This window comes from Paenibacillus arenosi, from assembly GCF_014841135.1.
In the GTDB taxonomy this organism is placed as follows: Bacteria; Bacillota; Bacilli; order Paenibacillales; family Paenibacillaceae; genus Paenibacillus_B; species Paenibacillus_B arenosi.
Map to the genome: position 1 here is coordinate 57,672 of NZ_JACYTN010000001.1, position 57,671 is coordinate 115,342.

A 57,671-nucleotide genomic window follows, 5' to 3' on the forward strand; every position below is an offset into this window, starting at 1 on the left:
TAATTCGGACGATTGGTGGAATAATGTTAGAAATGATAAGAGAAGTATGGCTCCTCCAGCATTATTACCAGCGTATGTCTATGCCGAGCGTACTTTACTCGGACTTATGTTTCAAGATGTAGAAGTAGCTGATTATGTTGAACAGCATCTTGGTGAAGGATTTAATACGGATGATCATGCGGCTTTAGCCGCTTATCTATATGCTTACTATGCGCAAGGGAAAGAACCGGACTTTAGCCGCTTTCTCGCAGCGCTGCATGACGATCGGTTAGAGCAGGTTGCGGCCTCGATATCCTTGTCGGAAGTGCCACTGCGTTATGATCATAGTGTGTTGGATGATTATATTTCCATTATACAAAAGGTTCCTCTCCAACGCGAGATTGAACGTTTACATGAGGAAATGATCCAAGCCGAGCGTGCGGGCGATTGGATGCGTGCTGCACAGATTGGTAAAGAAAAAGTGACCCTAGAGCAACAACTGAAGCGATAGCAACAGGAGAGCGATATCTAGGGAGGAGGGAGTCGGAACATGGCGAAAGATCAACATACTGGACTTGAAGCCGAAGCTGCTTTGGACCAAGTGAAGGATCAGTTGATTGAACTCGGCAAAAAGCGGGGGGCGCTCACATACAAAGAAATTACCGAGAAGTTGGCCAATTTTGATCAAGATTCTGATCAAATGGACGAGTTCTATGAGCAGTTGAGTGACCTTGGAATTGAAATTAATGAGAACGACGATGAAATGGGCGGTCGACCAAGAGGAGAGCGCGATGAGGAGCAAGACGACTTCCATTATGAAGATGACTTGTCTCTACCTCCAGGAATAAAGATTAACGACCCTGTTCGTATGTATCTCAAAGAAATAGGCCGTGTTCCTCTTCTCTCTGCTGAGGATGAGATTGACTTGGCGAAGCGCATTGATCTAGGTGACGAGGAAGCTAAGAAGCGCCTTGCAGAGGCGAATTTGCGTCTCGTTGTCAGCATTGCGAAACGCTATGTCGGCCGTGGTATGCTATTCTTGGATCTTATTCAAGAAGGCAACATGGGTCTTATCAAAGCAGTTGAGAAATTCGATCACGATAAAGGCTTCAAATTCAGTACGTATGCGACATGGTGGATCCGTCAAGCGATAACAAGAGCAATCGCAGACCAAGCGCGTACAATCCGAATTCCGGTTCACATGGTAGAGACGATCAATAAGCTGATCCGTGTCTCCCGTCAGCTCTTGCAAGAGCTAGGGCGTGAACCGACACCAGAAGAAATTGCTGCTGAGATGGAACTCAGTGTGGAAAAAGTACGCGAGATCATGAAGATTGCACAGGAACCTGTATCGTTGGAGACTCCAATCGGGGAAGAAGACGATTCGCACTTGGGCGACTTCATTGAGGACCAAGAAGCGTTGGCACCAGCAGATGCAGCAGCATATGAATTGTTGAAGGAACAGTTAGAAGATGTTCTCGATACGTTAACAGAACGTGAAGAGAATGTACTTCGATTACGTTTCGGGCTCGATGATGGACGTACACGTACACTTGAGGAAGTCGGTAAAGTATTCGGCGTTACTCGTGAACGTATTCGTCAGATCGAAGCTAAAGCATTACGCAAGCTTCGTCATCCAAGCCGCAGCAAACGCTTGAAAGATTTCTTAGAATAGACACAGGATGTATAGACCTTCTGTTGCGCTCTGCAGCGCTCAGTAAGGTCTTTTCTTCCATATTGGCTATGTTAAAGCACAGAAAGATTGAAGGTTCGCATCAAGATAGCATTGATCGCGTTTAGATATCATATTCTGGTACTTCACAGTACTTACATTAACATAGAAACTAACTTTATTTTTCAAATCTTCCTTCATTTATGCTGTTGGGGATTATTTTACCTTTTTTAATTCTCAAATGCAAATGTGCGGTAAGATGATTTCGACATGAATAAAAGTACAGTGGGTGAAATAAACACGTGATCATCAAGTTATCCAAAAGACTCCAGCAAATTGCTGACTGGGTTCCCAAAAATAGTCGTCTTGCTGATATAGGCTCTGATCATGCCTTGCTGCCAACTTATTTGGCTAAAGAAAAGCACATCGTTAAAGCCATTGCTGGTGAAGTGAATCCAGGCCCTTTTGATGCCGCAGTACGGCAAGTGAAAGGCGCGCGTCTAGAGTCTATTATTGAAGTGCGCCGAGGTGACGGATTGGCCGTTGTTCAGGCAGACGAAGTCGATTGTATTACGATAGCAGGAATGGGTGGCGGATTGATCGTCTCCATTTTGCAAGCAGGTGTAGATAAGTTATCAGGTGTTCAGCGTCTCGTGCTGCAACCGAATGTTGGTGAAGACCTAGTTAGACAGTGGCTTCGTGAAGAGAAGTGGCTGCTAAAAGCAGAACACATACTTGAGGAAGACGGCAAGATTTACGAAGTGCTGCTGGCGGAGAGACCGATTGAGGGTTGGCAAGCGGATGAATTCGTACAAGCAGACAAGTCAATGTATGCATCCAGGCAATTGGCTTGTGGCTTCGTTCTTGATGAGCAATGGCTGCTTAAGCTAGGGCCTTATTTGTCTCAAGAAGTTAGCGATGTATTTATTGAGAAGTGGCAGCACGAAGTAAATAAGCAAGAGCGAATTCTGAATACGATGGCAAAATCTGATGCCGAAGAGACAGCTGAACGTAGAGAACAGTTTGTCGCCTACAAATCAGAATTGGAGGAGTTGATCGCGTGTTGGCAAAAGGGCAGACAATAGCACAGTGGATCGAGCAGCTTGCTCCCAAATCTTTCGCTGTACCTGATGATCGCATTGGATTGCAATTGGGAACGCTGCGTAAGGAAGTAGAAAATGTGCTTATCTCGCTTGATGTGACGGAAGCGGTAGTCGATGAAGCGATACGTTTGAATGCAGGGCTTATTATTGCGCATCATGCGATTATTTTCCGACCTCTTAAAGATTTGCAAACGGACACACCTGCTGGTCGCTTGTATGAAAAGCTAATCAAACATGATATCGCAGTTTACATTAGCCATACGAACTATGATATTGTCGATGGCGGCATGAACGATCTGATGGCACAAGCTCTTGATCTGGAGCAGCTTAAAGTGCTGGAAAAGGTGCATGAGGATCGTTTGGAAAAGCTCGTCGTATTCGTTCCCAAAACGCATTTGGAATCGGTTAGACAAGCCATTCTAGACGTTGGTGCAGGTTGGATCGGCGAATACAGCCATTGCAGCTTCTATAGCGAAGGAACGGGTTCATTTAAGCCATTGGAAGGTACGAATCCTTATATCGGGTCTACAGGTAAAATGGAAGAGGTAGAGGAAGTGCGTTTGGAAACCGTAGTGCCTCGTTCTATAAAGAGCCGCGTTCTTCGTACGATGCTTAAGGCTCATCCGTATGAAGAGGTAGCATACGATATGTACCCACTACAATTAGAAGGAAAGCCACATGGCCTTGGACGAGTAGGGAAATTGAAAGAGGCGATGAGCCTATCTGATTTGGCGGAGCAGGTTAAATCGCGCTATCAAGTTCCATTTGTACGTGTCGTAGGACCGATGGATCGTGAAATTCGCAAAGTAGCTGTACTTGGCGGCTCAGGGTCTAGATATGTGAAGCATGCACTTTTCCATGGTGCAGATGTGCTCGTTACGGGGGATGTAGATTTCCATACGGCACAGGATGCGTTAGCTGCTGGTCTATGTATAATCGACCCTGGTCATCATGCGGAAAAGATGTTTATTCCAGATGTAACGGCTCGTTTACAGCAGCTTGCAGAGCAGAATGGTTCGAAGACAAAGTTCCATGCTTCGGGCGTTCATACCGAACCTTTTCATTTTATGTAAAAGTTGAGTGTTGAGTTTCTTGCGAGAAGCTAGTATACTTACGAATGTTGTCGGAAAGTTTGACAGACAATCGCTGGTGGTGTTTAACCACGAGAGGAAAGTCCGGGCTCCACAAGGCAGGATGCTGGATAACGTCCAGTCAGCGCGAGTTGAAGGATAGTGCCACAGAAATGGACCGCCGATGGCCGCTTATGCGGCACAGGTAAGGGTGGAACCGTGGTGTAAGAGACCACGAGGAACGCTGGTGACTTCGTTCCTGGTAAACCCCATCTGGAGCAAGACCTAATGGGACGCAAGCCCTGCAAAGGGCTAACCTTAGCCTGAGGTGCGTCTGGGTTGGTCGCTGGAGCTGCTTAGTAATAGGCAGCCTAGATAGATGATTGTCACTTCGTAGTGGAAGGGTTGTTCCCGTAATACCACGATCAGTACAGAACCCGGCTTATGGCAAGCTTTCCATCGCACAACACATTTATTAGGAAGCTATATTTATATGAAACACATAAAAAACAGGGGCTGTCCAGAAAATCAGTTAAAACTGACTGCTGGACGCCCCGTTTTTGTTATATGTTAAAATGAGGTTTTTATGAGTAATCAAAGACTGCTGTTGATCAAAACTGAATAACACATTCTAATTATTGATGCTTTCTATAATCATATTTATCTGTTTTAACATTCAACTTCATACCATTAATTTTAACGTTTAAGTTATCAAGCCAATCAATCGTCGCCGTTTCTATTTTATATTTCCAGTAAATTGTCTTTCTTTTTCCATTTTTACGATCCTCAACTTCGCCTCTAATTGCAAAACCACCCGTTGCGCCACCTGCATTTACTAGATAAGCATGAAACGTGCGAGAACGATCTGGAGATTCAACAGACTGGATTAAATCACCTTCTGGTAATAACAACAAAGTGAATGACTTCAAATAAACGTAAAGAGCGAGGGTGATAATGAAACCAAGCCCAATAATCCATTTCCAGTTTACTTTTTTCACAAGTATCACTCTATTTCCTAGTAGCCACTGTCGTAGAGAGCAAAGCCATCTTTAATCGCTTTTGTATCCTCTGCTCCATCAAAAAAGCCACTTATATTATTCCAATCTTGGGTACCTGCTACAAACGCAGCAAAGCCTCCACCTGCTAGTAGTTCAGTTTCAGTAAATCTAGCTGCTTTACCAACATACCCATAATGTAAATTACCTAGATATTCTCCTGTTACTACTTGTCCTCTAAAAGTATATTTAGTTTGGGTGCCATATAATAGTTTATAATACCATGGTCCGCCAATTTTCACCTTATTGTACCACCATCCATACATATAGGTTAATGAACCTATTCCCATTGCTATACTTTTTCTGTATTCTGATCTAGCCAGTCTTGCATTTTCTTTTAATATATTTGTAAAACTAGCAGTTATGTCTGGTGCAGTATTAGAGCAAAATGGTGTAATCAAATCAGGATGCGAATTGCATCCAATACTTGCATTTACAGGAGATGAAATAAAGAAGGTAGTTGATAATAATGAGCCTGCTAGTACTATAGATAATAAACTTTTTTTCATAATAGAACCTCTTTGAAATATTGTAATTCATTATAAATAAAATCCTCCTTTTTTGGATACGAAAAACAATTTAGTAATCACCGTAAAAATATTGCGGTTCACCACAATATAATTGAAGCAAGCTATAAATTACCTTTTCTTTTTGAAAGTCGGAAGAAGATGATAGGGGTAAGGCAAGTTGCACCAAGCCTGAGGGAAACCATCAGTTGCACTTAAATACGATCTGGGAAGGGGTAAAAGTAAAGAACAAAAAAGCTGGACGGAAAACCTTACGTTTTCTCGCCCAACCTTTCTATTCTTTGGAACCTATTGGACAGCTCCCTGCGTATATTAGCGATGTTAAGCAGTCATTCCGTTGGAAATAATCAGTAATAAGATGATCTGTGTATGCTGCAAGTTCTCATGCAGGAGTTCCACTCCTGCAGTAACCACTAACGATCAAACTCAGCAGCAACTCGCTTCAATTCACGTTGTACATTTTGAGGATACAACGACAAGGAGTGCGTACTTTGCGTTGCAAGGTGAAGTGCGCGTTCTACATCAATTTGCCCGTGGCCGTAGTAATTATCCTTTCCTTTTGTACCTAAGTCGTTCACCGTTTGGCGCATAATGTCATAGACCTCGGTATTTTTCAAGCTAGGATTAACGGAGCGTATCAAGGCAGCCAATGCAGCTACATGGGGGCTAGCCATCGATGTTCCTGACAAAGCAGCATATTGATTATTCGTGTATGTGCTAGCAATAGATGTACCAGGTGCTACGACATCTACATAGTTGCCATAGTTGGAATACGATGCTTTCCCAGTGTTGGAATCCGTTGCGGACACAGCGAACACTTCAGGATAAGCTGCAGGATAGCCTGGCTGACTCGTATTATCATTACCTGTTGCTGCGATAAGGACAACATCTCTTTCATGAGCGTAGCGCACAGCATCATGCAGCAATGCTCCATCTACATAATTGCCAAGACTAAGGTTGATTACTTTTGCCCCATTATCGGTTGCCCAAATAATTCCTTCGGCTACTGAGTACGATGTGCCAGAGCCTGAGCTATCCAGTACTTTCACCGGCAGTATTTTATTGTACCATGTCATACCTGCTATACCTTCCTCATTATTCACAGAGGCTCCAATAATACCTGCCACATGACTGCCATGTCCTACATCATCTTGCGGCTGTGCATTGCGATTAATCGCATTGTAGCCAGGAAGTAGCTTGTCTTTCAAATCACTATGCTTCAGGTCCACGCCAGTATCAACGACAGCAACGATAACATCTTCGCGCCCTTTTGTTAGGGACCAGCCATTGTTTGTCTTAATTAATGGCAAATTCCACTGATAAGGACGATATAGCACGTCATTTGGTTCGTCATTTGTCGTGTTATTTGCTCTGGGAGCTTGATTAAGTCGGTTGTCTCTTCCAAAACGATCACGTAATGGTGCTGCATGTAGGCTTGTCGGTGTCCCATCACTTCGTTTCAGATCATTCGTCAAATATAAGTAATGTGGCTCCACATAGATCGGGTTATAAGAAGCAAAGTATTGCTGCAGGCGCTCTGTTTCCATCCATTTGGATTGGAAGACATAGGCGTTGCCTACTTTTTTCACGGCTGTAGCACGTATATCATCGCGTATGCGCTTCAGTTGCTGCTCTGTTGGTTGTTGTCGGAAGCGCACGACGATTTCATCTGTATAATAGTGGCTTGTGCCCTGGTTGTCTTCTCCATCTGCGACTGTCACATCTTTTTTCGTATTCGTATCTACAGATTTGACCCGATATTTATGCTCAGGAGGATAAGGGACTACGCGCAGATTACGCTGCTGATGATTATGCACCTGATAAACAACCTGTTGGCTAACAACGGTAACGATGCCGCCGTTTGTTGCAGGACTTGGGTAGCCTTCCACAACATATTGTTTGCCATTGAGCCTGATTTCAGGCGAGCGATACGGTTGTTTGTTCGTAACAGATGTTTCTGCTCTGCGTACGTAGCTTGCAATCTGTTCTTTCGTTGATTTGCCATCATGTTGGCTTGTTTCAGGTATAGAGCCGCTGCGAACATGAGCTCCAGCCGATTGATTAACCCAACTTGTATAAACGAAGTGTGGGTATTTTTCTCGGAAGCGATCCATTTTCATTTTTATATGATTTTGGTCTTTGGACGGCCATTGGTTAAGTGCTCGGTTCATGGCTTGTTTCGTATCTGTTGACAACAATCGCTCTGTAACTTTCATATCTTGATGTACGGTGTTGAGCTTATAATGCTTCTCTTGAGAAGCAGATTGATATCGGGCTGGCTGCTGATTGCCAGACATGTTCCATAGTAAAGGAACGACGACAATGGTTGCTCCTAATAGAGACAAGCCGATCGCTGTGCCACGACGCATGGTAATCCCTCCATAAACTAATTCAAGTCGTCCGCTGATGTTGATGCATCTGTCATAGCTTGAGAGTTGTTGGGTCTTTTTATTCTTCTTGCCTAAATAGGTGGAAAGGTGTACCTTTTCCGCTTGGAATGTGGTAGGATGTGGGTAGTCTGGTTTCATTATAAATAGTACCTAACATCGTCTAAGCGATAGGGCCAAGTTAAGGGGGAGCATTCCATGCCAGCTAATGTTAAGCAGCTGTGTGAAGCGTCTAGAGAGAAGCTGAAGTCCGTTATCGATCAAGTGGAGCCATTTTTAAATACGTACAGTTTGCAGGAGCTGGTAGGCAGCGAGCAAGATGAGGAAATCGTTAGTTTTTACAAAGGATTTTTGTCTGATCTACGCCATTTGCTCGTGTTCTCAGAAGTAAGCTATGAGAAGCTAGGTGTTACCCTTCGTCGAGCGAACTTTGATGTGAACTTTGCAGAACGCTCCTTGTATGAGGTATATCACCATGTCGTGAATGCATTCTTTTATCCTAAAAATGAATGCTACTCGGAAGATGGTCGTTATGCATATACTGGGCAAGAGGCGATTCGATTCCGTAAGAAGCCGATTCGTGTAGCGAGTGATATTATTTTGAATATTACGAAAATGTTCGAAGAACTGCGTGATGAGCTGGCTTATTATGAGAATGATTATTTGACACAGCGTAAAATGCAAAGCAATAAATAATATAGATATAACCAAGGACGTCCGAACTTTCTGTCTCGGCACGTTCTTTTTTTATGCGCGATAACAACTACCAACTTGTTAGGTGAGTATGCCCCTTTCGTGACGGACAACCTGTTAGTGGAGGTGTAGTTACATGTCAATTCAACCGATGGTTCGATGTACGGTAGCTAACTGTACGTTCTGGGGTGATGGGAATATGTGTAGGGCTGATTCCATTCAGATTGATATTGATGCGCATAGTCATAAGAGCTCCAAAGAGGAGTATGCAGACGAATTAGGTGTATTGCATCAAGACCATGCCTCAGAGTCTTCAGTGACTTGCTGTCTGACGTTCCAGCCTAAACCTTCCTAATTGAAAAGGGGAGCCTGACTATGTCTCATAAAAAGCATGATCGTCGTTTGAAAAGGAATCGCAACCGGAACCAAATGCAAGATCAGCGAGAGTACCATATCGAGAGCGCTTATGAGCTTATGGGAAATGAAGCACACCAATATAGTACTGCTGACGAGAAGCGGGAAGTTGATGTGCCAAGTGGACTGGGATACACTGCGATCGGCTTTGCGATCGCTTCGATCTTCATGTTTCCATACATTTTAGGCTTAACCAGCATCGCACTCGGTTTTATGTCCATTTATCAAGGAAGTCGTTCAGCAGGGGTAACTGCTATGGTTATTGGTGCAGCGGCAATTTTGATTCATTTTTTATTTTTTCCTTGACTTCTACAATACAGAGCAACAAAGCCTAAAGGAGCTAGCAGAAGCGTACTGCTGCTCCTTTTGTCATATGTGTAGGGGATAAAAAGATGGTGAAATAACGTGAATACGTGTACAATAAATACTGTTCTAGGAACGTTCTAGTACTAGGCTGGGATCAACAACGGTATTCGAAATAGGCCGTTTTGATCTTTTTTGTTGTGAAAAGGAGGAGTCAGGAGGATATGAAAGCAAACGACATCATTTATGCGGATTATAGCGCATCAACCCCTCCTCATCCTGAAGTCATTCGTACGATGACAGAAGTGATGGAGCGTATTTATGCGAATCCATCTTCTATACATGAGTTAGGCGGACAAGCTGATCAATTAGTGCTTCGTGCACGCAGTGTCGTTGCGCAGGCTCTACTCGTTCAGCCACAAGAAGTGATATTTACATCAGGGGCAACGGAAAGCAACAATATGGCTGTTTTCGGTGTCATTCGTGAGGCTATGCGTCTAACAACAGCTGGCAATCCTATTCATGCGATTGTATCTGCGATTGAGCATCCATCCGTGTTTGCTTGTTATGAGCAGCTGAAGCGTGAAGGTGTAGAAGTGAGTATCGCACCTGTTGATAAGGATGGAAGGGTTGATCTGAAGCAGCTAGAACAGCTGATCAAGCCTCATACCGTGCTGCTCAGTGTGATGCATGTGAATAACGAAACAGGAGCCGTGCAGCCTCTGCGTGAAATAGGCCAATTGGTTGCTCGCTATCCTAAGCTTGTCTTTCATGTGGATGGAGTACAGGGGCTAGGAAAGCTACCTGTAGAACTGGCAGATTGGAATGCCCATCTATACAGCTTATCCGGGCATAAAATTCACGGTCCTAAAGGGATGGGGATACTTGTTAAGCGTGGCAGCTTGAAACTGACACCGCTTATACATGGAGGTACACAAGAGTTCGGCTTGCGCGCAGGCACAACTAATGTTCCAGGGATATTGGCTATGTCCAAGGCGGTACGTATGGCGGTAGAAGCACAAGCCGAAGCTGAAGAGAGTCTGCTTGTACTGAATGAACGTATGTTGAAGTATATTGGAGAACTACCTGAGTTGGTGCTGAATAGCCCTGCTTATCCACTCGGGGCTCCACATATTATAAATGCATCCTTCCCTGGAATGAAGGCAGAAGTAGCTGTTCATGCGATGGAGGAACATGGGATTGTACTGTCCACGCAGTCAGCTTGTTCTTCTAAGCTCCATAAGCCAAGCCGAGTGCTGCTGGCACAGACACAAAGTGAACGTATCGCAGCGAGCGGCCTGCGGATAAGTATGGATGCATCTATGACGATAGAACAAATTGATCGGATTGGCAGTGCGTTAAAGGCAACAGTTGAGCGGTTGAAGCCGCTTGTACAGCGGGAAAGGTAGGTTATAAGCAATGATTTATGATATGTTACTGCTGCGTTTCGGGGAAATTACGATTAAGGGGCGCAATCGAAGTAAGTTTGAAAAGGCTGCATATCGGCATGTTAAAGAAGTACTGAAGCCATTTGAGAAAGCTAAGCTTATTAGAGAATATGGCAGACTATACGTTGAACTGAATGGAGAAGAAGTTGAGCCGCTCATCGCGGTATTGCGTCATGTATTTGGTATTGTATCCATTAGTCCGGTAAAAGTAGCACCGTCTGTCCTTGAGCCGATTATAGACACGGCATTAGCGATGGTGCGTGAATATGATCCGCAGCCTGGGACGAAATTCAAAGTGGTCGGTCGCAGAGCTTGGAAGGGATTCCCTCATACTTCACAAGAATTGAACCATTTGGTGGGAGCACCGTTATTGCGTGAATTCGAGCAGTTATCGGTAGATGTGCGTAATCCACAATTTAAGGTAACCGTTGAAGTGCGAGAAGAGAATACGTATATTTATTCTAATGTAGTTCCAGCAGTAGGCGGATTCCCATATGGCACGAACGGTAAAGCAATGCTCCTGCTATCTGGCGGTATCGACAGCCCTGTAGCGGGATATATGGCATTGCGCCGAGGATTGGAAATTGAAGCAGTGCACTTCCATAGCTACCCGTTCACAAGCGAACGTGCTCAACAAAAGGTGCTTGATTTGGCACAAGTGTTGGCTAACTATGCGGGCAGAGTAAAGGTTCATATGGTGCCGTTTACAGACATTCAAACACGCTTGCACCAAGCGAATGCTGAAAACGTACTTATTACGTTGATGCGTCGTGCGTTCTTGCGCATTACGACGAAGCTGGCTGATAAGCATAAGGCGCTTGCAATCGTGTCGGGCGATAGCCTAGGTCAAGTGGCGAGCCAAACGTTGGGTAGCATGAACGTGATCGGACGAGCAACGGATTTGCCCTTGCTTCGCCCGCTTGTCACGATGGATAAAGAAGAAATTGTGCGAATTGCACAACGGATCGACACATTCGAGCTTTCTATTTTGCCATATGAAGATTGCTGTACACTATTTGTTCCAAAGTCTCCAGCTACGAATCCAAACTTGAAAGTGTTAGAGCGAGTTGAGGCGTCGATACCAGAACTGGATGAATTGATTGATAAAGCTGTTGAAGAGACAGATACGGTAGTGCTGCGTGCTAATCGAGGTGGAGCGGCACCACAGACAACTTCTGCGAACGAGGCAGAAAGTAAGCTTGAAGCTTCATCTGTACCTGCTGAGTTGAATGTTACGAAGAACAAAAATGATCAATCGATTGGAGATTGGTTCTAATAATGCTCATATAGTGTCATACCTCCTGCTTGTACAACATACAACTGTACAACAAGGGAGGGGACCACATTGGATTCATTATGGATTCTAATCGAGATCTTATTAATTAATATGGTACTTAGTGGAGATAATGCAGTTGTAATCGCGATGTCGACGCAGCATCTCCCTGAGGCACAGCGCAAAGTAGCAATTTGGTGGGGGGCTGCTGGAGCAGTTATACTCCGAATTTTACTGACAGTGGTCGCACTTTGGTTGATGGACATTCCTTTGCTGCAAGCGGTAGGAGGAATTTTATTATTCGTCATTGCCATTCAATTGCTCGGGGATGGAAATAGTCATGCTCTTTCTGAACGGAATACGACCAGTTTAAGAAGTGCGGTTGGCACCATTTTAACCGCAGATGTAATTATGAGTCTGGATAATGTGCTTGCCATTGCGGCTATATCAGAAGGACATTTTCCATATCTAGTCATCGGGATCGCGTTAAGCATTCCCATTGTTGTATGGGGGAGTTCGCTTGTTAGTCGTTGGTTGGAGAAATTTCCACTCCTCGTTTATGCAGGTGCAGGTATATTAGGGTATACAGCTGGTAAAATGATGGCCTCTGATGAAAGACTGCTGCTGTGGTTGCCGGCTTGGGATGGGATCAAAGGAACGCTTCCGTGGGCACTGACGTTATTAGTCCTGTTACTTGGGATTTGGTTCCGCTCTAATTCAAAGCCGTCGATGTAAGTATAAGATCATTTACTTGATGAAGAATTCAACCTTGGGATGCTGCATCTTGAATATATAAAAAATGCTCCTTCCTCCTGACCATCTAAGCGGTTTAGATGACGGAGGAAGTTTTTTTATGTGGTGAGGTAGTATTTTTGGTACGTTTCATATAAACTAGTAAGGATAAATGGGCGCGAATATCGTCGTACCGTGTCCGCCATCCTAAAGATGGTTGATTAATGGTCGTCAGAGGTGAATGGTATGTCCAGAAAAGAACCCGTTATCGGTATTTTTATACTAGCTGCGGGATTGTTCATCCTGCTGGGCAAATGGGGATTTTTTAATTTTGTAGGCGGGACGTTGTGGCCACTGTTTCTGTTTTTGGCTGGAGCGGGGCTTGTTTTGCTCGTTAGGAATAGACTGCTTCCCCCAATAGCATTTGTACCTGGTGGAACATTGCTCGTATACGGGCTGTTGTTCATGGTATGCCATTGGATTTCATGGGAGCTGTTCCGTTCTTTATGGCCGTTTATTTTAATCGGATTAGCTGTAGGATTATACGGCTATTGCAGACTTGAATCCTATCCATCGCCAAGAGTATGGCAGGCGGCTGTTGTTCTAGGCGGAGCAGGGGTATTTCTGCTCGTTCTGACGCTAATTGTCAGTATTAGCGTATACTTGATCGCATTCGGACTCATCGTTGTAGGAGCACTGCTCATCTTCGGTGGGGCATCACGGATGCGACGCTAAAGGTAGCAGAGGCGGCAGTACTACGTTCTGAACGATTATTTCACATGAACGGCGCCGTTAACCGGCGCCTTCTTCACGCAATTATTGCGATAACGGACTGATGTGGACCGTACGGAGCCAACCGATAAGACGACCCATTTTATAAATGTGCTACTATAGAAAGGAAAGATCGAACGTATGCAAGAACGTAATAAGATCAAAAATATCGCAATTATCGCCCACGTTGACCACGGTAAAACAACGTTGGTTGACAAGCTGCTACAACAATCCGGAACTTTCCGTAACAATGAAGTGGTGCATGAGCGCGCCATGGACTCGAATGACTTGGAACGAGAGCGCGGTATTACGATTCTAGCGAAAAATACGGCGATTACGTATAAAGATCATTTGATCAACATTGTAGATACGCCTGGTCACGCTGACTTCGGTGGTGAAGTAGAGCGTATTATGAAAATGGTTGACGGCGTACTTCTAGTCGTTGATGCTTTTGAAGGCTGCATGCCGCAAACGAAATTCGTATTGCGCAAAGCATTGGCTCACAACTTGACGCCAATCGTTGTTGTGAACAAAATTGACCGTCCAAATGCTCGTCCAAGTGAAGTTATTGACGAAGTATTGGATCTCTTTATTGAATTGGAAGCAAATGATGAACAGCTTGAGTTCCCTGTCGTATATGCATCTGCATTGAACGGTACAGCGAGCTTGAATCCTGAGAAGCAAGATGACCACATGGAGGCGTTGTTCGAGACAGTCATCGAACATATTCCATCCCCGCAAGAAAATCCAGAAGAGCCATTGCAGTTCCTTGTAACGTTGCTGGACTACAATGAATACTTGGGCCGTATCGCAATCGGTCGTGTGAACCGTGGTACGATTCGTGCAGGCCAGCCTGTTGCGGTTATTAACCGTGAAGGACAAGTGAAGCAAGCACGTATTGAGAAATTGTTCGGCTTCCAAGGTTTGAAGCGTATCGAGCGTGAAGAAGCAGCAGCAGGTGATATCGTAGCAATCGCTGGTATTCGTGAAATCAACATCGGTGAAACGATTGCAGATATGGCGAACCCTGAAGCACTTCCAGTATTGCACATTGATGAGCCTACTTTGCAAATGACATTCCTTGTTAATAACAGTCCATTCGCTGGCCGTGAAGGTAAATGGGTAACATCCCGTAAGCTTCGTGAGCGTTTGTTGAAAGAACTGGAAACAGACGTGTCCCTTCGTGTAGAAGAAACTGAAAGCCCAGACGCATTTATTGTAGCTGGTCGTGGTGAGCTTCACCTTGGTATTCTTATTGAGAATATGCGTCGTGAAGGCTACGAGCTTCAAGTATCTAAGCCAGAAGTAATCATTAAGGAAGTTGATGGCCAGAAGATGGAGCCAATGGAACGCCTTCTTATCGACATCCCTGAAGATTCTATGGGTGCAGTAATGGAGAGCCTTGGATCACGCAAAGCTGAAATGGTAAACATGATCAACCATGGTACTGGACAAGTACGCTTGGAATTTATCATTCCTGCTCGTGGTCTTATTGGATACCGTACTTCATTCCTGACACTAACTCGCGGTTACGGTATTATGAATCATGCGTTCGATCATTATGGTCCTTTTGCAGGCAGCCAAGTAGGCGGTCGTCACCAAGGCGTATTGGTATCGATGGAGAACGGTGTATCAACTATGTATGGTATGTTGTCTGTAGAAGATCGCGGTATTCTGTTCCTTAACCCAGGTACAGACGTATACGAAGGTATGATTGTCGGTGAACATACTCGCGATAATGATATCGTTGTTAACATCTGTAAGGAGAAAGCACTATCTAACGTACGTTCTTCTGGTAAAGATGATACAGTGCGTTTGAAGACACCTCGTGCTTACTCTTTGGAGCAGGCACTTGAATACTTGAACGATGATGAGTATTGCGAAATTACACCTGAATCAATTCGCTTGCGCAAGAAGATTCTTAACAAGAATGAGCGTGAACGTGCGGAAAAGCAACGTAAAGTTCAGTCATAGACCTTAAACGGGGAATTCGTATTTTTCGTTGAAGAGCAGTTTGTGTAAGGACAAATCTTATCTTCGCTGAAAGGATGGAGTCGTTATGCAGCAATGGTTTGCCGACCACATGTTAATCAGCTACTTGCTTATATTTGCATTTGTAGTTTTCATATTTAACCAAGTGTTTCGGGTCCAGAAGCTACCCCTTCTAAAGGAGATTATTATTCATATTGTGATGGCGTTAGGTTGTCTTATTCTGCTTGTATTGCAGATTGACAAGCTACCTATCATACAGTGTTTGTTTGTAGCTGTAGTGCTTATGTTTATGGTTCGTATTCGCTATTTTGTAGAGGAACGCCAGAAGAAGAAGCATCAGAATATGTCGTAATCGTATCCTCATCGACTGGAGGGGTTAACTTGAAGCTGCATGACGCTCTGTTCAATTGGCTGCAAATGGTCATTGTCGTTCGGCATCGTCCGGACGACGGTGCAGCCAAGCAGACGCTTGATTTCTTCGCTCAAATTCTGCATGAAGATCACATGTTGACCAGCGTAGCCGATCAAGTCAATGAAAATACGTATACCGTCACTTATGAGCGTGAAGGACAAATCAATCAAGCTGAGTTCGACAGAAACTTGTGTGAACAGCTGTGGCATGATATTGAATCCAACCCGAAATACAATGAATAAGTGAGGTCAGTTATGAAAGTGAACACACCTTTACCGCCAAGACAGTCACAACATTCTAAATCACGATCAAAGTCAAGTTCCAAGCCAAGTTCCAAGTCTAATCCAAGAGCTCGCTCGAAATCTACAAAAAAGAAAATGCCCACATGGTTGAAAGCCATGCTGACGGGTATTATTTTGCTTGTTATTACGGGTGTCGGGATAGCAACATATTTAGTTCTGTATGCTAACAACAAGCTGCCGACCATATCAACTGTGGAGAAAGGCGGAGCTGGTAACCAAGTGGTTGTACCTACACTGGCGCCTCAAAGCGAGCCATTTTCCTTTGTTTTAATGGGCGTTGACTACCGCAAAGAACTGCCGGGTATGCGTACGGACGTTGTCATGGTAGGAGCTATGCATCCTGAGACGAAGGAAGCTGTGCTCGTATCTTTACCTCGTGATACGCACTTCTCGATTCCAGGATACGGACCTGACAAGCTTAATCATTTCTATCCGAACTTCCATAGCCTGCATAAAAAAGGCCAGTTGGACAGTCCTACACCGATGGAAGAGATGAAGGTCATGTTAGGGAAGTATATGGATCTAGATATCGATCATGCGATGGAAATTAACTTCCAGGGCTTTGTGCAAGTCGTTGATGCACTCGGTGGCGTAAGCATGAATGTGGATCAAAACATGTGCTATCGAGATCGAGCGGATGGGACAAATATTAACCTTAAAGCAGGGCAGCAGGACTTAAGCGGTCAAGAGGCACTTGATTTGGTTCGCTATCGGAAGTCTAACTGTAGTCCAAGAACACCAGAGACGACCGATGAAGATCGTAACCTCCGTCAAAATGCGGTGTTGCAGGAGCTTGTAGGTAATATGCAATCTCTAGGCGGATTCTCAAAAGTTACAGATATTATCGACGCTTTGGCTGATAATTTTAAGATTGATATGACAAGTACCCAGATACGCGATTCCTTTACTACATATATTGATATTAATCGCAACAATATTCACTACGTTTCGGTTGGTGGAGATTGGAAGAGTCCTTATATTTATATTAATGAAGAGAAGCTCGCATTGGCTAAACAACTGCTTAAAGATGTGATGGATGGCAAATCAATTACACCTGAACAAGCAGCCGGTGAAAATGTTGCGGATAGTAGTGAGTCAGCGCCGAATTCGGCTCCAACTCGCTAAAATGCAAATAGGTCGATTTCAATGAAATAATGCTCGGTCAAAAGCATAAGCAAGTTCTGCCTTCCATGCTAATACAATGTATAGAAATGGTGTATTGACTAGGAGGTTTGAGTAGTATGTCCGATTATACAATGATTGAGATCGATAATATGCACTTATATACAAAAAGCCTAGCGGTTAACCGTTAGGCTTTTTGTGCTTATTGGAAGCATGTCCGCATATTACTTGTTAGGAGCTGGTGAATGCTGCTCTACCGTTTGTTTCATTTGTTTTACGCTTTTCGGCATCTGTGGGACAATGCGACCCACAATGTCTGCTAATTCATTGCTGAACCCTTGAATGGGGTATCCATTCCGTATATCATTTCCGATTTCCCGCAAACGCTGATTCATATCCACGTCAGCAGTTACAACGCTTTGTGCACCGTATTTATCCTTGCTCAATGCTTCCGCTACGGAGTATTTGATTGAGCCAACACGTGATCGATCCAAATTAGCGTCTACATCTATTCCTACGATAGCTGTGTTTCCGAATACTACACAGTTTACGTTTTGAACGCCTGGTACTCGCTTGGCGATGTTGGTTAAGTGGCTGCGTAGTGCCTCTCTATCCATAGGTGCTTCTGGCTGAGTAGGAGAAGCGGCATGATACTGGGTTTGCTCTTGAGGGGAAGGAACTGCTTGCTGTTTGGATCCGCAGCCTCCCAATATGCTGATGAGAAGGATAGCTATAATAAGTTTCCGCATCCTGATCTTCCTTTCGTCTGTATCATCGATGTTGCATGAAATGGTAACAGGTAATCGCTCTTAATAGTGTGGGCGGCAGTGCAATGAATTATGTATATAGACATCTTGCCCTCATACTGGATAAAGCGCTGAACAAACCAATCGGAGGGGATTTTATGACCAAAATATTTGTATTGGATACGAATGTTCTATTGCATGACCCGAATGCTTTGTTTGCATTCGAGCAGCATGAGGTTGTTATCCCAGCTACTGTCCTTGAAGAAATTGATTCTAAAAAACGCCTCGCCGACGAAATTGGACGAAATGCCAGAACGGTTTCACGACTTCTTGATGGCTTGAGGGAGTCAGGAAGCCTGCATAAAGGAGTCCCACTGCCGAATGGAGGGTCACTAATCGTGGAGCTCAATCATCGGAGCTTCGTGAAAGTCCAGGAACTGTTTGGTGAAATGACAAATGATAATCGCATTTTGGCAGTGGCTTTGAATTACAGCCTGGAACAGCAGCAGCTAGAACAGCCGAAAAGCGTTGTACTCGTTAGCAAAGATGTGCTTGTACGTGTAAAAGGTGATGTGCTCGGTTTGCAAACGGAAGACTATTTGTCAGACCGTAGTGTGTCTTCGAGCGACGAGTTGTACGCGGGGCATCGAGTTCTACATGTTCATCCATCTGTTATCGACCAATTTTATAGCTATCGTTTCTTACCCGTGAAAAATTTGAATGTGGTTTTAAAGCTTCATCCACATGAGTTTGTTATTTTGAAAGACGAGATGGGTACGAGCAAGTCCGCAATATTGAAGGTGAATGTGGATTGTACGCGATTAGAACCCTTATTTCTCAGCAATGATCCAGTGTGGGGCATTACGGTACGGAATGCGCAGCAGCGTATGGCAATAGAACTGCTGCTTAATGATGATATACCGTTAGTCACATTAGCAGGCAAAGCAGGTACAGGGAAGACGCTCCTCGTTCTCGCTGCAGGTTTGTTGAAAGTAGAGGATGAGCGCAAATACAAAAAGCTGCTTATTGGACGCCCTGTTGTGCCTATGGGCAAAGATATCGGCTTTTTACCAGGAGAAAAAGAGGAGAAGCTGCGTCCTTGGATGCAGCCAATATACGATAATTTAGAGTATTTATTTGATACGAAAAAGGCTGGCGACATCGATAAAATTTTAGTTGGCTTAAGTAATATTCAAGTTGAAGCGTTGACCTATATCCGGGGTAGATCGATTCCAGGGCAATTTATCATCATTGATGAAGCACAAAATTTATCCAAACATGAAGTGAAGACGATCGTCTCTCGTGTAGGCGAGGGAAGTAAAATTGTGCTGGTGGGGGACCCGGCACAAATTGATCATCCTTATTTAGACTCTGCAAGCAACGGGTTAACTTATTTAATCGAACGATTTAAATCAGAAGGTTTAAGTGGTCATGTCACTTTGGAAAAGGGAGAGCGTTCGCAGTTAGCCCAAATTGCAGCTGACTTATTGTAATATAATCATTTACTCGTTTTCAATCTAATCCTATGTGGCGTTCATTGACCGGAGTGGTGTTCAAAAGCAGGTTGTCCACTTTAGAGACGAAATGTTTTTAAAGAAAAACATGGATCATAAAAATGTATGGGGTGTCCTTGGTCTCTTGACTTGGGACATCATTTTTTTAGAGTCTTTAATGATGAAATGAGCAAAATATTTATATCTATTACAAGTAATAGAAGTAATCTTGTTTATTCATCGGCGATAACGACACCAAATCTTCTATATATCTTCTGATTGTAAGGTCACAGCATTCAATCATGATGTACCTGTTAACCCTGGTTATGTGCTATATGAAGAACATGTCAGTGGAGATGATTTAGATGTAAATTTACGATGAGTGGGTCCTAAAAGTTTTAAGGCAATCGCATATGCTTCACCATAGTGAAACAATAGTTCACGCTCATTTTTCATCTTTTATTTTATAAAAGGGTTACTACGTATAGGCATCCCAAGGGATGTCTATTTCAGGTTAAATCTTACATTCAAAAATGTGGAAAAATGGTACAATGGACATGCATCTTATTGGTTGTCGCAGACCCATAGTAAACAAAGTATGATACACAATAACGTTTTATCATTTTAGTCAAGAATACTCCTTCCTTAAAGAACACCAGTGAGTAGGTGGAGATGGATTGGCTTCGGACAAGGGGAGTATTAAGCCGTCTCAATGGTACGACAATGTAAATTGAGGGTGTAAAAATTACTTTGTCAGGAGAACTTGTGTTTGTTATGTGATGAATATATATCGAAAAGGAGGTGAAATCCATGATAATTAAAAAAGCATACAAGTTTCGTCTATATCCAAACAAAAGACAAGCAACTCTAATCAATAAAACGATTGGTTGTTCTCGTTTTGTATTCAACCACTTTCTGTCTCTATGGAATAGTACATATAAAGAAACAGGAAAGGGTTTGACATATGGGTCATGCTCTGCCCAACTTCCTGCCCTGAAGAAAGAACTAGTCTGGTTAAAAGAAGTAGACAGTATTGCAGTTCAGTCTTCTGTTCGCAACCTTGCAGATGCTTACAAACGCTTTTTCAATAAGCAAAACGATGCCCCACGCTTCAAATTGAAGAAGAACCATGTACAATCCTACACCACTAAACAAACAAACGAAAATATTGCTGTTGTAGGCAATCATATTAAATTACCGAAACTAGGCCTTGTTCGCTTTGCCAAAAGTCGTGAAGTAAATGGGCGTATTTTAAATGCTACAGTTAGATGTAGTTCTAGTGGGAAATACTTTGTTTCTCTCTTAGTCGAAACAGAAGTACAAGAGCTTCCAAAAACCAATTCCTCTATTGGAATAGATGTAGGACTAAAACAATTTGCCACTCTGTCAGATGGGACAACATATGAAAACCCAAGGTTTTTCCGAGTATTGGAAGAAAAGTTAGCGAAAGCACAGCGTATTCTTTCAAGAAGAACGAAAGGGTCTTCTAACTGGAATAAGCAACGAGTGAAGGTGGCTAGAATCCACGACTACATCGCTAATGCTAGAAAAGATTACTTGGATAACATTTCAACGGAGATCATCAAAAACCACGATGTCATCGGAATTGAAGATTTGCAAGTATCCAATATGCTGAAAAACGATAAGTTAGCCAAAGCTATTAGTGAGGTATCATGGTCGCAATTTCGAGCGATGTTAGAATACAAAGCAAAGTGGTATGGCAAACAAGTGATTGCCGTATCTAAAACATTTGCTTCAAGCCAACTATGTTCTTGTTGTGGCTATCAAAATAAAGACGTTAAAAACCTCAACCTTCGTGAATGGAAGTGCCCTTCCTGTGCTGCCCATCACAATAGAGATATTAACGCAAGTATAAATTTAAAAAATGAAGCCATAAGGCTTCTAACCGCAGGGACTGCGGAGATAGCCTAATGAACTAGAGTTCGATAGAGCTTTTTACTTAGGAATCCCTCACTTCTGAAAAAGTGAAAGTGAGGGTAGTTCAACGGTAATTCGTCATATTAAACCCTGAAGGGAGAACAGAATGCCGAAGTCGAAAAGGACAATTATTTTAGGTATTATGATACTCATTTTGTTAGTATTGCTCACCCAATTCGGAAGTGGATTGAAGCAGTTTATGAACCAACCGCGACCTGACGAGGACGAAGGAGAATACAATGAGCCTGTATTTGCAATAGACAAAGCAGGGCTTGCTCTCAAAATAGATGTCAGCTTGCCGCAAGACGTATTTAAGGAGTTAATGAGGGTAAGCGGACAGTTCGAGCGACAGTATGGTATTGCTGTTGAACTGCGGAATAAGACGGAGCATGAAATAAGCGAAGGCTTGAAGCAATCACTAGCCCTTCAACAAAGTGCTGACATAATTATGATTCGAAGCGAACGAGTTAAATCATATGCTCAGACCGGCAAACTACTGCCCCAGCAACCGTCTGTAGAAACATGGGCTTACGCTCCAGAATGGTTGAAAGAGGCAGTAAGCTGGAATGGTTTTGTATGGGGAACGCCTTATTACATGGATCCTTATGTGCTGGTTTGGAACCCAGTAGCTTTAAAAGCACAAACAGGAATAGAAAAACCACCGTTTTCCTTAAAGGAATGGCATGCTGCCATGCGAGGTCCTCAGCAGGTAATGTTTGGACAAATGCAACCTGTTCGTCCCCTATTGAGTTCAACATTAACCATGACGGAACAATCTGAGAAAGATGGGAAAAAACAAATAGCACTGGCATGGTTTGCATGGGAGGAGCAAGATCCATATGCACTTCTAGCACTGATGTGGCGCTTAGGGATGATCCAGATGTCAGATGACAGTAATGTCAATCAAAATGACTCGTCAGACCCGGTAGTGCCAACCTTACCGCATAATCAATTAGCAACGTATCCATGGCAGGAGAATTTGAAGGAGTGGGAACATTCCCGCTTGTTATTTAAGTCTGTTTCATTTAAAAATGAGAAAAGTATTTGGGAAATGATTAATCAAGGTGAGGTGCAATTTGCAATTGTACCTTATTCAGAGGCTGCTCCTCGGCTAGGTGAAATGCTCGCTGTTGAAATGCCGCGTGATATTGTTCCTCCATATGGAACTTGGGTGAAAAGTATGAGTTACATCGTGCCGGCATATACCGAACTGGAAGAAGAAGCAAAACTTTGGATACAATTCGTAACTGATGTAAAACAGCAGCAGCATGTACTGGCTAATTTGTCATTCCTATTGCCTACAAGTCGTACTTCTCAAGATAAAACATGGGAATTGTGGAATCGTAATTTACCAGCTGTGTATATTCAAGCAGATACGCGGCTCAAAGAGGTGTTGCGACATACATTTGAGTTGGAGAAATGGCACAATAATGTGCTGGAGTGGATGAAGGGCACAGTGAGCACTGATATATTGGTTAAGGAATTTAAAGCGTTGTGGAAGCTGACGTCAGCTTCGTGAGCAATATCAACTACAGTTTCTATTACATCATATATCGGGTAGAGATTAGATCATTTAACTATTATGAGTGACTGCATGGACAAGCATCAGATGCTATTATTCATTGTAATAAAGTATACAGCCCCAATGTCTAGTATTGAATGATGGACTTTGGGGCTGTATCTTAATTAATTACGTACTATGGATGTAAAAATGTATTATAGCGAAACCTTTAGAACTACGACCATTTCATTTTTGTCGATAGTAATTTCTGTTGCTTCAATGAATGAGACGAGTTGCTGCGGATAGAAGCTAAGGTCAAACTGCTCCTCTAATTGTGTGCGTGTTGATTCAGGTAGCTCGAGTCCATTAAACTGAAGATGATCGACATGGAATCGAAGCGCATTTTCTGGTTCCTGCTCTAGCGTATAGCTACCTTGAACGACTACACGAAGTCCTTCTCGGTCGCCTATCGCTGTAACGATACCTTTATCAAACACAAATTCAAAATCATCAAACATTGAATCTTGTTGACGCAGAAACTCATTCAGTTCGCTATCTTTGATGCGTAGCGTATATTTAAGCCCATTTGACTTCATGTTTCCATTTTCTTTAACGAATTCGGGCAGCTTCTGCATCGCATCGGCCATCGCTCTGAAGTAGTGCCGAACTTCAAATAGCCCTACACTTTGCCAATATTTTGTAAATTCTTCAACTAACTTCTTCATCGCTTCTGGGTCTGAACTTGAAGTGATTTGGGTATCAAGTTTATTTTGAAGTTCAATAACGCGTTTCCGCTGATCTTCAAGATGGATTCGAACTTGTGATAGCTCCTTCTCTAATAAGGCTTGCTCACTCCGAAGTTGATCAATACGCTGCACGTTGGCTTGATAGCCAGACAAAATACGATGATCAGAATCCATTAAGTAGGAATAGTAGTTCAGAAGTAGAAATAAATCAGAGACCTCATTAGAAGATAATATAGCCTCTAAAATAAGATCACGTTCACCAACATAATAGGAACGGAGCACACGTCCTGCGTCTTTTTGTTTTAGTAGAAGCTGTTCCTGCTGTGTTTGCAAATCTGCTTCTAGAAGTTTCCTTTGATTACTTGCCTCTTGCTCTCTCGCTGTTACGCGTTCAATCTCTGCATCCAACTCTTGAATAGATAAGCTTTGCTGTAAAATATGTTTCATTTCGGATGATTGATTAGCAGCATCCCATGGAATCGGCTCACTCGGTTGTGCATGAGACGAGAAGGGGATTGCTGAAGCAATAAGAACAAAGATTACTATTCGCATACAAGCGCTCGTTGCGCGTTTCCCTAATCGCATTGAGGGCCCCCTTATGTACACCGTGCATCTGTATCGTTTGTAGACCTCGTTAGAAATCATACTGTTCCAAACTAGGACAAATACGAAAGGATGAACAGTTATGTTGTCGTCTAATCAATCGTCTAGTCTCATTCATCGAATTCAACAAAGATTGTCACAATTTCCCGACTATCGTATGCCCTTTTCTATGTATATGTCAAGCTGTATGTATGATCAGGAGGAAGGGTACTATACGAAATCGAGCGAAAAAGTAGGTCCTGCTGGTGATTTCTATACGAGTGTATATATTGGAGATGCAATGGCTCTTATTATCGAACGTTACATTCAATTACGGTGCTCGAGACGAGAATGGAAAGATAAAACCTATCGAATAGTTGAATGGGGGGCGGGAACTGGGAAGCTAGCAGAGCAGCTATTGAGTGTCCTGCAGCATTCCGATTGCCGACCGCTGGAGTATGTTGTTATCGAATCGAGCCCTTATCATCGAAGGATGATTAAGGAGCGATTAGTTAACAACGCATGTCCTATTCCAGTAATATGCTGGGACGAGCAAAATTATTTCGAACAAGCTGCAGAAATGCCTATTTTCTTGGTTGCTAACGAGCTGTTGGATGCATTTCCAGTTGAACGTATTCGACGGCAGAACAGTAAATTGGATCAGGCTTACGTAATATGGAATGGTGACAAGTCTATGTTCGAATATGAATGGGCTGAAGCCGAGGATCATGTTATCGATTGGGCTAAACAGCATGATATAGGTTTGCAGGAGGGGCAAATTTATGATGCAGGCATTGCTGCTTCAGAGTGGCTTGGTCGCGTGTTACTAGCTGCGGTTGATATTGAGGGGGTATTTATTGATTATGGAGACGGTACGAGACAGCTTACGGGGGCGCATCGGATGAATGGAAGTTTGCTTTGCTATCGCAAGCATCAAGCTTATGATGATCCGTTTGCTGCTCCTGGCGATCAAGATATGACGGCTGATGTAGATTTCGATATAGCTGAACGCATTGCCTTTTTGTCAGGATGTAAGGTTCTGCCTCGAATGGATCAAAAGCAATTTCTTGTTGAGAATGGTGTCCTTGATTTACTGCAAGAACATTCAGATGCGGATCCTTTTAGTGAAAAAGCGAAAAGCAATAGAAAGATTAGACAGCTTCTTTTGTCTGACCAAATGAGTGAGCGCTTTAAAGTGATGACTATTAGTAAGGGGTTGGAATGAGTCTTGTTGAACTAAAGTCTGCTGAAAATAGAAAGAGCCCGGAGCAGGTAGCTCCAGGCTCTTTGCTGTCATTCCTAGTCATGATAGTAGAGAGGTTAAGTTAGAATGGGTTGCTCATTTCGAATATCGTCCAGTAAGAGAAGCCCGTAAAGCAAACTAACATATACCCCCAGAATGACAAGATGTATGTACGTTCAGTGAGTTTTAAATAGCCAAGCAATACAAAGAAGGCGGTCTGTAGGAAGAATAACAACGCCATTTCAACCATGTGGCCAGCATAGGCCATTAGACCAATGACAAGTGTCCAAAATCCAAGTACGCGAAACATTCGTGCCACGATTAATCCCCCTCTCCATACAAAAGCTGCCAACTTTTCTATTGACATTATATCGTTCGACGCAATTGGTGTAAACTGCCAAGTGTGATGAATTGAAGATTTTTTCATATTGATAAGCTTTATGTGCACTTACGTGTACATTTCACGTATGTTTCCTAGAAAAAGTGGATATACATTTTAGTATCCGATAGATTCTATGAACTCTACTATGTGCATAGAGATGAAATGAAGCGGTGCTTACTATGAGCAATAATGATGTGTTGTTAGGAGGTTGTGGCATGACAGCCATTAGACAAGATGCATGGACAGCGGATGATGATTTGATTTTGGCAGAAGTAACGTTAAGGCATATACGAGAAGGAAGTACACAATTAGCTGCTTTTGAAGAAGTGGGAGAGCGAATTGGCAGGACGTCTGCAGCCTGCGGATTTAGATGGAACAGTTTTGTACGTAAAAAATATGAGACTGCCATTCAATTGGCCAAAACTCAGCGCCAAAAGCGTAATTACGTGAAGAAACATCCAATCGGGGTACAGGTTGCTTCCATTGCTTTGGAAGATGCAGAACTATTAGCAGGGAAAAATGAAACTTTTACAGAAGAGTCATTGTCCATTGATTCAGTTATACGCTTTTTGCGCCAGTGGCGCAGCAACTATCAAGATCTTGCTCGCCAAGTGAAACAATTAGAACGCGAACTGTATGACAAAGAAGAGAAGCTTGCCAAGATAAGTAAGGAAAAAGAGTACTTGTCTAAGCAAGTAAACGAAGTTCAGACAGATTATCGTACGGTAAATGATGACTATAAAGCTCTTATTCAAATTATGGATCGAGCGCGTCGTCTAGCGATTTTATCCGATGATGATGATGATAACAAGACAAGATTTCGTATGGATGCAAATGGTAATCTAGAGCGTATCGAATAGAATTGTTGAGGAATAGCAAGTACGATAGAAGAAGTGGATGCACGTTCAACGATCAGGTTGGATGACATTCACTTTTTTTGTGTTTTGTAAACAGGTCTGTTATAACTAACATATGAAATAGGCTGAAAGTTGTAGGTGGTAGAATATGAAATGGGATCTTATTGGCGGTGGGGCACTTGGTCTGATGTTCACGGCACGGTTGCTGCGAAATGGCGAGCAAATACGATTATGGACCCGTACATCAGAGCAGGCGGAGGAACTGCGTCAAAAGGGCTTATTCCTAATAGATAGAAAGGGGGTTCAACAGCATTATTCTAACATTCATGCGTATGCATTACATGAAGTTGAGCACGTGTTGAAACGGTCAGATGAACCTATTAAGCGGCTTGGACTGTTCATCAAGCAAACAAGCTTTACAGATGCATTTATGAAGCAGTTGGCGGCATTGCCAGTTGAGAAGGTAAGCAGCGTACTTTGTTTTCAAAATGGGATTGGGCATGATGAGAGGCTCAAGCAGCTTTTTTCAGAAAACGTGCTTGCTATGGCCGTGACGACTGAAGCTGCGAAACGGACATCCTCTCATGAAGTTACGCATACCGGTGAAGGTGAGACATGGCTTGGTAACCCGATTGATCCAAACGATCATGAAGTTCGTGAGTGGTGTAATTTGTTCAAACAGGCAGGATTTCAGGCATTTGTGTCGAACAACATCGAAGATAACATTTATCGCAAACTGATTATTAATGCGGTAATCAATCCTTTGACGGCCTTGCTTCGCCTGCGCAATGGAGAGCTGCTTCGTAGTGAGAAGCGTCTTCAGCTTATGCGTGAAGTATTTGAAGAAGTAATCGCGATTTATCGATTACAAGGCATACCTGTGCACGCAGATGAAGCGTGGGATAACCTCATTCGTGTATGCAGCGCAACTGCTAGCAATACATCATCGATGCTTGCAGATGTATTGGCTGAACGCACGACCGAAATCGATGCGATTACAGGACAGTTGCTGCGGATTGCAGATACGCATGATTACAACTCTCCGGCACAAACCTATCTTTATCGTAGTATCCAGGCATTAGATCCGGCATTCTTATCGTAGGAAAGGAGTGAATCTTGTCCAAGATGTGGAATTGGATCTCTCAATCATTTATAACGTTGACTATACTTCCGTTTATTCCATTTATGGCGATATGGTTCATTTCAGCATTTTGGATAAAGAATAAGAAGAAATCGTTCCTTCTAGCTGTAGACATTACGAATGTATTTCTGATTGCTTCTGTGGCAGGATTGTATAATGTGGTGTTCCAATCTACTACAGGCTTATATGGAATTATGCTTATTATGCTCTTGGCTGCTGGATTGCTAGGTGGAGCTATGCACCGTAAGCGTGGGACGGTTAATGTGAAGCGACTTGTGAGGGCCATATGGCGTATTTCGTTTGTCGTGCTCGCTATTTTTTACTTCTTTTTGTTCTTTATGGGGATGTTCGTATATTTGAAGGATGTATAGTAATCAAACCATAACGTCGAGTGCAGGACAACAATCATGTTTATATCATACATAATGACACTGAAATGATCACATATATCATAGGTAAATCTTCAATAATGTGCTGCATATTTCTCTTTATGTAAGAGCGTTTAGGAATTAGATGGATCTGGCATGTTTTGTTTTGACGGGTCAAGCAGCGATGTGTAAAATCAAGGTTGTAGAGGAGGCGGCTTATAATGACAACTTGGGATACGTTGCCGGTTCCCGTATCACAACAATTAGCGAAACTTTACATAGAGCGAGATCCGGTTGTTGTGGAGCAGTTTTATGAATTTCATCCTGATGAGGATTGGCATAAGCGCGTCTCATGGGTTGATGAAGCAGCACATAGGCGAGCAGACCGTTTTGAACTTGTCAAAGTCCTTACGCAGTATCAACAGAAGGTGAACAATCACCCAGAAGCGATACGTTCTTTAGAACGTCTTCAAGATAGTCAGGCCTTGGTTGTTGTAGGTGGCCAGCAAGGAGGACTGCTTGGCGGTCCGTTACTTGTTGTATATAAGGCGATATCGATCATTCGAATGGCGCAGGAGGCAGAGCAGCGCTTAGAGCGTCCGGTTATTCCTGTATTTTGGCTTGCAGGCGAGGATCACGACTTCGATGAAGTGAACCATACCTATATGCTTTCCTCTCAAGCTGGCATTCAACGCATTCGCTTGGAGCATTCACCTTCAGGAAGGCAGCCAGTGAGTTACTATCATGTAGATGAGAGTGATTGGGATGCAGTTATAGGGCAGTTAGAAGAACTGCTTCCTGCAACTGAATTCAAGGCACCTATGTTGGAGCGTTATCGGATGATTATGCAGGAGAGCTCATCGCTAACTGAGGCGTGCGCAAGATTGCTGAGTTACATGTTCGGTGAAATAGGGCTTGTCTTGCTTGATTCTGCAGATGAGCATCTACGTGCACTGGAAGGGCCGTTGTTCAAGTCTATCATTCAACAGCAAGATGCACTTCAACAAGCCTATGCACAAAGTGAACAAAGGATGCGAGCAGCTGGTTATCCTATTCAGGCGGATCATGCTGAAGAAAGCGCTAATTTATTCGTGCTGGAGCAAGGTGAACGCGTTCTTCTTATGCATCAAGAAGGTGTATTTGCAGACAGAAAGCGCACGATTCAATATTCACAAGCTCAATTGGAGCAGCTTACCGAGCAGCATCCTGAGCGATTTAGCAACAATGTGATGACTAGACCGCTGATGCAAGAATATTTATTCCCTGTGCTTGCTACTGTGTTAGGTGCAGGTGAGATTGCTTATTGGGCACAAACGAAGGATGCGTTTTCTGCAATCGGTATGAAAATGCCTATTATTTGGCCGCGTATGGCGTTTACTTGTGTGGAGGGAACCTTGCAGAAATTGCTGAACAAGTACGAGCTGCAAGTTGAACATATTTGTAATCAATATGAAGCTAAGCGCAATGAATGGCTAGCATCCCAAGATGAGCTGAAGCTGGATGAACGCTTTGCTCAACTGCGAGGAGATGTGGAGCATCAGTATGCAGAATTGTTAAGCGTATTGAATCAATCGCTCCCTACTCTTGGCAAGCTAGGGGATATGAATCGCGATAAAGTGCTGGAACAGATTGATTATTTGCATAATCGATCACAGGATGCTTTGAAGAAACAGCATGAATCTGGGCTTAGACAGTGGGAACGCCTGAAGCTCGCTTTGTGGCCATTGGATCGTCCGCAAGAGCGAGTATTCAATATGGCGCTTTACGAGAATCGCTACGGAGCTGATTGGTACAAAGTTATTATGGATGCGCCTGTCGTATGGCAAGGCGAACATCGACTTGTATCTATGTAACAACTAGAGCAGAATACAACTTGAGAGAAAGAGTCCGTGGTCATTAGGGAGCTATGTTCTTTGTTTTTAGATCATAGATGTTATGGTGTGTGCAGCTAGAGGCAAGTCAGACGACGTTTATTTTAAACATGTGGAGGGGTAACGTATGTCGACATCTACGAAAGCTTTGCAAAACAGCATTATTACAGATATCCAATTAGCACCAGAAGGACACTTGAAAATTGATTGGGTACGAGCTCATATGCCAGTGCTTAACCGCATTCGCGAACAATTTGAGGCGGAGCAGCCTTTTAAAGGTTTGAAAGTAACGATATCTTTGCATCTTGAAGCAAAGACAGCTTATTTGGCGAAAGTCATTCAAGCAGGTGGAGCTGAAGTTACGATTACTGGAAGCAATCCGCTTTCTACTCAAGATGATGTATGTGCAGCACTAGTGGAAGATGGCATTACGGTTTTTGCAAAGTATAATCCAGATCCCGTTGAGTACAAGCAATTGCTCATTCATGCACTAGAAACAAAGCCTGATTTAATTATCGATGACGGTGGGGATCTCATCACGATTCTACATTCTGAGCGTCCAGACTTACGACCGCAAGTTCGTGGTGGTGCTGAAGAAACGACGACAGGTATTTTGCGTTTGAAATCGCTGGAGAAGGAAGGGCAACTGGCTTTCCCGATGGTAGCGGTGAATGATGCATTTTGTAAGTACTTGTTTGATAATCGCTATGGAACGGGTCAATCCGTATTCGATGGTATTAATCGTACGACCAACCTAGTCGTAGCTGGTAAAACGGTTGTCGTTGCTGGATATGGCTGGTGTGGTAAAGGTGTTGCGATGCGTGCGAAAGGTCTCGGAGCACAAGTTATCGTCACGGAAATTGACAGCATCAAAGCCGTAGAAGCTTACATGGACGGATTTAGTGTCATGACTATGGAAGAGGCTGCGAAGCTAGGGGATATATTCGTTACGGTAACAGGTAATCGTGATATTATCCGCGGCGAACATTATGATGTGATGAAGGATGGAGCTATTCTATCCAACGCCGGACATTTTGATATTGAGGTTAACAAGCCTGAATTGGCAGTTCGCTCTGCTAATATTCGCACCGTTCGCCGTAATATCGAAGAATACAAGTTGAACGATGGACGCAGCATTTATGTGCTCGCTGAGGGTCGTCTTGTTAACTTGGCGGCTGGTGATGGACATCCAGCGGAAATTATGGATATGACGTTTGCTCTTCAAGCGATGTCCTTGAAATATGTCAATGACCGCTACCAAGAGTTTGGACAACACGTTATTAATGTACCTTATGAGCTTGATGAGCAAGTAGCGCGTTTGAAGCTGGAATCGCTCGGTATGCGAATTGATACGTTGACGGATGAGCAGAAAAAATATTTAGATAGCTGGCAAGAGCATTAATCCACTCTTTTGCAAATAAACAAAGATTATAATCTTGTTCACCATAGAAGGCATCGTGATGCAACATCACGGTGTCTTTTTTCGTCTAGTGATAGATTTGTAGGTAAAATTATACAATTAAACGAAGGGGGAGATATGGTGTGTAGATTTGCAGAGAGGAAGAAGAGAAATCTGAGAAAACAAGGGAACGGATTAACACTGCATGTATGTGTACTTTTACTTATTCTCGCGTCGATGTTGGCAGGTTGCGGCAGCTCAACAAGTTTAAAAAGTTCAGTAAGTTCAGAAGCGAAGACAGAAATGCTCGGGACTCAAACTGATAGGGATAATCAACAGAATGCTCAAGAGACGGCTAAAAATGAAATCCAAACAGAGGTTTCAAATTCGGACAACCACCAAATAGCCGATCAAGAACTAGTTGCACAACCAGTTGCCGCACAAAACCGCAAACTTGTGTACAAAGCCGAAATTACGATGGAAGTAAAGGAGTATGAAACGGTTAAACCTTCTATCAACGAGCTGATTCATCGTACAGGAGGGTATGTTACTGAATACTCAGATACTCAAAATGACCATGAACACGGTGGTATATATACGGTTCGAGTACCAGCTGATAAGTTCCAAGCTTTGATAACGATGTTGGAACAATTGGATACAGAACGCTTTGCAAGAAGCTACACGACACAAGATGTGACGGAGGAATACGTAGATCTAGAATCTAGACTTAAGGCGAAGAGACTGGTTGAATCACGATTACTTGGTTACATGGAGAAAGCGACAAAAGCGGACGACTTGCTCAGCTATTCCGATACGTTGGCCACTACGCAGGAGGAAATTGAGCGAATTGTTGGGCGTCAGAAATATTTGAATAATCTCGTTTCGATGTCGACGATTCAGCTTCGTGTCTATGAGTCATCGGAGAACATTGCTGCGAAGAAACTAGAAGAAGCATTCGGAGAACGGATTGGCCGGACGCTTACTAACAGTTTGGAGGCACTCGTAGGGCTTGGAAAAGGGATTTTGCTTGCAGCAGTAGCAATACTACCATTTGTTATTGTTTTTTCCATTCTCGTCTTCCCTATCGTGTATAAAGTACGACGCAGAAGGCAGTCTCGCAGCGCGTCAAAACAGAAAGAGTAGGTAAGGGATAGGCATAATAAAAAAGTTAGCATAAATAGGAATAACAAAAATCCTGCTTGCAAAGCAGGATTTTTTAATTTTATAGCGAATAAGTATTGCGTTAGTGGTGGAAAGTGGGGACATGTGGTGAATAATAGGGAGGATGTGGTAGGCGATGTTTATGGGCGAATATCAGCACAGTATCGATGACAAAGGCCGCCTTATCATTCCTGCTAAGCTACGTGATAACCTAGGCACCACATTTGTATTGACTAGAGGATTGGACCAATGCTTGTTTGTTTATCCTATGGATCAGTGGAAGCAACTGGAGCATAAGCTGCAGGCGCTGCCGCTTATGAAAGCTGACGCTCGCGCATTCACTCGGTTCTTTTTTTCAGGTGCTTCTGAGTGTGAATGGGATAAACAAGGCCGCGTTAACATTCCGAATCATCTACGTGAATATGCCAAGCTGGAGAAAGAATGTATGGTTATCGGCGTGCAAAATCGAGTAGAAGTGTGGAGCAAGGAAGCTTGGGAACACTATGTCAATGAGTCCGCTGCTGCCTTTAGTGAAATTGCGGAAACATTGGTCGATTTTAACTTCTAATAAGAAGCATCACCCTGCCATGCTTCAACAAAGGCAACAGCTAGAAGGAAACGGAATGTAGGAGGAGTTTACTTGTTTCATCATGTCACGGTTCTAAGAGAAGAGTCGGTGGATGGATTAGCCATTCGACCTGACGGTATATATGTAGATTGTACTTTAGGGGGAGCTGGGCATAGCGAGTTAATCGTCTCTCAGCTATCGCCAGTAGGAAGATTAATTGGGCTCGATCAAGATGATTGGGCACATGACAACGCCAAAGTTCGTCTAGCAGCTTATTGGGATCGAGTTACACTCGTACGGACGAACTTCCGTCATTTAGAGCAAGCGTTGAAACAGGCTGGGGTACCTGAAGTAGACGGTGTACCTCAAGTAGACGGTATCTTATTTGATCTAGGTGTATCATCGCCTCAGCTTGATGAGGGTGAGCGTGGATTTAGTTATAATCACGACGCTCCGTTGGACATGCGAATGGATCAACAGGGGCTGTTAACCGCATATGACATTGTGAATACATGGTCTGAAGCTGAGATTTCCAAAATTTTATTCGTGTATGGTGAAGAGAAGTTCTCACGTCGTATTGCGCGTGTCATCATCGAAGAAAGAGCGAAGCAGCCTATTGAAACAACAGGCCAACTGGCTGAGCTTGTGAAGAAGGGAATTCCTGCTGCTGCACGCCGTACTGGCGGTCATCCGGCGAAGAAGAGCTTCCAAGCGCTGCGAATCGCTGTTAATGATGAACTCGCTGCTTTTGAAGATGCTTTACAGCAAGCGATACGTTGTCTGAAGCCTGATGGGCGTGTTGCAGTCATAACGTTCCATTCGTTAGAGGATCGTATTTGTAAGCAGACGTTCCAGTCTTATGTGGGAACATGTGAATGCCCACCGGATCTTCCAATGTGCGCATGTGGAGCCAAAGCTGTGCTGAAGCTCGTCAATCGTAAACCAATCGTTCCGAGCGAATCGGAGCTTGAACATAATCCAAGATCGCGATCTTCCAAACTGCGGGTCGCGGAAAAGTTAGATTGAAAGGAGCAAAGGTATGGCATATGTAAGAGGCAACTTGGCTGTTAAGCCGAAGTACAAGCCACCTGTACGACAACGTGAGCGTCAACCGCATAAGAAGCAGCAGGCTCCACGCAAGTCGACGTTGTCGGCAAAGGAGAAGTTGCTGTATTTGTTCACGATTGTGTTCTGTGTCCTGATCGCAAGCGTGCTCATTTATCGTTATGCCATTATCTACGAGACCAATAAAAATGTGCAGACTCTCAAACGTCAGACAGAGGCGCTGCACGCTGAATCGAATGTGCTCAAAGTAGAGAGAGAGAAAAAGTCCGATTGGGCAAGAATTGAGCAATTCGCTAAAGACAAAGGTCTCAAAATGTCAGATAAGCCGAATGACATCATTGCACCTAAAGTTACACGTTAATGGAATTTGGGGAGATGCCTGCCATTAACAACAAGTGCAGACAATAAGGAGTACGGTATGGTTAAGCGCATCAAATTACGAACGATAATTATAGGAGGGATATTCTCCCTCTTTTTTGTTATTTTAATTAGCCGGTTATTTTGGTACCAAGTATGGAATGTGGATTTTTGGATGGAGGAAGCTAAGGCGTCATGGTCTGCTAACAAAGTCCTTGATGCTAAGCGGGGCACGATCTATGACCAACAAGGTAATGTGCTGGCAATGGACGCTCCTGCATATACAGTAGCCGTTAATCCTAAAGTCATTCAAACGCTGAAGACAGACAGCAAGTTAATTGAAAAAAATATAGACGTTGAGAAGCTCATCGTAGAGCAGCTTCATCAGGTACTTGGTAAGCCACAGGACGAGCTCTTTGAGCTAACCCGAAAAAAGGGTACGAGTGGGGAGTACGCGATTCATCGTGAAGTCCGGAGTGAAGGGTGGAAAATTGATCAAGAACCTGCTGATAAGCTGAATACGTTCATTTCCGACTTGAAAAAGCAAACCGGAAAGGCGGATATCGGCTTATATTTAATGCCTGACAGCAAACGCTTCTATGCAAAAGGAAATATGGCGTCCCATGTGCTTGGTTATTTGGACAAAGAAGAGAAGCCAGTTGGCGGCGTAGAAGTTATGTTTGACGAAGTATTGAGCGGGCAGGATGGTAGTGTCTATTATGAGAAAGACCGTATCGGCAATAAGCTGCCTTCTGCTTCGGAAATGTATAAGCCTGCAAAGGATGGAAAGAACGTCTACTTGACGATTGACCAAACGATACAGCAATATATTGAAAGCTCGATGCAAAAAGTATACAACCAGTATCGTCCGCAAAGTATTACCGCTATTGCAGCCGATCCTAAGACGGGGAATATTTTAGGAATGGCCAATATGCCGACTTTTGATCCTAATAAATACTGGGAAGCAGAAAGTTTATCCGCTTTCTATAACCATGCTGTTCAATCTCGATACGAGCCAGGTTCCACGTTCAAGATTGTAACCTTGGCTGCCGCGGTGCAAGAAAATATTTTTAATCCGAATGCATACTTCCAATCCGGTTCTATTCGAGCGGGTGGCCGTCGAATTAGTGACCATAACAATATTGGTTGGGGAACGATTACGTATTTGGAAGGCTTGAAGCGTTCAAGTAACGTTGCCTTCGTTAAGCTCGGGTATGAGCAGATGGAAAAAGAGACTTTTAAATCTTACATCGAATTGTTTGGCTTTGGTGTACCAACAGGCATTGAATTGCCCGGAGAAAATAAGGGATACCTTGGATTCCAATATCCAGCAGATTACGCGGCTGCCACTTATGGTCACGGCCAAGTAACGGTTACCCCTATTCAGCAACTTATGGCTGTTTCTGCTGTTGCGAATGGTGGTAAATTGATGAAGCCGAATATTGTCCAGAAGATTGAGGATCCAGCTAGCGGAACTGTAGAGCAGCGTAAGCCAGAAATGGTAAGACAAGTTATCGATGAGTCGACTGCGAAACAAGTTAGCGAGTATTTGGAGCAGGTTATATCCGACCAGAAAATCGGCACAGGTAAGAACGCCTACATGGAAAGCTACCGTGCTGCTGGTAAAACAGGTACAGCCCTCAAAGTTGTTAATGGGGAATATGACAGAGAGCGAGCGGTTGTTTCTTTTATCGGCTACGCGCCTGTTGAGGACCCTCAAATTGTTGTACTTATTGTTGTAGATGATCCGAAGGATTATATCTATACAGGCGGGGGAATGGTAGCGGCTCCGATGTTTAAGGATATCGTCTACAAATCACTGCGCTATATGGGAGTCCCTACTACGCAGGAAAGAAACAAAGTAAGTTCCAAGAGCAGCGAAAGCAATTTCGTCAAAGCTCCAGATGTAAAAGGGTTAAAACCTGCTGAAGCGAAGAAAAAGCTAGCTGAACAAGGGATTTTATATGAAATGATAGGCAATGGCCCAACGATTAAAGATCAAGTTCCTAAAGCAGGAGAGTGGCTTGCCACAGATCAGCATCTGTATTTGCTAACAGGTGAGGCTGATAAAATGTCATTGCCGGATTTAAAAGGCAAATCACTGCGTGATGTGATGGAGATATGCTCCTTACTTGATAGGAAAGTGCAAGTGGAAGGTGAAGGCTTTGTTACTTCCTATGAAGAGAAAAATGAAGGCGGGCAGCGTACCGTATATGTAAAATTGGCACCGAAGAGTAAGTAGCTTGTTCTATCCCCCAAATGATTCGAATAGGTTGATTATGAACCAATGTCGGACAAAGGAGGGGTAGGCGTGAAAGTGTCAGCAACGACGGTGCGCAATCGTCTCGTAATCGGCATTGCGCTTATGACAGTTGGATTTATGGCTCTTATTATTCGTCTTGCCGTTGTACAATTGTGGCAAGGAGATGAAATCAGTGCAAAGGCTGAGGAATCATGGAGACGCAACATTCCGGTAACAGCGAAACGTGGTGAGATTGTAGATCGGGATGGTGATCGTCTTGCCTATAATGTCAGCTCTCCCAGCGTTATAGCTGTTCCTGCTCAGATTAAAGATGCGGAGTCAACAGCGGCCAAGCTGTCTCCGCTTCTCGGCATGCCAGCAGAAGAGATTAAGCGCATCATAACAACGCGGCAATTGACGATGAAGCTTAAACCAGGTGGGCGAAAGATTTCTGTTGAAAAGGCAAAACAAATTCGGGAGCTGCGCTTGCCTGGTATTGTCGTATCTGAGGATAATAAGCGATATTATCCTTATACGGATTTGGCAAGTCATATACTTGGCTTTACAGGTATAGACAATCAAGGGTTGTCCGGACTAGAAGAGCGCTATAATTCAGCTTTAAGCGGCAAAAATGGAAATGTATCTTTTCTTACCGATGCAGCTGGACGAATGATGCCAAATTCAAGTGAAAAGTACATGCAGCCACGGGATGGTTTGAATTTACAATTGACGGTTGACAAAGATATACAGACAATAATGGAGCGGGAGTTAGATCAAGCGATGCTAGATTTGAATCCTAAACATATTGTCTCGATTGCGATGGACCCGAACACAGGAGAAATATTGGCGATGGCCAGTCGTCCTAATTATTCACCAGAACGTTTCAATGAATATCCAGCAGATGTGTACAATCGTAATTTACCTGTATGGATGACGTTTGAGCCGGGTTCGACCTTCAAGATTATTACATTGGCTGCTGCCTTAGAAGAAGGTAAAGTAGATTTGAAGAACGAGCATTTCTTCGATCCTGGTCGTGTTGAGATTGGGGGGGCGCGCCTGCGCTGCTGGAAGAAAGGCGGTCATGGCAGCCAAACGTTTTTAGAAGTTGTTGAAAATTCCTGTAACCCTGGATTCGTTGCTTTGGGCAATCGACTAGGGAAAGAAAAACTGTTTGAATACATACGCAATTTTGGGTTCGGACAGAAGACAGGTATTGACGTAAGTGGTGAGGCAAGCGGTATACTTTTTAAGTTGGATCGTGTCGGACCCGTTGAGCTTGCGACGACTGCGTTCGGACAAGGGGTCTCTGTCACTCCGATTCAGCAGATTGCGGCAGTATCCGCGGCCATTAATGGCGGTAAATGGTTTAAACCGCATATAGCGAAGCGATTTATCCATCCTGAGACGGGGATGGTAGTAGATGAAATTGAACCTGAAATGGTAAAGCAAGTGATTTCACCTGAAACTTCTGCTAAAGTACGTGATGCGCTTGAGCATGTGGTAGCGCAGGGAACAGGTCGCAACGCATTCATCGATGGCTATCGTGTTGGCGGTAAGACAGGTACTGCTCAAAAGGTTATTAATGGCAAATATTCGCCTGATGAGCATATCGTTTCCTTTATCGGATTCGCGCCCGCAGATGATCCCAAAATTGTTATTTATACAGCAGTTGATGATCCGCAAGGTATTCAATTTGGTGGACTGATTGCGGCTCCGATTGTGAAGCGGATTATGGCCGATTCCTTAGAAGTTCTTGGCGTAAAGCCGCGTGAGAAGCAAGTGCCAAGAGAGTACCGCATTGACGAGCAGCCGCTCGTGACGGTACCGAATCTTGTAGGGAAAACATTATCGGATTTATACGAAGATATGAACACGAACTTTTTATTATCCAAATCCGGCTCTGGACAAACGGTCATTCACCAAGCACCGAAGCCGGGAACCCGTGTAGAGAAAGGTTCTACAATACGTATTTACATGGGAGAAGAGATGGAGGAATGATAGATGACAACATTAAATATGAATCTTACTGAAGCAGCTTCTACACTACTAACCTCCACGTTAATTGGAGACCAAACGACTACGTTTACAGGTATAGCAATTGATTCGCGCTTCGTTCAAGAAGGTGACTTGTTTTTCTGTATTTCAGGTACTGCACAGGATGGTCATCAATATGCGCCTAAAGCTGTTGAGCAAGGTGCTGCAGCGCTCGTAGTAGAGCGTCAATTGGAACTTGATATCCCGCAACTGATTGTCAAGGATGCTCGTCATGCGTTGGCTGTTATTTCAAATGCATTCTATCGTTATCCGAGTCAAGAAGTGAAGTTGATCGGTGTAACGGGTACAAACGGCAAAACAACAACCACATATTTGATTGAGCAAATCTTGCAAGATGCTGCGATCTCAACAGGTGTTGTCGGCACAATTGAGATGCGTTATGCAGGCCAAGTATTCCCGATGTCTGGAACTACGCCTAGCTCCTATGAGCTTCAACGCTCTTTACGCGATATGGCGGATCAAGGTGTGCAAGCATGCGCATTGGAAGTGTCGTCTCATGCACTTGAGCAGCTTCGAGTAGCTGGCAGCCGCTTCCGCGTGGCTGTGTTTACAAATCTTACGCAGGATCATCTTGACTATCATGGCTCGATGGAAGCGTATCGTGATGCAAAAGGATTGTTCTTCTCGCGTCTTGGTAACACATACAGTGCTACTGAGCAAGAACGTTCTTATGCAGTACTGAATGCTGATGATGAGGCAAGTGCTGTCTTTAAGCGCATGACGACTGCAGAGACCATCATGTATGGTATGCACGAAGGTGCAGACGTTAGAGCGACAGATATCCGCATTACAGCACAAGGCACAAAGTTCCATGTGCGCACGTTTAAAGGCAATGCAGACATTCAGCTTCGTATGGTTGGTAAGTTCAACGTTTACAATGCACTTGCTGCCATTTCCGTGGGACTCATTGAAGGTATTGAATTGTCTGCGATCGTGAACAGCTTGGAATCGATTGAAGGTGTTGCAGGTCGAGTGGAGGCTGTTCAAGCAGGCCAACCGTTCGCTGTCATCGTTGACTATGCGCACACACCAGATGGATTGGAGAACGTGTTGCAGACGGTTAAGGAATTTGCAGAAGGCCGTATCTTCTGTGTGTTTGGCTGCGGTGGGGATCGCGATCGTAAGAAGCGTCCGATTATGGGACAGATTGCTGCTCGCTATGCAGATTATTTGTTGGTCACTTCGGATAATCCAAGAACAGAAGTTCCAGATCTGATCTTGGTTGATATTGAAGAAGGATTAAAGGCTGACAAGGTAAGTGAAGAGCGCTATGAGCTCATCGTTGATCGTAAAGCTGCGATTACAAAAGCTATTGAAATGGCAAGCCCTAACGATGTAGTATTGATTGCGGGGAAAGGGCATGAAACTTACCAAATCATTGGAACGGAAATACTTGACTTCGATGACCGTAAGGTTGCCGAGGAAGCGATAAGGGGAATCGGTTCGTGAATGAACGGAGTTTAGCAGCTATTGCTACTATGTGCGGCGGTGAGTTGGTACATCCAACTCACGCTGACATTGTGGTTAATGGCGTATATACAGACTCACGACAAACTAAGATAGGTGCACTGTTCGTTCCGCTGTCTGGGGAACGCTTCGATGGGCACGTTTACGTCGAACAAGCTATTCGAGACGGTGCAGCTGCTGCGCTGTGGCAAAATGATCATCCGCATCCTAATGTTGATCTTCCATTAATTCTAGTAGAAGATACGTTAGCTGCGTTGCAGCAATTAGCTCAGTCCTATATTCAAGAGCTTCCTGTACAGATTGTTGCTGTGACAGGAAGTAACGGCAAAACGACTACCAAGGATCTTGTGGCGTCTGTACTGTCTGCACGGTATCGTGTGCATAAGACAGAAGGAAACTTCAATAATCATATTGGGCTTCCGCTTACGGTGCTTAATATGGCTGAAGATACGCAAATTGCTGTTCTGGAAATGGGCATGAGTGGACGTGGGGAGATTGAGCTCCTTACGAAGCTCGTCAATCCGCATGTCACGATTATAACTAATGTGGGCGATGCTCATTTGCTTCAACTTGGTTCCCGCAAAGAAATTGCTAGAGCTAAACTTGAGATCATTAGTGGACTACGTGAAGGTGGCTTGTTTATCTGTCATGGAGATGAACCTCTAATAACGGAGGTGCTGGATGAACCGGCAACGCTTCAACCTGCTTCCATGAAGACGGTTAAGTTTGGTCTGCAAGCTTATTGTGACTATAAGCCAGATGCGATCATGCAATCGGAAGAGGGAATCAGCTTTACATTATCGTCCGAAGCGTTCGGCCCAATGATGTATCGTTTGCCGATTCTTGGTCAGCACAATGTAATGAATGCATTGGCCGCGATTGCAGTTGCACAGCATTTTGGTGTGCCGCAGCCGCTCATTGCAGAAGGTCTTGAGCGAGCAAGAATATCTGGCATGCGCATCGAGAAAACAGTGACGCGTGATGGTTGGACCTTATTGAATGACGCATACAATGCGAGTCCTACGGCTACCAAAGCTGCATTGCAAGTGTTGGCAGCCATGCCGAAAGATGATGCAGCGAAGCGAATTGCTATTTTGGGCGATATGCTGGAGCTGGGTGAGACGGAAGAACAGCTGCACTATGAGGTAGGGACTACGATTACGCCAGAGATGGCAGATGTCGTGCTTACGTATGGAAGGCTTGGTAGAGCGATTGCTGAAGGAGCTGCAACAAAGTTGTCGGAAGATGCTGTTCAAGCATTTGATAGCAAGGATGAGCTGCAACATTACTTTGCTGCTATCGTCAAAGAGGGAGATGTCGTTCTATTGAAGGCGTCTCGGGGAATGAAACTTGAGGAAGTTGTGAAAGACTGGATACATGCTCAGCATTAAACCGGTCAGGCGTAGCGGGAGGTGTAAGGATTGGATTTCAAATTAATCATGATGACAGTCGGAGTATCGTTTATCCTAGCCGTTATATTAGGCCCGTTATGCATTCCGTTGCTGCGTAGGTTAAAATTCGGTCAGCAAGTGCGTGATGACGGGCCAAAGGCTCATTTGAAAAAAGCTGGGACACCAACGATGGGCGGTATTATTATTTTACTTGCTTTTACGTTGGCATATTTGAAATTCTCGGTTATTAATACAGACTTCTATGTGCTGCTTGTAGCAACACTAGGATATGGCCTTATTGGCTTTTTGGATGATTACATTAAGATTGTGTTTCGTCGCTCACTAGGATTAACGGCGATGCAGAAGCTATTTGGACAGCTGTTTTTTGCTGGAATCGTGTGTGCATTGCTCATTAAGATGAACCACAGTACGTTTGTCGGTATTCCAGGCACGAGTGTAGGTCTTGATCTGGGTTGGTTCTATTATATTTTTGTTGTCTTAATGCTTATGGCGATCAGCAATGCCGTTAACTTTACAGATGGAGTGGACGGTTTATTGTCTGGTTCTAGTGCAATTGCTTTTGCTGCTTTTGCTATTATAGCTTTACAAACATCAGAAATTAGCGCGGCTGTTTGTGCGGCCGCTATGGTAGGTGCGGTACTAGGATTTTTGGTATTCAATGCGCATCCAGCTAAAGTGTTCATGGGAGATACTGGCTCACTAGGTATTGGTGGGGCGATGGCGGCAGTGGCCATTCTTACGAAGACAGAGCTTCTCTTTATTATTATCGGAGGAGTATTCGTAGTGGAGATGCTGTCTGTTATTATCCAAGTTATCTCTTTCAAAACTCGTGGCAAGCGCGTATTCAAAATGAGTCCTATCCATCATCACTTTGAATTGTCAGGTTGGTCTGAATGGCGTGTCGTCATTACGTTCTGGGCAGCTGGCATTGTGTTGGCTGGACTCGGACTATGGATAAACAAGGGGTTGTAATCGATGAATCAACCAGACACGTATCGCGGTAAATCAATCGTTGTCCTTGGAATGGCGAAGAGCGGTTCTGAGGTAGCGAAGCGTTTTCATGGGCTTGGTGCAAATGTCACGGTTAATGATAAAAAAGAACGACACCTATGTCCCGAAGCTTCTGAATTAGAAGCTTTGGGCATTTGTGTTGTATTGGGAGGGCATCCTGCTGGTCTTATTCATGACCAAGTATCCCTCGTTGTGAAAAATCCCGGCATTCCATATACAGCAGAACCTGTTCAGCAGGCACTGGCTATCGGGATCGAGGTCGTAACCGAAATTGAGGTTGGCTATCATTTATGTCAGGCTCCTATTATCGGTATAACGGGCAGCAATGGTAAGACAACAACAACAACATGGGTAGGAAAAATGCTTGAGTCTGCAGAGCTGAAGCCGCTCGTGGCAGGTAATATTGGAACGCCTTTCAGTGGAGTGGCACCTACAGTAGCTGCAGATCAAACGGTTGTACTAGAGTTAAGTAGCTTCCAGTTAAAAGGTACAACCTCATTCCGTCCGCGTGTAGCAGCGTTGTTGAATGTAGTAGAGACCCATCTCGACTACCATGGATCGATGGACGATTATGTGGACTCGAAGCTTAAATTATTTTCTAATATGACAGCTGATGACATTGCAGTCTTGAATGCAGAGGATGCTATGTGCCAGTTGGCGGCATCGCGTATCCAAGCTCGTGTATGGAAGTTCTCCTCATCCAATGAGGTAGAGGTGGGCACGTATGTGGAGCCTGCCTATGGAGCTGAAGGGACGACGGACTTTACTCCTCGTCAGGTAATGTTCCGTGATGAAGCAGGAGTGACGCATCGTATTGTCGATGTAGCTGACATTGGGCTAGCTGGACGTTTTAACGTGGATAATGCGTTGGCGGCATGTGCTATTGCTTTGGCAGCTGGAGCGCGTCCTGAGCAGCTCGTAGAGCCCTTGCGGCAGTTCAAAGGGGTTGAGCATCGTTTGGAGTGGGTACGAGAGCACAGTGGCGTACGGTACTTCAATAACTCCAAAGCGACGAATACGATTGCGACACAAATGGCACTGGAAGCTTTCCCAGGCTCTATTGTTCTTATTGCAGGCGGCTTAGACCGTGGATTAGATTTCAAAGAACTTATTCCTTATTTGTCAGAGAGAGTCAAAGCGATTGTAACGATGGGCCAGACACGAAATGTTTTGCGCAGCGTGGCTGAGCAAGCAGGTCTGAAAATGATTCATGTCGTCGACACTGTGGATGATGCAGCGCTTGCTATTCAGGAAGCCGTTCATGAAGCAGAGAAATTTGCACAGCCAGGTGATCTCATCCTCCTATCACCAGCGTGTGCAAGTTGGGATATGTTCCCTTCGTATGAAGAGCGTGGACGAATGTTTAAGGAAGCGGTGCATACTCTTAAGTAGAGGGGTGTTCAAGCCTCTACATTGTCCAATGAGGTGTACCGCATGGTCAAAGCTAAAACCGCGCCCGATTGGTGGCTAATCGTTGCCGTTGTATCGCTTCTCGCGATCGGTATCGTCATGGTGTACAGTGCAGGCTCAGTACTTGCTTTTCATGATTATGGAGACTCGTATTATTTTGTGAAGCGTCAGCTGTTATTCGCTGTGTTGGGGCTAGCAGCGATGTTTGTCACGATGAACGTAGACTATCACGTATGGAAACGTTATGCTAAAGTCGGATTGGTTATCTGCTTTGCCTTGTTAATTATCGTATTAATTCCGGGATTAGGAGTTGTACGTGGCGGTGCACGAAGTTGGCTTGGAATCGGATCGTTTGGTATACAACCTTCTGAGTTCATGAAACTTGCAATGGTTGTTTATTTATCCTATCGTTTATCCGAATCTCAGCAAACCATAACGAATTTTATTAAAGGGTTAATGCCAGCGCTGCTTATTATGGGGACAGCTTTTGGACTTATTATGCTGCAGCCAGACCTTGGTACAGGTACCGTTATGGTAGGAGCTTCGTTATTGGTTATATACATATCAGGAGCTCGTATACAGCACTTGATGTCCCTGGCTTTAGTAGGGGCTGCCGGGTTTGTTGCTCTCATATTGGCCGCGCCCTATCGGTTGCTGCGCATCACAGCTTTTCTCGATCCTTGGAAGGACCCCCTTGGTTCGGGCTATCAAATTATTCAATCGCTTTATGCGATCGGTCCAGGCGGCTTGACAGGATTAGGATTTGGAGCGAGTCGCCAAAAATACAGTTATATGCCAGAACCACAGACAGACTTTATATTCGCTATCCTAGCAGAAGAGCTTGGTTTCATTGGTTGTACAGCAGTTATAATTCTATTTATGATTGTAGTATGGCGGGGAATGCGAGCGGCGCTCGCAGCACCAGATATGTTTGGAAGCTTGCTTGCTGTAGGTATCGTGGGGATTGTTGCGGTACAAGTCTTAATCAATGTGGGAGTCGTTATTGGTCTGATGCCAGTTACAGGCATTACGCTGCCGTTAATTAGCTACGGAGGATCTTCTCTTACTTTGATGCTGACGGCTCTCGGCATATTGCTTAACATATCACGTTATGCGAGGTGAATCACATGCGCGTCGTCCTTAGCGGCGGAGGAACAGGGGGACATATTTATCCTGCACTTGCCATCGCGCGGGAATGCGAAAAACGCGATCCCAAAAGCACTTTTTTATATATTGGAACAGAACGAGGATTGGAAAGTAAGCTTGTCCCAGAAGAGGGGATTTCATTTGCCTCGATTGATATTACGGGCTTCAAGCGCAAGCTTTCGCTAGATAATGTGAAGACGATAATTCGCTTCATTCAAGGTGTTCGTCGGGCGAAACAACTGCTGAAGGAATTCAAGCCTGATGTTGTCATAGGCACGGGTGGTTATGTATGCGGACCTGTAGTATATGCTGCAGCTAAGCTGGGGATCCCTACGATTGTCCATGAGCAAAATGTCATTCCAGGCTTGACGAATAAGTTTTTGAGTCGTTATGTGGATACAGTTGCCGTAAGTTTTGAAGACTCAAAATCGTATTTTGCAAAGGCCAATCATGTGCTTTTCACGGGTAACCCGCGGGCTACCGAAGTTGTTGAAGCAAGTCGTGATCGCGGCTACGCATCACTTGGTTTGCCTACTGGAAGTCCTATTGTCATGGTTGTTGGAGGAAGTCGCGGGGCAAAAGCTATAAACGAAGCGATGATAGGAATGCTTCCTCACTTGAAGCGACTACCGGATGTTCATTTCGTTTATGTGACTGGACAAAATTATTACGAGGAGACGCGTAAGGCTGTTCTAGCAGGCAGCCAAAGCATTCGCAACCACTTACACGTTCTTCCCTACATTTCAAACATGCCAGAGGTATTGGCTGCTACAACGGTTGTTATCAGTCGTGCAGGTGCTTCTTCCTTGGCGGAGATGACTGCGCTTGGTATTCCTTCTATTTTGATTCCGTCTCCAAACGTGACGAACAATCATCAAGAAGCGAATGCACGTTCATTAGAACAGGCTGGCGCAGCTATTATGGTGACTGAAGCACAGCTCAACGCTGCTGCGCTATTTGGTCAAATCGAACAGTTGTTACACAATGAGGACAATCGAAAGCAAATGTCCGAGCGAGCTAAAGCGTTTGGACAACCTGATTCGGCGACTCGAATTGTAAATGAAATGGTAAGGCTAAAGGGCAAATGATATTTGCCCTTTTTGCTATTTCCCGGCATATTGCTCCTTAGGCGTCTGTCACACAACATAATCCGCTGACATACTATGGTTTATAAATCGTGACAACGTCCTACATGACCTAATTGGCTATTCCAAACTGCTATTACGTAATGAGCAGTTTGGAAAGGTGCGCATTAGGGCTTCGGATATGGTTAGGGCATCTCCAAACAGTTTGGTGGGCCGTTAATAGGTATGTCGATGCGCATGGATATGAGGAGTCACGAATCTCACAATCAGCTGAGGTTGTACTGGAGACAGAGGAATTGGCGGTGAGGGGATCGTCGTCGGGGCACAGCTTCCACTTCTACGAAGCAGGCCAATTTCATTGTAAACACCGGGCAAGCAACAGCGTCTGACGTGCTCACCCTAATAGTATGGATTCAGCAGGGAATACGGGGAATGGCTAAAATGGCTACAAAGAAAGTCCATAATAGCCTCCAAATGCTGAAATCAAACTTATTGGCGGTGGGTGAGCGGTAATCTCGGAGGTGATACATTGGACAAATTGGTGATAGAGGGTGGAAGGCCCCTTTCTGGAACCATTCGTATCCAAGGAGCGAAAAATGCCGCATTGCCTATTATGGCAGCTGCCATCTTAACTGACGGTGTTATCCAGTTGGGTCGCATTCCTAAGCTGCTGGATATTGATGTGATGCTTAACATCCTTAGACGTCTAGGATGCAGAGCGACGCAAGAAGGTCATACCGTCATTCTGGACAACAATCATATTCATGGTTCACATGTCCCAGAAGAAATGATGCGGCAAATGCGGTCTTCCATCTTCTTAATGGGGTCGCTGTTAGCCAGATTTAAAGAGGTGCATATTTACCAGCCTGGTGGTTGCGCGATTGGCGAGCGGAAGATTGATCTGCATCTGAGGGGCTTGCAAAGTCTAGGTGCCAAGCTTGAGATTGTTGGTAATCGGATTTCGTGCACGGCAGAACGATTAATCGGTAATGATATCCATCTTGATTTTCCAAGTGTCGGTGCAACAGAGAATATTATGATGGCTGCAGTTCTAGCAGAAGGCAGAACCGTGATTACGAATGCTGCACGAGAGCCTGAAATTACGGATCTGCAAAACTTTCTGAATGCGATGGGTGCCAATGTTTCCGGCGCAGGCAGCGATACAATTATTATTGAAGGCGTAGAGAAGCTACATGGCTGTCGTTATGAAATTATTCCTGATCGAATCGTAACGGGAACCATTATGATCGCAGCTGCGGCTACTAGAGGCGCTGTTACGCTTATGAATGCGGATGCCACTCATCTTACGTCATTGATTCATATTCTCAGGCGTGCTGGTGTTCAGATAGCTATTAGTGATGATATAATTAATGTAACGAGCTTTGGTCGTGCAAAGGCGGTTGAACGCATTGTTACTTCTCCGTACCCTGCATTTCCAACAGACCTTCAGTCTCAGTTGATGGTACTGCTGTCGCTGGCCGACGGAGTGAGTACGATGAAAGAGACCGTGTTTGAGGGAAGATTTAAGCATGTAGATGAACTGACCCGTATGGGGGCAGACATTCGTGTCGACTTAAGTAGTGCTTTTGTCAAAGGCACACCGCGTCTATACGGTGCTACGGTGGAAGCGACAGATCTTCGGGCTGGTGCGGCCTTGGTCATTGCTGGCTTGGCGGCACAGGGCAGAACGGTTGTCGAACATGTACATCATATTGATCGTGGATATGAGCGTATTGAGCAGCTCTTTAGCAAGCTAGGAGCTAATATCAAACGTAGTTCAGCAGTAGCTAAGTTAGATTTTGCTAATGGTGGTTAAATAATATAATTCATGCATCCCCTCCGTTTTTGGAGGGGAGAGTAATTCCGTGCAATTGTACATGTCTACCATTTGTGTTGGACAAGTATTATTGTTACTATGGAAGGGAATGGAATTTTTGCAAGCGAGAACAATTCCAGCGCTGCCTAACAAGCCTGAGCGCAAACGGAAAAGTAAACGTATATTGTGGCTAGTTATTCTGTTGTGCATCGTACTTCTAGCCGTACTATTCTTTCGATCTCCGATAAGCAAAATAGATAAAGTTACTTTTATTGGACAAACCTTTGTCACTTCAGAACGGCTAGGCGAAGCGACTGGATTAGTAGCTGGGGCTCCTTATTTTACGGTTTCTGATAATGAAGTGGTAGCTACTATTAAGTCTACATTTCCATTTGTGAAGTCTGTTAAAGTGAACAAGCATTTCCCAGGAAAAGTAGAAGTGTTTGTTGAAGAGTTCGAAGCGGTTGCTTATGAGTTGGATGCTGAGGGCGAAGTGTTGGCAAGTCTAGTGAATGGAAGCAGTGTTTCGTTATCTGAGATGAAGGCAGTTGTACTCGAGAAACCGCTCTTGACGGGCTGGAAAGACAAACAAGCGCTTGAATTAAAAGCAAAGTTGACGAAACAATTGATCCAAATTCCTGACAGTTTGCTTGCAGACATTTCAGAAATCGTATATGATCCATCTGCTTCCTTTTCGGATCGTATCAGGATGTATACGCGCTCTGGATTTGAAGTTATAACGACAGTAGATTTATTGCCCACTAAACTTGCTTATTTAAGTGGCGTTGTAGAAACACAAGAGCCGGGACGTATTACGATGTTGAAAGCAGACTCCTATATCTCGTATACTAACCTTGCAAAGAATGATCATGATGTGCTAGACGAACAAAAAAACTCTACTCAATAAACCAATTAAATGATAGAATAAACGTTATGGTATTTCCCATCCGTTCCTTCTTTTTTCTTCAATGTTTTGTCATATATTGACGCTATATTATAGTGTTCATGATGATTACGGGACAAAATTGTAGAAAAAAGAGGGAATGACTTGTTGGCGTTGAATAGAGTGTATAATAATCTGGGAAATACAACAATTGACTTGAAATGGGAGGTGCCACGGCTTGAGCAGCAATGACATCATTGTGAGTTTGGACATCGGTACATCCAAAGTACGCGCTATCATCGGCGAAATTAACAACGGAACGCTGCAAATCATTGGCGTCGGTTCAGCTGAATCTGAGGGAATTCGCAAAGGTGCGATTGTAGATATTGATCAAACTGTGCACTCGATTCGCAATGCGATCGAACATGCAGAGCGCATGGTCGGTATTGAAATATCGGAAGTGTATGTTGGAATAACTGGTAATCATATCGGGCTGCAATCTAGTCACGGTGTAGTGGCGGTGTCCAATGAAGATCGTGAAATCGGTGAAGAAGATATAGTACGTGTTCTGAAGGCTGCTGAAGTAATTGCTTTGCCTCCAGAGCGGGAAATTATTGACGTAGTTGCTAAACAGTATGTAGTAGATGGACTCCATGACATCCACGACCCTCGTGGTATGATTGGCGTTCGCCTTGAAGTAGATGCTACGATTGTAACTGGTGCAAAGACCGCGATACATAACCTGCTAAGATGTGTCGAAAAAGCGGGCTTGCATGTTAAAGATCTCGTGTTAATGCCATTGTCAGGTGGACAGTTGGCATTATCCAAGGATGAAAAAGTTATGGGCTCTGTCCTTGTGGACGTAGGTGCTGGCGCAACGACGATTTCTGTATTCCAGGAAGGTACGTTGACTGCTACATCCACGCTTCCAATTGGTGGAGACTTTGTAACGAATGACATTGCTTACGGATTGCGTACGATGTCTGACCAAGCCGAGAAGGTGAAGTTGAAATTCGGTTGCGCTTGGATTGATGAAGCGTTGGAAGACACAACTTTCAAAGTAACACGTATCGGCAGCAACGTGGAGAAAGAATTTAACCAAGTATTTTTGGCGAATATCATCGAACCACGTGTGCAGGAAATTTTCCATTTGGTCAAAAATGAAGTGAAAAGATTAGGATTCGAAGATCTCCCAGGTGGTTATATTTTATCGGGCGGTACGGTTTCGATGCCTGGTGTATTGAAAGCAGCGCAAGCAGAGCTTCAAACATCGGTACGTATCGCTATACCTGACTTTATTGGAGTAAGAGATCCTGGATTCGTAAGTGGTGTAGGTGTTCTGCATCATGTATTGCGCTCGATTCGCCCGCGCAGCAACAACAGTGGTGGAGCTAAGAAAGCACCCCCGCGCAAGGCGGCTCCTGCGGAGACGGCAAATAAACCAGGATTTATCGAACGAATGAAAAATATGTTCAGCGAATTTATCTAATTAAAATAATCCTAAGTAATTGACTTCATGCCGTCCATGCACAATGAAGGGGAGATGGAGGACTCATGTTGGAATTTGAATTTGAAATGGAACATCTAGCCCAAATTAAAGTTATCGGTGTTGGGGGAGGCGGCAGCAATGCTGTGAACCGAATGATCGACAACGGTGTAAAGGGCGTTGAATTTATTACCGTTAATACGGATGCACAAGCTCTTCACTATGCAAAGTCTGAACACAAGCTTCAGATTGGGGACAAGCTTACTCGTGGTCTAGGTGCAGGTGCGAATCCTGAGGTAGGAAAGAAAGCAGCGGAAGAATCCCGCGAGCTTATTATGAACACACTCAAAGGCGCTGACATGGTATTTGTCACGGCTGGAATGGGTGGCGGTACAGGTACAGGTGCTGCGCCAGTTATTGCTGAGATTGCTAAAGAATGTGGTGCGCTTACAGTTGGTGTCGTAACTCGCCCGTTCACATTTGAAGGTCGCAAGCGTTCTACGCATGCTGATCTTGGTATCGAAGCACTTAAAGAAAAAGTAGATACACTTATCGTTATTCCAAATGACCGTTTGCTAGAGATTGTTGATAAGAAGACGCCAATGATGGAAGCATTCCGTCAAGCAGACAATGTTCTACTTCAAGCTGTACAAGGTATTTCTGACTTGATCGCTGTACCAGGTCTTATCAACCTTGACTTTGCTGACGTCAAAACGATTATGACTGAACGTGGTTCCGCTCTTATGGGTATTGGAATTGCAAACGGTGAAAATCGTGCAACGGAAGCAGCTCGTAAAGCGATTATGAGTCCATTGCTAGAAACTTCGATTGATGGTGCACGTGGTGTCATTATGAATATTACGGGTGGGGCGAATCTATCTTTGTATGAAGTGAATGAAGCAGCAGAGATCGTTACAGAAGCATCTGACCCAGAAGTAAATATGATTTTCGGTGCGATCATCGATGAAAATATGAAGGATGATATCAAAGTAACGGTAATTGCGACAGGATTTGAGCATCGACCAACTCCTACAGCAGCACCGATTCGCAGACCTTCTACACCAACTGCTCAAGAAGCACAAGACGTTCGTTCTGCTTCCTTGCGTCCGTTTGGTAATCAACCGACGGGAGATCAGCTTGATATCCCAACTTTCTTGCGTAATCGCTCCCGTAACAACAATGAATAATCACAACCTTACTATGATATAAGGTAATGCTATGAAGATAGGAAGAAGCCCAGTGTATCCAGACACTGGGCTTCTTTGTTGTATAAATCAGATCATCCTCTATAAGTACGTACTTCTTATGTGTATATCGATTTCCCCAATAATTACACCTGAAGCTCGACAAAAAAAGTGGCTTTCCCACAACCAACATTAGACAGACTTCGGATAACCCTCTATTTATACTTAAACTAACTTACTTGACTGATGGCGGGACAGTAAGGAGGGAGTGCGTTGACCGTCATATACGCTGACATTATTCTCGTCACGAATTTCATATTGGATTGGACCTTGCTGGCGCTGACAGCCCGCATGCGCAGTATACGAGCCTCTAGGTTTCGCATGTTGGGGGCTGCTGCTCTTGGAACAATCTATGCAGGAGTGCTATTTTTTCCGACGATACCGTTTCTCGTAACGATAGGTGGAAAAGTGCTTTTATCTATATGTATGCTCGTTACTGCATTTGGATATCAATCTTTTGGCAATTTGGTACGAAATTTAGGTGCTTTCTATTTTCATGCTTTTGTCATTGCTGGCGGCGCATTTGGCATTCAATATTTATGGAAAGATGCTTCCAGTTGGACGATGTTTGCTGCTGCTGCGGATTGGGCCTCTAGACAAGACTTGCCTACAGGCGGTGCCATCGTTGTGTTTGGCCTTGTATTTGCCTTGCTCATTTATAAACTAGCCTGGGGCGAACGTAAGCAGCAAGTTCATCACGAATCTTACAGTGTGGAGTTGGAAGTCGTTATTGGTTCAATTGCCCGTACTTGTACGGGGCTTATTGATACAGGCAATGGACTGAAGGAGCCGTTATCAGGTACTCCGGTTATCGTAATGGATGTATCGCTATGGGAGGACGTATTGCCGCCTCATTGGAAGGAAATTGTGAAAAGCGGAAGCGTTATGGAGAAGATGGGTGGACTTACAGACAATGATCGGGCTAATGAAAGTATATTTGATGAGAGTCGGATGAGGCTGCTTCCCTATCGTGCAGTAAACCAGTCAAATAGTTGGATGCTTGGTTTTCGTCCAGACCATATTCGATTGAAACATGGTGAGCGTTGTTATGCGACGAAGAAAGTCGTGATTGGATTAGAAGGAGAAAATCTTTCTCAGGAACGCCGTTTTCAAGCCATAATTCATCCTGAGTTGTTAGAAGAATCGTTGCTCCAGCCAATTGCAGGGATGAGTGAGGTTGAATCAACTCACAAGGCTTCCTAGCTGTAGGTTACAGTCTAGCTGGACATAAGTTATATATCCTATGAGGATAAAGGGGGAAATGCAATGCGATTAAAGTGGAAAATGGTCGTCAAAATTAACATGTACCGACTGTTATTATTTTTAGGCCTCAAGCGAGCTGATGTTTATTATATTGGTGGCAGTGAAGCACTTCCCCCTCCATTAACGCGTGAAGAAGAGGAATATTTGTTAGGGCGGCTGTCTAGTGGAGATTCAGCTATTCGAGCAATGCTCATTGAGCGTAATTTGCGTCTTGTCGTCTATATTGCTCGTAAATTTGAAAACACAGGGATTCATATTGAAGATCTTGTATCCATAGGCGCAATTGGCTTAATTAAAGCAGTAAACACATTTGACCCTGAGAAAAAAATTAAGCTGGCGACGTATGCTTCACGTTGTATTGAAAATGAAATATTGATGTATTTGCGTCGTAACAGCAAAACGCGAACAGAAGTATCTTTCGATGAACCGCTGAATATTGATTGGGATGGCAATGAGTTGCTGTTGTCTGATGTGCTTGGCACGGAGAATGATACGATATATAAAAATATTGAAGATCAAGTAGATCGTAAATTGCTGCATAAAGCGTTGGACAAACTTAGTGATCGCGAGCGTCTCATTATGGAATTGAGATTCGGATTGTCAGATGGAGAAGAGAAGACACAAAAAGATGTGGCTGATCTCCTCGGTATTTCACAGTCCTACATATCGCGTTTAGAAAAGCGGATTATAAAGCGTTTACGTAAAGAATTCAACAAAATGGTATAAAATTTGAATGTGCTGAATTGGATGTTGAGATACATTTTCAGGAATAAAAAAGCACCTCAAGGAGATAATGTACATTAATGTTTCTCCTTGGGAGGTAGTCGCGAATGACCCGTAACAAAGTCGAAATTTGCGGTGTAGATACATCTAAGTTGCCCGTGCTTACGAATGCCGAAATGAGAGAATTGTTCGTGGCCCTGCAACAGCGTAACGAGCTATCGGCTCGGGAAAAGCTGGTCAACGGTAACTTGCGGTTGGTATTGAGCGTTATACAACGCTTTAACAATCGGGGTGAGTTTGTTGATGATTTGTTCCAAGTGGGATGCATCGGCCTCATGAAAGCCATCGATAACTTTGATCTCGGTCAGAATGTAAAGTTCTCCACGTATGCAGTACCGATGATAATTGGGGAAATCAGGCGTTATTTGCGTGACAACAATCCGATTCGAGTATCTAGAAGCTTGCGGGATATTGCTTACAAGGCATTGCAAGTCCGTGACTCGCTAACGAATATGAATGCACGTGAACCGACGATCAATGAAATATCAGAGGCCCTTAATGTCCCGAAAGAAGATGTCGTATTTGCATTGGATGCGATCCAAGATCCAGTTTCTTTATTCGAGCCGATTTACCACGATGGTGGTGATCCTATCTATGTGATGGATCAAATCAGTGATGATAAAAATAAAGATGTATCTTGGATTGAAGAAATTGCACTGAGAGAAGCGATGCGCAAGCTGAATGAACGAGAGAAAATGATTCTCTCCATGCGCTTCTTTGAGGGCAAAACGCAAATGGAAGTAGCAGATGAAATCGGCATTTCACAAGCTCAAGTATCTCGACTTGAGAAGTCTGCTATTAATCAAATGCAGAAGCACGTTCGTACGTAATCCATAATTGAATAGTGTGGCTAGATTTATAAAAGCTGCTTCGGTCTTATAAAGGGACTGGGGCGGCTTTTCTTATTTCATTTTGAAGCTGATATCGGCATCCCTTATTTCAAATCATTTGCAGAAGTTATATGCGGACAATAGGGCATTTTGCTCATGTGGCACATATACTAGCATAACGGAACTTAACAGATGGGATGTGACAGTGATGAAAATTTCAGACTTCCAAACAAAGGATGTTATCAATATTGTAGATGGTAAGAAACTTGGACAAATTAGCGATCTAGAGCTTGATTTGAAGCAGGGACGAATTGATGCCATCGTTGTGCCGAATTATAGCAAGTTGTTCGGATTGTTTGGCAGTGGCAATGAATTAGTTATCCCATGGCGTAACATCGTCAAAATAGGTGCAGATGTTGTGCTCGTAAAATTGGAGCAGCATCAACTGCAAAAAGCAGATGAGTCTGATAGTCAGGCAGTAACTTTTCGATCTTAGGTGCGCTTAATTGTGCAGAGTATGCACAGCTTGATATGAGACGCGACCCTTCATAGTATGTTACACTGTATCGAAGAGGTGAGATGATGGAACCTTTTCAGTTCAAGCATAGACAATATACAGAAGAGACAACAGATGTTGAAACTTATCATGATCTAGAAGCAGGAGATCCTGCCGTTCTGGAGTTGAAAAAATGGATATCCGAAATGCCTGAGTTGACAGCAGGCTTTACGACGAGGATTGGCGGAGTGAGCCAAGGCGGTAGGGATTCATTAAATTGCGCCCTACACGTTCAGGACGACCCTAATCATGTTGTGGAAAATCGAAAAAGACTGGCATCGGTTGTAAATATGCCGTTTGACGCTTGGACCTGTGCAGAGCAAGTGCACGGGCAAGACGTATATGTAGTAAAGGCAGCGGATAAGGGAAAGGGAAGGCTGGAGCGTGAAGATGCGATACCAGATTCGGATGCACTTATAACGACCGAAGCGGGTATATGGCTTACCTCTTTCTACGCTGATTGTGTACCACTCCTATTTGTCGATCCAGTAACCCGTGCGATCGGTGTTGCGCATGCTGGGTGGAAAGGGACGGTTGGCAGAATTGCTGAACGTACGGTAGAAGCGATGCAGCGTACATATGGTTCCGAACTCACTAATATTCGAGCTGCGATTGGTCCTTCCATCGGTGCATGTTGTTATGAAGTCGATGAACGGGTAATACATCCTATACAGCAATTGCTGCATGGCCTACCGAAAGAAGCAAATGCTGCGTTGAAGCCGACAAATGAAGGACGAGCTATGCTGGATTTGCGTGAAATCAATCGACAATTGTTGATTCAAGCAGGAATTTTAAGCAGTCATATCGAATGTACTACATGGTGTACCGGTTGTCACACACAATTATTTTATTCCCACCGCGTAGAAGGCGGAGGGACGGGACGCATGGCAAGTTGGATTGGCTGGAAGAAGGGATGAAACTATGACATTACTGCAGCGCATGGAAGAAGTAGAGCGTCGTATTGCAGCTGCTTGTGAGCGCAGCGGGAGACGACGTGAGGATGTTCATGTTGTAGCGGTGACGAAGTATGTATCGCTGGACATGACAGGTCGCGTTATCCGTGCCGGATTAACACATATTGGTGAGAATCGCTGGCATCATGCCGAAGCGAAATGGAATGAGTTCCGTAACGAGGCTAGCTGGCACTTTATAGGAAGCTTGCAATCGAAGAAAGCAAAGGATGTAGTGGGTAAGTTTGATTATATCCACTCGTTGGATCGTGTGTCCTTGGCGGAAGCGATAGAGAAGCAGGCACAAGCGTTGGATATAACGGTACGCTGCTTTATACAAGTGAATGTATCGGGAGAACAATCCAAGCATGGTCTCGCTCCGAATGAGGTTAAACCATTTCTGGATAAGCTAAGTCAATATCCACATATCGAACCGATCGGCTTAATGACGATGGCTCCGTATGAAGCAGAACCAGAAGAGACACGCCCTGTATTTCGCAGCTTGCGCCAATTGCGCAACGAATTAAATGAGACACGCAGTATACCATTACAGCATTTGTCCATGGGGATGTCTAACGATTTCGAGGTGGCTATCGAAGAAGGTGCATCATGGGTTCGACTCGGTTCCATCCTAGTTGGGCAGGAAGGGGATTAGTATGGGAGTTATGAACCGGATATTAAATATGTTCAGTGTGCAGGACGATGAGTACGATTATGCGGAACGTGATCGCGATCGTGACCGTGATAGAGAAGAGCACGCTGAGGAATATGAGCAGGAAATAGAGGCTCCGACATTTGAACCTAGAAAGGCAAAGGCTTCGAATGTCGTCAGCATTCATTCGCAAAAGGGATCCAAAGTAGTATTGTGCGAGCCGCGTTCGTATGACGAAGCTCAGGAAATTGCAGATCATCTTCGCTCAAGACGTTCTGTTGTCATTAATTTACAACGAGTTCGGACCGATCAGGCACTCCGAATTATCGATTTTTTGAGCGGAACAGTGTATGCTTTAAGTGGGAACATTTCTAAGCTGGGGAGCAACATCTTTCTCTGTGTACCTGAAAATGTAGAAATTCAAGGTTCCATAGCAGAAATGTTCGCTGAGGATATGGAATACAAGCAATCGAGGTGAGCTTAATTTGTCGTCATTAGAACTAACTATAGTTGAGTACGTGCATTATTTATTTCAGATTTATTGGTGGCTCGTTATTATTTACGTTCTTATGTCTTGGGTACCAAATGTAAGATCGAGCTTTATCGGTGAAATTATAGGCAAGATCGTTGAGCCTTATTTGTCTATTTTCCGTCGTATCATTCCGCCGATCGGTGGAGTGCTCGATATTTCTCCGATCGTGGCATTG

Annotated in this window: 54 protein-coding genes, 1 other RNA gene and 1 pseudogene (2 of these 56 cut by a window edge); 50 read left to right on the forward strand and 6 right to left on the reverse strand. The window is 44.0% G+C overall.

Annotation, left to right across the window (positions count from 1 at the left end):
• The 5 genes from dnaG to rnpB form a co-directional block, all read left to right on the forward strand.
• Positions 1-490, forward strand: partial view of a DNA primase gene (gene dnaG, locus IFO66_RS00235; RefSeq protein ID WP_192023172.1) — the 3' portion only. Its footprint begins 1,340 nt before the window's first position; only the last 490 of its 1,830 coding nucleotides appear in the window; the start codon falls outside the window, past its left edge; its stop codon occupies positions 488-490.
• Between the two features lie 39 nt (positions 491-529).
• Positions 530-1,654 (forward strand): RNA polymerase sigma factor RpoD, encoded by a 1,125-nt coding sequence (gene rpoD / locus IFO66_RS00240; RefSeq protein ID WP_028595855.1) that lies wholly within the window; start codon positions 530-532, stop codon positions 1,652-1,654.
• Positions 1,655-1,953: 299 nt separating this feature from the next.
• Positions 1,954-2,736: a tRNA (adenine(22)-N(1))-methyltransferase TrmK gene (locus IFO66_RS00245; protein ID WP_192023173.1), complete on the forward strand. Its 783-nt coding sequence runs from the start codon at positions 1,954-1,956 to the stop codon at positions 2,734-2,736.
• The gene (locus IFO66_RS00250; protein ID WP_192023174.1) at positions 2,712-3,827 is read left to right on the forward strand and encodes a Nif3-like dinuclear metal center hexameric protein; all 1,116 of its coding nucleotides are present in this window, start codon (positions 2,712-2,714) and stop codon (positions 3,825-3,827) included. The genes IFO66_RS00245 and IFO66_RS00250 overlap by 25 nt, the downstream gene beginning before the upstream one ends.
• Before the next feature lie 54 nt (positions 3,828-3,881).
• Positions 3,882-4,284, forward strand: an RNA gene (gene rnpB, locus IFO66_RS00255) — RNase P RNA component class A.
• 175 nt (positions 4,285-4,459) lie between these two features.
• Here rnpB and IFO66_RS00260 read toward each other — a convergent pair.
• From IFO66_RS00260 to IFO66_RS00270, 3 genes are all read right to left on the reverse strand, one after another.
• Positions 4,460-4,822 (reverse strand): DUF5412 family protein, encoded by a 363-nt coding sequence (locus IFO66_RS00260; protein ID WP_192023175.1) that lies wholly within the window; start codon positions 4,820-4,822, stop codon positions 4,460-4,462.
• A gap of 17 nt (positions 4,823-4,839) precedes the next feature.
• The gene (locus tag IFO66_RS00265; RefSeq protein ID WP_192023176.1) at positions 4,840-5,388 is read right to left on the reverse strand and encodes a polymorphic toxin type 44 domain-containing protein; all 549 of its coding nucleotides are present in this window, start codon (positions 5,386-5,388) and stop codon (positions 4,840-4,842) included.
• A gap of 431 nt (positions 5,389-5,819) precedes the next feature.
• Positions 5,820-7,775, reverse strand: coding sequence for a S8 family peptidase (locus IFO66_RS00270; protein ID WP_192023177.1), 1,956 nt, complete (start codon positions 7,773-7,775; stop codon positions 5,820-5,822).
• A 216-nt stretch (positions 7,776-7,991) separates the two neighbouring features.
• On the opposite strand from IFO66_RS00270, the gene IFO66_RS00275 reads away from it, so the two are divergent.
• The 11 genes from IFO66_RS00275 (at position 7,992) to IFO66_RS00325 (ending at position 17,258) form a co-directional block, all read left to right on the forward strand.
• Entirely contained in the window at positions 7,992-8,489 is a 498-nt protein-coding gene (locus tag IFO66_RS00275; RefSeq protein WP_192023178.1) for a DUF3907 family protein, read from the forward strand.
• 133 nt (positions 8,490-8,622) lie between these two features.
• Positions 8,623-8,841: a DUF1540 domain-containing protein gene (locus IFO66_RS00280; protein ID WP_192023179.1), complete on the forward strand. Its 219-nt coding sequence runs from the start codon at positions 8,623-8,625 to the stop codon at positions 8,839-8,841.
• Positions 8,842-8,861: 20 nt separating this feature from the next.
• Positions 8,862-9,206 (forward strand): hypothetical protein, encoded by a 345-nt coding sequence (locus IFO66_RS00285; protein ID WP_192023180.1) that lies wholly within the window; start codon positions 8,862-8,864, stop codon positions 9,204-9,206.
• A 221-nt stretch (positions 9,207-9,427) separates the two neighbouring features.
• Entirely contained in the window at positions 9,428-10,612 is a 1,185-nt protein-coding gene (locus tag IFO66_RS00290; protein ID WP_192023181.1) for a cysteine desulfurase family protein, read from the forward strand.
• A gap of 10 nt (positions 10,613-10,622) precedes the next feature.
• Positions 10,623-11,927 (forward strand): tRNA uracil 4-sulfurtransferase ThiI, encoded by a 1,305-nt coding sequence (gene thiI, locus IFO66_RS00295; RefSeq protein WP_192023182.1) that lies wholly within the window; start codon positions 10,623-10,625, stop codon positions 11,925-11,927.
• A gap of 69 nt (positions 11,928-11,996) precedes the next feature.
• Entirely contained in the window at positions 11,997-12,659 is a 663-nt protein-coding gene (locus tag IFO66_RS00300) for a TerC family protein (RefSeq protein WP_192023183.1), read from the forward strand.
• Between the two features lie 243 nt (positions 12,660-12,902).
• The gene (locus tag IFO66_RS00305) at positions 12,903-13,391 is read left to right on the forward strand and encodes a hypothetical protein (protein ID WP_028595845.1); all 489 of its coding nucleotides are present in this window, start codon (positions 12,903-12,905) and stop codon (positions 13,389-13,391) included.
• Between the two features lie 177 nt (positions 13,392-13,568).
• Positions 13,569-15,401, forward strand: a complete 1,833-nt coding sequence (typA, locus tag IFO66_RS00310; protein WP_192023184.1) for a translational GTPase TypA — start codon at positions 13,569-13,571, stop codon at positions 15,399-15,401.
• Positions 15,402-15,486: 85 nt separating this feature from the next.
• Positions 15,487-15,771: a YlaH-like family protein gene (locus tag IFO66_RS00315; RefSeq protein ID WP_192023185.1), complete on the forward strand. Its 285-nt coding sequence runs from the start codon at positions 15,487-15,489 to the stop codon at positions 15,769-15,771.
• A 29-nt stretch (positions 15,772-15,800) separates the two neighbouring features.
• Entirely contained in the window at positions 15,801-16,073 is a 273-nt protein-coding gene (locus IFO66_RS00320) for a hypothetical protein (RefSeq protein WP_028595842.1), read from the forward strand.
• A gap of 12 nt (positions 16,074-16,085) precedes the next feature.
• Positions 16,086-17,258 (forward strand): LCP family protein, encoded by a 1,173-nt coding sequence (locus tag IFO66_RS00325; protein WP_192023186.1) that lies wholly within the window; start codon positions 16,086-16,088, stop codon positions 17,256-17,258.
• Positions 17,259-17,479: 221 nt separating this feature from the next.
• On the opposite strand, the gene IFO66_RS00330 is transcribed toward IFO66_RS00325, so the two are convergent.
• Entirely contained in the window at positions 17,480-18,004 is a 525-nt protein-coding gene (locus tag IFO66_RS00330) for a YhcN/YlaJ family sporulation lipoprotein (protein WP_192023187.1), read from the reverse strand.
• A gap of 155 nt (positions 18,005-18,159) precedes the next feature.
• Between IFO66_RS00330 and IFO66_RS00335 the strand changes: the two genes are divergently transcribed.
• The 3 genes from IFO66_RS00335 (at position 18,160) to IFO66_RS00345 (ending at position 22,951) form a co-directional block, all read left to right on the forward strand.
• Positions 18,160-19,494 (forward strand): PhoH family protein, encoded by a 1,335-nt coding sequence (locus tag IFO66_RS00335; protein ID WP_192023188.1) that lies wholly within the window; start codon positions 18,160-18,162, stop codon positions 19,492-19,494.
• Between the two features lie 810 nt (positions 19,495-20,304).
• Positions 20,305-21,426, forward strand: a complete 1,122-nt coding sequence (tnpB, locus tag IFO66_RS00340) for an IS200/IS605 family element RNA-guided endonuclease TnpB (protein WP_192023189.1) — start codon at positions 20,305-20,307, stop codon at positions 21,424-21,426.
• A gap of 112 nt (positions 21,427-21,538) precedes the next feature.
• Entirely contained in the window at positions 21,539-22,951 is a 1,413-nt protein-coding gene (locus IFO66_RS00345; protein WP_192023190.1) for an ABC transporter substrate-binding protein, read from the forward strand.
• A gap of 197 nt (positions 22,952-23,148) precedes the next feature.
• Here the strand turns inward: IFO66_RS00345 and IFO66_RS00350 are convergent, their stop codons facing one another.
• Positions 23,149-24,264: a hypothetical protein gene (locus IFO66_RS00350; RefSeq protein ID WP_192023191.1), complete on the reverse strand. Its 1,116-nt coding sequence runs from the start codon at positions 24,262-24,264 to the stop codon at positions 23,149-23,151.
• Between the two features lie 100 nt (positions 24,265-24,364).
• Between IFO66_RS00350 and IFO66_RS00355 the strand changes: the two genes are divergently transcribed.
• The gene (locus IFO66_RS00355) at positions 24,365-25,486 is read left to right on the forward strand and encodes an SAM-dependent methyltransferase (RefSeq protein WP_192023192.1); all 1,122 of its coding nucleotides are present in this window, start codon (positions 24,365-24,367) and stop codon (positions 25,484-25,486) included.
• A 100-nt stretch (positions 25,487-25,586) separates the two neighbouring features.
• Here IFO66_RS00355 and IFO66_RS00360 read toward each other — a convergent pair whose 3' ends face one another.
• Complete coding sequence (locus IFO66_RS00360; RefSeq protein ID WP_028595836.1) at positions 25,587-25,823, reverse strand: DUF2626 domain-containing protein; 237 nt, start codon at positions 25,821-25,823, stop codon at positions 25,587-25,589.
• Positions 25,824-26,101: 278 nt separating this feature from the next.
• Here IFO66_RS00360 and IFO66_RS00365 point away from each other — a divergent pair, with 278 nt between their 5' ends.
• From IFO66_RS00365 to IFO66_RS00510, 30 genes and pseudogenes are all read left to right on the forward strand, one after another.
• Positions 26,102-26,746 carry an RsfA family transcriptional regulator gene (locus IFO66_RS00365; RefSeq protein WP_192023193.1) on the forward strand — a complete coding sequence of 215 codons (645 nt, stop codon included), beginning with the start codon at positions 26,102-26,104 and terminating at the stop codon, positions 26,744-26,746.
• 145 nt (positions 26,747-26,891) lie between these two features.
• The gene (locus tag IFO66_RS00370) at positions 26,892-27,845 is read left to right on the forward strand and encodes a ketopantoate reductase family protein (protein WP_192023194.1); all 954 of its coding nucleotides are present in this window, start codon (positions 26,892-26,894) and stop codon (positions 27,843-27,845) included.
• 23 nt (positions 27,846-27,868) lie between these two features.
• Positions 27,869-28,255: a DUF3397 domain-containing protein gene (locus IFO66_RS00375; RefSeq protein WP_192023682.1), complete on the forward strand. Its 387-nt coding sequence runs from the start codon at positions 27,869-27,871 to the stop codon at positions 28,253-28,255.
• Between the two features lie 218 nt (positions 28,256-28,473).
• Positions 28,474-30,105, forward strand: a complete 1,632-nt coding sequence (gene bshC, locus IFO66_RS00380; RefSeq protein WP_192023195.1) for a bacillithiol biosynthesis cysteine-adding enzyme BshC — start codon at positions 28,474-28,476, stop codon at positions 30,103-30,105.
• 145 nt (positions 30,106-30,250) lie between these two features.
• The gene (locus tag IFO66_RS00385; RefSeq protein WP_192023196.1) at positions 30,251-31,525 is read left to right on the forward strand and encodes an adenosylhomocysteinase; all 1,275 of its coding nucleotides are present in this window, start codon (positions 30,251-30,253) and stop codon (positions 31,523-31,525) included.
• A gap of 135 nt (positions 31,526-31,660) precedes the next feature.
• Positions 31,661-32,665 (forward strand): DUF4349 domain-containing protein, encoded by a 1,005-nt coding sequence (locus IFO66_RS00390; RefSeq protein WP_192023197.1) that lies wholly within the window; start codon positions 31,661-31,663, stop codon positions 32,663-32,665.
• A 154-nt stretch (positions 32,666-32,819) separates the two neighbouring features.
• A complete protein-coding gene (mraZ, locus tag IFO66_RS00395) occupies positions 32,820-33,251 on the forward strand; it encodes a division/cell wall cluster transcriptional repressor MraZ (RefSeq protein WP_028595830.1) in 432 nt (143 codons plus the stop codon).
• Positions 33,252-33,323: 72 nt separating this feature from the next.
• Positions 33,324-34,277 (forward strand): 16S rRNA (cytosine(1402)-N(4))-methyltransferase RsmH, encoded by a 954-nt coding sequence (gene rsmH, locus IFO66_RS00400; RefSeq protein WP_192023199.1) that lies wholly within the window; start codon positions 33,324-33,326, stop codon positions 34,275-34,277.
• A gap of 13 nt (positions 34,278-34,290) precedes the next feature.
• Positions 34,291-34,677 (forward strand): cell division protein FtsL, encoded by a 387-nt coding sequence (ftsL, locus tag IFO66_RS00405; protein ID WP_192023201.1) that lies wholly within the window; start codon positions 34,291-34,293, stop codon positions 34,675-34,677.
• A gap of 57 nt (positions 34,678-34,734) precedes the next feature.
• Complete coding sequence (locus IFO66_RS00410) at positions 34,735-36,915, forward strand: penicillin-binding transpeptidase domain-containing protein (protein ID WP_192023202.1); 2,181 nt, start codon at positions 34,735-34,737, stop codon at positions 36,913-36,915.
• A 69-nt stretch (positions 36,916-36,984) separates the two neighbouring features.
• Entirely contained in the window at positions 36,985-38,913 is a 1,929-nt protein-coding gene (locus IFO66_RS00415) for a stage V sporulation protein D (protein WP_192023204.1), read from the forward strand.
• An 18-nt stretch (positions 38,914-38,931) separates the two neighbouring features.
• Positions 38,932-40,419 (forward strand): UDP-N-acetylmuramoyl-L-alanyl-D-glutamate--2,6-diaminopimelate ligase, encoded by a 1,488-nt coding sequence (locus IFO66_RS00420; protein ID WP_192023683.1) that lies wholly within the window; start codon positions 38,932-38,934, stop codon positions 40,417-40,419.
• On the forward strand, positions 40,416-41,828 hold the full coding sequence (locus IFO66_RS00425; RefSeq protein WP_192023206.1) for a UDP-N-acetylmuramoyl-tripeptide--D-alanyl-D-alanine ligase: 1,413 nt from the start codon (positions 40,416-40,418) through the stop codon (positions 41,826-41,828). Before IFO66_RS00420 ends, IFO66_RS00425 begins: the two co-directional genes overlap by 4 nt.
• A gap of 48 nt (positions 41,829-41,876) precedes the next feature.
• Positions 41,877-42,821 (forward strand): phospho-N-acetylmuramoyl-pentapeptide-transferase, encoded by a 945-nt coding sequence (gene mraY, locus IFO66_RS00430; protein ID WP_420488638.1) that lies wholly within the window; start codon positions 41,877-41,879, stop codon positions 42,819-42,821.
• 3 nt (positions 42,822-42,824) lie between these two features.
• On the forward strand, positions 42,825-44,252 hold the full coding sequence (gene murD, locus IFO66_RS00435; protein ID WP_192023210.1) for a UDP-N-acetylmuramoyl-L-alanine--D-glutamate ligase: 1,428 nt from the start codon (positions 42,825-42,827) through the stop codon (positions 44,250-44,252).
• Between the two features lie 42 nt (positions 44,253-44,294).
• Positions 44,295-45,392, forward strand: a complete 1,098-nt coding sequence (gene spoVE, locus IFO66_RS00440; protein WP_192023211.1) for a stage V sporulation protein E — start codon at positions 44,295-44,297, stop codon at positions 45,390-45,392.
• 5 nt (positions 45,393-45,397) lie between these two features.
• Entirely contained in the window at positions 45,398-46,504 is a 1,107-nt protein-coding gene (murG, locus tag IFO66_RS00445) for an undecaprenyldiphospho-muramoylpentapeptide beta-N-acetylglucosaminyltransferase (RefSeq protein ID WP_192023213.1), read from the forward strand.
• Between the two features lie 312 nt (positions 46,505-46,816).
• Positions 46,817-47,014: pseudogene (locus IFO66_RS00450) on the forward strand (hypothetical protein); the annotation flags it as partial.
• A 16-nt stretch (positions 47,015-47,030) separates the two neighbouring features.
• Positions 47,031-48,317 carry a UDP-N-acetylglucosamine 1-carboxyvinyltransferase gene (gene murA, locus IFO66_RS00455; protein ID WP_192023215.1) on the forward strand — a complete coding sequence of 429 codons (1,287 nt, stop codon included), beginning with the start codon at positions 47,031-47,033 and terminating at the stop codon, positions 48,315-48,317.
• A 49-nt stretch (positions 48,318-48,366) separates the two neighbouring features.
• A complete protein-coding gene (locus IFO66_RS00460) occupies positions 48,367-49,224 on the forward strand; it encodes a cell division protein FtsQ/DivIB (RefSeq protein WP_337912532.1) in 858 nt (285 codons plus the stop codon).
• 214 nt (positions 49,225-49,438) lie between these two features.
• Entirely contained in the window at positions 49,439-50,689 is a 1,251-nt protein-coding gene (ftsA, locus tag IFO66_RS00465; protein WP_192023217.1) for a cell division protein FtsA, read from the forward strand.
• Positions 50,690-50,754: 65 nt separating this feature from the next.
• Positions 50,755-51,873 (forward strand): cell division protein FtsZ, encoded by a 1,119-nt coding sequence (gene ftsZ, locus IFO66_RS00470; protein WP_192023218.1) that lies wholly within the window; start codon positions 50,755-50,757, stop codon positions 51,871-51,873.
• 270 nt (positions 51,874-52,143) lie between these two features.
• The gene (spoIIGA, locus tag IFO66_RS00475) at positions 52,144-53,133 is read left to right on the forward strand and encodes a sigma-E processing peptidase SpoIIGA (RefSeq protein ID WP_192023220.1); all 990 of its coding nucleotides are present in this window, start codon (positions 52,144-52,146) and stop codon (positions 53,131-53,133) included.
• 63 nt (positions 53,134-53,196) lie between these two features.
• Positions 53,197-53,919, forward strand: a complete 723-nt coding sequence (gene sigE, locus IFO66_RS00480; RefSeq protein ID WP_192023222.1) for an RNA polymerase sporulation sigma factor SigE — start codon at positions 53,197-53,199, stop codon at positions 53,917-53,919.
• 104 nt (positions 53,920-54,023) lie between these two features.
• Positions 54,024-54,806 (forward strand): RNA polymerase sporulation sigma factor SigG, encoded by a 783-nt coding sequence (gene sigG, locus IFO66_RS00485; protein ID WP_144991355.1) that lies wholly within the window; start codon positions 54,024-54,026, stop codon positions 54,804-54,806.
• Positions 54,807-55,014: 208 nt separating this feature from the next.
• Positions 55,015-55,302 (forward strand): YlmC/YmxH family sporulation protein, encoded by a 288-nt coding sequence (locus IFO66_RS00490; RefSeq protein ID WP_028595812.1) that lies wholly within the window; start codon positions 55,015-55,017, stop codon positions 55,300-55,302.
• An 86-nt stretch (positions 55,303-55,388) separates the two neighbouring features.
• Entirely contained in the window at positions 55,389-56,279 is an 891-nt protein-coding gene (gene pgeF / locus IFO66_RS00495; RefSeq protein WP_420488639.1) for a peptidoglycan editing factor PgeF, read from the forward strand.
• 4 nt (positions 56,280-56,283) lie between these two features.
• Positions 56,284-56,967, forward strand: coding sequence for a YggS family pyridoxal phosphate-dependent enzyme (locus IFO66_RS00500; protein WP_192023226.1), 684 nt, complete (start codon positions 56,284-56,286; stop codon positions 56,965-56,967).
• Position 56,968: 1 nt separating this feature from the next.
• Positions 56,969-57,442, forward strand: a complete 474-nt coding sequence (locus IFO66_RS00505; protein ID WP_192023227.1) for a cell division protein SepF — start codon at positions 56,969-56,971, stop codon at positions 57,440-57,442.
• Positions 57,443-57,449: 7 nt separating this feature from the next.
• Positions 57,450-57,671 carry the 5' portion of a YggT family protein gene (locus IFO66_RS00510; protein WP_036605384.1) on the forward strand. 57 nt of this gene lie beyond the right edge of the window, so 222 of the gene's 279 nt are visible here — the first part of the coding sequence; it begins with the start codon at positions 57,450-57,452; its stop codon lies off the right edge, out of view.

Excerpts from the sequence above, each read along its gene's own strand:
- IFO66_RS00375 (WP_192023682.1), top strand. The coding sequence starts at position 27,869 with ATGTGGAATTGGATCTCTCAATCATTTATAACGTTGACTATACTTCCG.
- rpoD (WP_028595855.1), top strand. The coding sequence starts at position 530 with ATGGCGAAAGATCAACATACTGGACTTGAAGCCGAAGCTGCTTTGGAC.
- ftsL (WP_192023201.1), top strand. The coding sequence starts at position 34,291 with ATGGCATATGTAAGAGGCAACTTGGCTGTTAAGCCGAAGTACAAGCCA.
- IFO66_RS00330 (WP_192023187.1), bottom strand. The coding sequence starts at position 18,004 with ATGCGGAAACTTATTATAGCTATCCTTCTCATCAGCATATTGGGAGGC.
- IFO66_RS00390 (WP_192023197.1), top strand. The coding sequence starts at position 31,661 with ATGGTGTGTAGATTTGCAGAGAGGAAGAAGAGAAATCTGAGAAAACAA.
- bshC (WP_192023195.1), top strand. The coding sequence starts at position 28,474 with ATGACAACTTGGGATACGTTGCCGGTTCCCGTATCACAACAATTAGCG.
- IFO66_RS00275 (WP_192023178.1), top strand. The coding sequence starts at position 7,992 with ATGCCAGCTAATGTTAAGCAGCTGTGTGAAGCGTCTAGAGAGAAGCTG.
- typA (WP_192023184.1), top strand. The coding sequence starts at position 13,569 with ATGCAAGAACGTAATAAGATCAAAAATATCGCAATTATCGCCCACGTT.
- ftsZ (WP_192023218.1), top strand. The coding sequence starts at position 50,755 with ATGTTGGAATTTGAATTTGAAATGGAACATCTAGCCCAAATTAAAGTT.
- IFO66_RS00305 (WP_028595845.1), top strand. The coding sequence starts at position 12,903 with ATGTCCAGAAAAGAACCCGTTATCGGTATTTTTATACTAGCTGCGGGA.
- IFO66_RS00410 (WP_192023202.1), top strand. The coding sequence starts at position 34,735 with ATGGTTAAGCGCATCAAATTACGAACGATAATTATAGGAGGGATATTC.
- sigE (WP_192023222.1), top strand. The coding sequence starts at position 53,197 with ATGCGATTAAAGTGGAAAATGGTCGTCAAAATTAACATGTACCGACTG.
- IFO66_RS00270 (WP_192023177.1), bottom strand. The coding sequence starts at position 7,775 with ATGCGTCGTGGCACAGCGATCGGCTTGTCTCTATTAGGAGCAACCATT.
- thiI (WP_192023182.1), top strand. The coding sequence starts at position 10,623 with ATGATTTATGATATGTTACTGCTGCGTTTCGGGGAAATTACGATTAAG.
- IFO66_RS00365 (WP_192023193.1), top strand. The coding sequence starts at position 26,102 with ATGACAGCCATTAGACAAGATGCATGGACAGCGGATGATGATTTGATT.
- tnpB (WP_192023189.1), top strand. The coding sequence starts at position 20,305 with ATGATAATTAAAAAAGCATACAAGTTTCGTCTATATCCAAACAAAAGA.
- spoVE (WP_192023211.1), top strand. The coding sequence starts at position 44,295 with ATGGTCAAAGCTAAAACCGCGCCCGATTGGTGGCTAATCGTTGCCGTT.
- IFO66_RS00505 (WP_192023227.1), top strand. The coding sequence starts at position 56,969 with ATGGGAGTTATGAACCGGATATTAAATATGTTCAGTGTGCAGGACGAT.
- IFO66_RS00385 (WP_192023196.1), top strand. The coding sequence starts at position 30,251 with ATGTCGACATCTACGAAAGCTTTGCAAAACAGCATTATTACAGATATC.
- IFO66_RS00370 (WP_192023194.1), top strand. The coding sequence starts at position 26,892 with ATGAAATGGGATCTTATTGGCGGTGGGGCACTTGGTCTGATGTTCACG.
- IFO66_RS00500 (WP_192023226.1), top strand. The coding sequence starts at position 56,284 with ATGACATTACTGCAGCGCATGGAAGAAGTAGAGCGTCGTATTGCAGCT.
- IFO66_RS00285 (WP_192023180.1), top strand. The coding sequence starts at position 8,862 with ATGTCTCATAAAAAGCATGATCGTCGTTTGAAAAGGAATCGCAACCGG.
- mraZ (WP_028595830.1), top strand. The coding sequence starts at position 32,820 with ATGTTTATGGGCGAATATCAGCACAGTATCGATGACAAAGGCCGCCTT.
- IFO66_RS00350 (WP_192023191.1), bottom strand. The coding sequence starts at position 24,264 with ATGCGATTAGGGAAACGCGCAACGAGCGCTTGTATGCGAATAGTAATC.
- IFO66_RS00315 (WP_192023185.1), top strand. The coding sequence starts at position 15,487 with ATGCAGCAATGGTTTGCCGACCACATGTTAATCAGCTACTTGCTTATA.
- IFO66_RS00280 (WP_192023179.1), top strand. The coding sequence starts at position 8,623 with ATGTCAATTCAACCGATGGTTCGATGTACGGTAGCTAACTGTACGTTC.
- pgeF (WP_420488639.1), top strand. The coding sequence starts at position 55,389 with ATGGAACCTTTTCAGTTCAAGCATAGACAATATACAGAAGAGACAACA.
- IFO66_RS00325 (WP_192023186.1), top strand. The coding sequence starts at position 16,086 with ATGAAAGTGAACACACCTTTACCGCCAAGACAGTCACAACATTCTAAA.
- sigG (WP_144991355.1), top strand. The coding sequence starts at position 54,024 with ATGACCCGTAACAAAGTCGAAATTTGCGGTGTAGATACATCTAAGTTG.
- IFO66_RS00290 (WP_192023181.1), top strand. The coding sequence starts at position 9,428 with ATGAAAGCAAACGACATCATTTATGCGGATTATAGCGCATCAACCCCT.
- IFO66_RS00420 (WP_192023683.1), top strand. The coding sequence starts at position 38,932 with ATGAATCTTACTGAAGCAGCTTCTACACTACTAACCTCCACGTTAATT.
- mraY (WP_420488638.1), top strand. The coding sequence starts at position 41,877 with ATGATGACAGTCGGAGTATCGTTTATCCTAGCCGTTATATTAGGCCCG.
- IFO66_RS00335 (WP_192023188.1), top strand. The coding sequence starts at position 18,160 with ATGACCAAAATATTTGTATTGGATACGAATGTTCTATTGCATGACCCG.
- murD (WP_192023210.1), top strand. The coding sequence starts at position 42,825 with ATGAATCAACCAGACACGTATCGCGGTAAATCAATCGTTGTCCTTGGA.
- IFO66_RS00345 (WP_192023190.1), top strand. The coding sequence starts at position 21,539 with ATGCCGAAGTCGAAAAGGACAATTATTTTAGGTATTATGATACTCATT.
- murG (WP_192023213.1), top strand. The coding sequence starts at position 45,398 with ATGCGCGTCGTCCTTAGCGGCGGAGGAACAGGGGGACATATTTATCCT.
- IFO66_RS00265 (WP_192023176.1), bottom strand. The coding sequence starts at position 5,388 with ATGAAAAAAAGTTTATTATCTATAGTACTAGCAGGCTCATTATTATCA.
- IFO66_RS00355 (WP_192023192.1), top strand. The coding sequence starts at position 24,365 with ATGTTGTCGTCTAATCAATCGTCTAGTCTCATTCATCGAATTCAACAA.
- IFO66_RS00490 (WP_028595812.1), top strand. The coding sequence starts at position 55,015 with ATGAAAATTTCAGACTTCCAAACAAAGGATGTTATCAATATTGTAGAT.